The 55,983-nt window shown below is 67.1% G+C and carries 51 protein-coding genes (2 of these 51 cut by a window edge); 21 read left to right on the forward strand and 30 right to left on the reverse strand.

All coding sequences use genetic code 11. The annotated features are described in order from the left end of the window. Window positions 1–793: the final stretch of a replication restart helicase PriA gene (gene priA, locus ACYYG1_RS05390; RefSeq protein ID WP_461209261.1), read on the forward strand. Its footprint begins 1,610 nt before the window's first position; only the last 793 of its 2,403 coding nucleotides appear in the window; its start codon lies off the left edge, out of view; the stop codon is at window positions 791–793. A gap of 530 nt (window positions 794–1,323) precedes the next feature. Here the strand turns inward: priA and ACYYG1_RS05395 are convergent. The 8 genes from ACYYG1_RS05395 to ACYYG1_RS05430 form a co-directional block, all read right to left on the reverse strand. Beyond that, window positions 1,324–3,039 carry a cytochrome b/b6 domain-containing protein gene (locus tag ACYYG1_RS05395; protein WP_461209262.1) on the reverse strand — a complete coding sequence of 572 codons (1,716 nt, stop codon included), beginning with the start codon at window positions 3,037–3,039 and terminating at the stop codon, window positions 1,324–1,326. A gap of 42 nt (window positions 3,040–3,081) precedes the next feature. Beyond that, window positions 3,082–3,576 (reverse strand): cytochrome c3 family protein, encoded by a 495-nt coding sequence (locus ACYYG1_RS05400; RefSeq protein WP_461209263.1) that lies wholly within the window; start codon window positions 3,574–3,576, stop codon window positions 3,082–3,084. A gap of 67 nt (window positions 3,577–3,643) precedes the next feature. Beyond that, window positions 3,644–5,245, reverse strand: coding sequence for a flavocytochrome c (locus ACYYG1_RS05405; protein WP_461209264.1), 1,602 nt, complete (start codon window positions 5,243–5,245; stop codon window positions 3,644–3,646). Between the two features lie 14 nt (window positions 5,246–5,259). After that, window positions 5,260–5,622: a hypothetical protein gene (locus ACYYG1_RS05410; protein ID WP_461209265.1), complete on the reverse strand. Its 363-nt coding sequence runs from the start codon at window positions 5,620–5,622 to the stop codon at window positions 5,260–5,262. A gap of 297 nt (window positions 5,623–5,919) precedes the next feature. Continuing rightward, the gene (locus ACYYG1_RS05415) at window positions 5,920–7,839 is read right to left on the reverse strand and encodes a sigma-54-dependent Fis family transcriptional regulator (RefSeq protein ID WP_461209266.1); all 1,920 of its coding nucleotides are present in this window, start codon (window positions 7,837–7,839) and stop codon (window positions 5,920–5,922) included. 44 nt (window positions 7,840–7,883) lie between these two features. Further along, window positions 7,884–8,351: a ribonuclease HI gene (gene rnhA / locus ACYYG1_RS05420; RefSeq protein ID WP_461209267.1), complete on the reverse strand. Its 468-nt coding sequence runs from the start codon at window positions 8,349–8,351 to the stop codon at window positions 7,884–7,886. Continuing rightward, window positions 8,348–8,860 carry a hypothetical protein gene (locus ACYYG1_RS05425; protein WP_461209268.1) on the reverse strand — a complete coding sequence of 171 codons (513 nt, stop codon included), beginning with the start codon at window positions 8,858–8,860 and terminating at the stop codon, window positions 8,348–8,350. Before ACYYG1_RS05425 ends, rnhA begins: the two co-directional genes overlap by 4 nt. Window positions 8,861–9,086: 226 nt before the next feature. After that, window positions 9,087–10,466 (reverse strand): phosphomannomutase/phosphoglucomutase, encoded by a 1,380-nt coding sequence (locus tag ACYYG1_RS05430; protein WP_461209269.1) that lies wholly within the window; start codon window positions 10,464–10,466, stop codon window positions 9,087–9,089. Window positions 10,467–10,649: 183 nt separating this feature from the next. On the opposite strand from ACYYG1_RS05430, the gene hflK reads away from it, so the two are divergent. From hflK to ACYYG1_RS05480, 10 genes are all read left to right on the forward strand, one after another. Then, the gene (gene hflK / locus ACYYG1_RS05435) at window positions 10,650–11,732 is read left to right on the forward strand and encodes an FtsH protease activity modulator HflK (protein WP_461209270.1); all 1,083 of its coding nucleotides are present in this window, start codon (window positions 10,650–10,652) and stop codon (window positions 11,730–11,732) included. A 5-nt stretch (window positions 11,733–11,737) separates the two neighbouring features. After that, window positions 11,738–12,583 (forward strand): protease modulator HflC, encoded by an 846-nt coding sequence (gene hflC / locus ACYYG1_RS05440; protein WP_461209315.1) that lies wholly within the window; start codon window positions 11,738–11,740, stop codon window positions 12,581–12,583. A 609-nt stretch (window positions 12,584–13,192) separates the two neighbouring features. Further along, entirely contained in the window at window positions 13,193–13,870 is a 678-nt protein-coding gene (locus ACYYG1_RS05445; protein WP_461209271.1) for a LexA family transcriptional regulator, read from the forward strand. A 291-nt stretch (window positions 13,871–14,161) separates the two neighbouring features. Continuing rightward, entirely contained in the window at window positions 14,162–14,770 is a 609-nt protein-coding gene (locus ACYYG1_RS05450; RefSeq protein WP_461209272.1) for a TetR/AcrR family transcriptional regulator, read from the forward strand. Beyond that, the gene (locus ACYYG1_RS05455; RefSeq protein WP_461209273.1) at window positions 14,764–16,890 is read left to right on the forward strand and encodes a SulP family inorganic anion transporter; all 2,127 of its coding nucleotides are present in this window, start codon (window positions 14,764–14,766) and stop codon (window positions 16,888–16,890) included. The genes ACYYG1_RS05450 and ACYYG1_RS05455 overlap by 7 nt, the downstream gene beginning before the upstream one ends. Before the next feature lie 14 nt (window positions 16,891–16,904). After that, the gene (locus tag ACYYG1_RS05460; protein WP_461209274.1) at window positions 16,905–18,125 is read left to right on the forward strand and encodes a response regulator; all 1,221 of its coding nucleotides are present in this window, start codon (window positions 16,905–16,907) and stop codon (window positions 18,123–18,125) included. Window positions 18,126–18,134: 9 nt separating this feature from the next. Continuing rightward, a complete protein-coding gene (locus ACYYG1_RS05465) occupies window positions 18,135–19,883 on the forward strand; it encodes a sensor histidine kinase (RefSeq protein ID WP_461209275.1) in 1,749 nt (582 codons plus the stop codon). Continuing rightward, window positions 19,868–20,248, forward strand: coding sequence for a response regulator (locus tag ACYYG1_RS05470; RefSeq protein WP_461209276.1), 381 nt, complete (start codon window positions 19,868–19,870; stop codon window positions 20,246–20,248). The genes ACYYG1_RS05465 and ACYYG1_RS05470 overlap by 16 nt, the downstream gene beginning before the upstream one ends. Then, entirely contained in the window at window positions 20,245–20,898 is a 654-nt protein-coding gene (locus ACYYG1_RS05475; RefSeq protein ID WP_461209277.1) for a sensor histidine kinase, read from the forward strand. The genes ACYYG1_RS05470 and ACYYG1_RS05475 overlap by 4 nt, the downstream gene beginning before the upstream one ends. 17 nt (window positions 20,899–20,915) lie before the next feature. After that, window positions 20,916–21,344 carry a response regulator gene (locus tag ACYYG1_RS05480; protein WP_461209278.1) on the forward strand — a complete coding sequence of 143 codons (429 nt, stop codon included), beginning with the start codon at window positions 20,916–20,918 and terminating at the stop codon, window positions 21,342–21,344. Window positions 21,345–21,425: 81 nt separating this feature from the next. Here ACYYG1_RS05480 and ACYYG1_RS05485 read toward each other — a convergent pair whose 3' ends face one another. Next, complete coding sequence (locus ACYYG1_RS05485) at window positions 21,426–21,803, reverse strand: RidA family protein (RefSeq protein WP_461209279.1); 378 nt, start codon at window positions 21,801–21,803, stop codon at window positions 21,426–21,428. A gap of 3 nt (window positions 21,804–21,806) precedes the next feature. Continuing rightward, window positions 21,807–22,469: a helix-turn-helix transcriptional regulator gene (locus ACYYG1_RS05490; RefSeq protein WP_461209280.1), complete on the reverse strand. Its 663-nt coding sequence runs from the start codon at window positions 22,467–22,469 to the stop codon at window positions 21,807–21,809. A gap of 218 nt (window positions 22,470–22,687) precedes the next feature. On the opposite strand from ACYYG1_RS05490, the gene ACYYG1_RS05495 reads away from it, so the two are divergent. Then, on the forward strand, window positions 22,688–23,002 hold the full coding sequence (locus ACYYG1_RS05495) for a hypothetical protein (RefSeq protein ID WP_461209281.1): 315 nt from the start codon (window positions 22,688–22,690) through the stop codon (window positions 23,000–23,002). Between the two features lie 111 nt (window positions 23,003–23,113). After that, on the forward strand, window positions 23,114–25,594 hold the full coding sequence (locus ACYYG1_RS05500) for a PAS domain S-box protein (RefSeq protein ID WP_461209282.1): 2,481 nt from the start codon (window positions 23,114–23,116) through the stop codon (window positions 25,592–25,594). Window positions 25,595–25,651: 57 nt separating this feature from the next. Here the strand turns inward: ACYYG1_RS05500 and ACYYG1_RS05505 are convergent, their stop codons facing one another. The 4 genes from ACYYG1_RS05505 to ACYYG1_RS05520 form a co-directional block, all read right to left on the reverse strand. Beyond that, the gene (locus ACYYG1_RS05505; protein ID WP_461209283.1) at window positions 25,652–26,569 is read right to left on the reverse strand and encodes a transporter; all 918 of its coding nucleotides are present in this window, start codon (window positions 26,567–26,569) and stop codon (window positions 25,652–25,654) included. Between the two features lie 92 nt (window positions 26,570–26,661). Next, window positions 26,662–28,344, reverse strand: coding sequence for a cytochrome b/b6 domain-containing protein (locus ACYYG1_RS05510; RefSeq protein WP_461209284.1), 1,683 nt, complete (start codon window positions 28,342–28,344; stop codon window positions 26,662–26,664). Window positions 28,345–28,373: 29 nt separating this feature from the next. After that, on the reverse strand, window positions 28,374–28,832 hold the full coding sequence (locus tag ACYYG1_RS05515) for a cytochrome c3 family protein (protein ID WP_461209285.1): 459 nt from the start codon (window positions 28,830–28,832) through the stop codon (window positions 28,374–28,376). Between the two features lie 57 nt (window positions 28,833–28,889). Beyond that, window positions 28,890–30,446 carry a flavocytochrome c gene (locus tag ACYYG1_RS05520; protein ID WP_461209286.1) on the reverse strand — a complete coding sequence of 519 codons (1,557 nt, stop codon included), beginning with the start codon at window positions 30,444–30,446 and terminating at the stop codon, window positions 28,890–28,892. 207 nt (window positions 30,447–30,653) lie between these two features. Between ACYYG1_RS05520 and ACYYG1_RS05525 the strand changes: the two genes are divergently transcribed. After that, window positions 30,654–32,162 carry a sigma-54 interaction domain-containing protein gene (locus tag ACYYG1_RS05525; protein WP_461209287.1) on the forward strand — a complete coding sequence of 503 codons (1,509 nt, stop codon included), beginning with the start codon at window positions 30,654–30,656 and terminating at the stop codon, window positions 32,160–32,162. 12 nt (window positions 32,163–32,174) lie between these two features. On the opposite strand, the gene ACYYG1_RS05530 is transcribed toward ACYYG1_RS05525, so the two are convergent. Continuing rightward, a complete protein-coding gene (locus tag ACYYG1_RS05530) occupies window positions 32,175–33,605 on the reverse strand; it encodes an aminotransferase-like domain-containing protein (RefSeq protein ID WP_461209288.1) in 1,431 nt (476 codons plus the stop codon). A 121-nt stretch (window positions 33,606–33,726) separates the two neighbouring features. Between ACYYG1_RS05530 and ACYYG1_RS05535 the strand changes: the two genes are divergently transcribed. The 5 genes from ACYYG1_RS05535 (at window position 33,727) to ACYYG1_RS05555 (ending at window position 36,920) form a co-directional block, all read left to right on the forward strand. Further along, a complete protein-coding gene (locus ACYYG1_RS05535; RefSeq protein ID WP_461209289.1) occupies window positions 33,727–34,452 on the forward strand; it encodes an AzlC family ABC transporter permease in 726 nt (241 codons plus the stop codon). After that, complete coding sequence (locus ACYYG1_RS05540; protein ID WP_461209290.1) at window positions 34,428–34,757, forward strand: AzlD domain-containing protein; 330 nt, start codon at window positions 34,428–34,430, stop codon at window positions 34,755–34,757. Before ACYYG1_RS05535 ends, ACYYG1_RS05540 begins: the two co-directional genes overlap by 25 nt. A 159-nt stretch (window positions 34,758–34,916) precedes the next feature. Then, a complete protein-coding gene (locus ACYYG1_RS05545; RefSeq protein WP_461209291.1) occupies window positions 34,917–35,768 on the forward strand; it encodes an MBL fold metallo-hydrolase in 852 nt (283 codons plus the stop codon). 98 nt (window positions 35,769–35,866) lie between these two features. Further along, entirely contained in the window at window positions 35,867–36,172 is a 306-nt protein-coding gene (locus tag ACYYG1_RS05550) for a hypothetical protein (protein ID WP_461209292.1), read from the forward strand. 178 nt (window positions 36,173–36,350) lie between these two features. After that, on the forward strand, window positions 36,351–36,920 hold the full coding sequence (locus ACYYG1_RS05555) for a hypothetical protein (protein WP_461209293.1): 570 nt from the start codon (window positions 36,351–36,353) through the stop codon (window positions 36,918–36,920). Between the two features lie 220 nt (window positions 36,921–37,140). Here the strand turns inward: ACYYG1_RS05555 and mqnE are convergent, their stop codons facing one another. The 4 genes from mqnE to rimO all read right to left on the reverse strand — a co-directional run bounded on the left by mqnE (window position 37,141) and on the right by rimO (window position 42,440). After that, a complete protein-coding gene (gene mqnE / locus ACYYG1_RS05560) occupies window positions 37,141–38,205 on the reverse strand; it encodes an aminofutalosine synthase MqnE (protein WP_461209294.1) in 1,065 nt (354 codons plus the stop codon). 82 nt (window positions 38,206–38,287) lie between these two features. Further along, window positions 38,288–39,232 carry a signal peptide peptidase SppA gene (gene sppA, locus ACYYG1_RS05565; RefSeq protein WP_461209295.1) on the reverse strand — a complete coding sequence of 315 codons (945 nt, stop codon included), beginning with the start codon at window positions 39,230–39,232 and terminating at the stop codon, window positions 38,288–38,290. Then, entirely contained in the window at window positions 39,201–40,940 is a 1,740-nt protein-coding gene (locus tag ACYYG1_RS05570) for a 30S ribosomal protein S1 (RefSeq protein WP_461209296.1), read from the reverse strand. Before ACYYG1_RS05570 ends, sppA begins: the two co-directional genes overlap by 32 nt. Window positions 40,941–41,138: 198 nt before the next feature. Next, entirely contained in the window at window positions 41,139–42,440 is a 1,302-nt protein-coding gene (gene rimO / locus ACYYG1_RS05575; protein ID WP_461209297.1) for a 30S ribosomal protein S12 methylthiotransferase RimO, read from the reverse strand. A 171-nt stretch (window positions 42,441–42,611) separates the two neighbouring features. Between rimO and ACYYG1_RS05580 the strand changes: the two genes are divergently transcribed. Then, on the forward strand, window positions 42,612–43,223 hold the full coding sequence (locus ACYYG1_RS05580; protein WP_461209316.1) for an XTP/dITP diphosphatase: 612 nt from the start codon (window positions 42,612–42,614) through the stop codon (window positions 43,221–43,223). 87 nt (window positions 43,224–43,310) lie between these two features. Continuing rightward, the gene (glmS, locus tag ACYYG1_RS05585) at window positions 43,311–45,137 is read left to right on the forward strand and encodes a glutamine--fructose-6-phosphate transaminase (isomerizing) (RefSeq protein ID WP_461209298.1); all 1,827 of its coding nucleotides are present in this window, start codon (window positions 43,311–43,313) and stop codon (window positions 45,135–45,137) included. Window positions 45,138–45,219: 82 nt separating this feature from the next. On the opposite strand, the gene ACYYG1_RS05590 is transcribed toward glmS, so the two are convergent. From ACYYG1_RS05590 to hmcA, 11 genes are all read right to left on the reverse strand, one after another. Beyond that, complete coding sequence (locus ACYYG1_RS05590) at window positions 45,220–46,101, reverse strand: 1,4-dihydroxy-2-naphthoate polyprenyltransferase (protein ID WP_461209299.1); 882 nt, start codon at window positions 46,099–46,101, stop codon at window positions 45,220–45,222. A gap of 506 nt (window positions 46,102–46,607) precedes the next feature. Further along, the gene (locus ACYYG1_RS05595) at window positions 46,608–48,572 is read right to left on the reverse strand and encodes a response regulator (RefSeq protein ID WP_461209300.1); all 1,965 of its coding nucleotides are present in this window, start codon (window positions 48,570–48,572) and stop codon (window positions 46,608–46,610) included. A 123-nt stretch (window positions 48,573–48,695) separates the two neighbouring features. Next, window positions 48,696–49,052, reverse strand: a complete 357-nt coding sequence (gene divK / locus ACYYG1_RS05600; RefSeq protein ID WP_461209301.1) for a DVU0259 family response regulator domain-containing protein — start codon at window positions 49,050–49,052, stop codon at window positions 48,696–48,698. An 86-nt stretch (window positions 49,053–49,138) separates the two neighbouring features. Then, on the reverse strand, window positions 49,139–49,492 hold the full coding sequence (gene divK / locus ACYYG1_RS05605) for a DVU0259 family response regulator domain-containing protein (RefSeq protein WP_461209302.1): 354 nt from the start codon (window positions 49,490–49,492) through the stop codon (window positions 49,139–49,141). Window positions 49,493–49,554: 62 nt separating this feature from the next. Continuing rightward, window positions 49,555–50,472, reverse strand: coding sequence for a universal stress protein (locus ACYYG1_RS05610; RefSeq protein ID WP_461209303.1), 918 nt, complete (start codon window positions 50,470–50,472; stop codon window positions 49,555–49,557). 68 nt (window positions 50,473–50,540) lie between these two features. Beyond that, window positions 50,541–51,929, reverse strand: coding sequence for a sulfate respiration complex iron-sulfur protein HmcF (gene hmcF / locus ACYYG1_RS05615; RefSeq protein ID WP_461209304.1), 1,389 nt, complete (start codon window positions 51,927–51,929; stop codon window positions 50,541–50,543). 40 nt (window positions 51,930–51,969) lie between these two features. After that, entirely contained in the window at window positions 51,970–52,647 is a 678-nt protein-coding gene (gene hmcE, locus ACYYG1_RS05620; RefSeq protein WP_461209305.1) for a sulfate respiration complex protein HmcE, read from the reverse strand. 34 nt (window positions 52,648–52,681) lie between these two features. After that, entirely contained in the window at window positions 52,682–52,825 is a 144-nt protein-coding gene (gene hmcD, locus ACYYG1_RS05625) for a sulfate respiration complex protein HmcD (RefSeq protein ID WP_461209306.1), read from the reverse strand. A gap of 12 nt (window positions 52,826–52,837) precedes the next feature. Further along, complete coding sequence (hmcC, locus tag ACYYG1_RS05630) at window positions 52,838–54,007, reverse strand: sulfate respiration complex protein HmcC (protein WP_461209307.1); 1,170 nt, start codon at window positions 54,005–54,007, stop codon at window positions 52,838–52,840. Beyond that, complete coding sequence (gene hmcB, locus ACYYG1_RS05635) at window positions 54,007–55,083, reverse strand: sulfate respiration complex iron-sulfur protein HmcB (RefSeq protein ID WP_461209308.1); 1,077 nt, start codon at window positions 55,081–55,083, stop codon at window positions 54,007–54,009. Before hmcB ends, hmcC begins: the two co-directional genes overlap by 1 nt. Window positions 55,084–55,117: 34 nt before the next feature. Next, window positions 55,118–55,983: the 3' portion of a sulfate respiration complex hexadecaheme cytochrome HmcA gene (gene hmcA, locus ACYYG1_RS05640; protein ID WP_461209309.1), read on the reverse strand. 754 nt of this gene lie beyond the right edge of the window; the window shows 866 of its 1,620 coding nt (coding positions 755–1,620); its start codon lies off the right edge, out of view; it ends in the stop codon at window positions 55,118–55,120.

Here is a 55,983-nt window from a genome sequence, read left to right on the forward strand (position 1 = left end):
GGCCTCGGAGCCCTTTCCCCGGATTTGCGAATGCGGGGGCGCGAATTTCCTGCCCATGGGCGAGGGCACGGAGAACGTGGAGGAGACGCTCTCGCGTATCCTGCCCCCCGACGCCGGGGTCCTGCGCCTGGACCGCGACTCCACGCGCCGCGCCGGGCGCATGGACGAGATCCTCGGCGACTTCGCCGCGGGCAAGGCCCAGGTGCTGGTGGGCACGCAGATGCTCTCCAAGGGCCACCACTTCCCGGACGTGACCCTGGCCCTGGTGGTGGACGGGGACCTGGGCCTGAACGTGCCGGACTACCGCGCGGCCGAGCGCATGTTCCAGCTCATGGTCCAGGTCTCGGGCCGCGCCGGGCGCGGGGACAGGCCGGGCCGCGTGCTCATCCAGACCCGCAACCCGGACCACTACTGCTGGCGCTTCGTGCTGGCCGCGGACTACGAGGGCTTCTTCGCCGAGGAGGTGGCCAAGCGCAGGCGCTACTCCTACCCGCCCTTCACGCATCTGGCGCTGTTGCGCCTGAGCTACCCGGCGGAGCGCGAACAGGGCCGCGAGGTCATCATGGGCCTGGCCTCGGTGCTGGCCAAGCTGGGCGCGGAGCAGGGCGTGCGCGTCCTCGGACCGGCCCCCTCGCCCATCGCCCAGATTCGCGGGCGCATGCGTTTTCAGTGTCTGCTCAAGGGCGACGACTGGCTGAAGATTCGCAGCCTGTATGCCGAGGCGCGGCGGCGGTTGCCGGCGAAGCTGGGCATCCGCGTGAGCCTGGATCAGGACCCGGTGAATATGTTGTAGGGGGGGGCGTGCTTTTTGTCGTGGCGCAAACCCCCTTTTCCCTGTCGCGTTCTCGGGCCGGGAGGCTCTTCACTGACGCCCCGGCGCGTGGCGCGGGAGAGCACGTTTGGTTTTGCGCTAAAAAAACTCGGCGTCCGGCCAATCCGATCACCGTGGCGACGCGGAGGCGTATCGTGCAGCCCCGCAGGCACGCTTGGCTTTCATGGGAGGACGAGCCTCGGTGTTCCCATGGCTCTAAGGGAGCGGTATCGCCTTCTCTCCAAAAGGGAGGCAAGGGGGGGCAGAGACGCCTGGTCCCTGCCTCCAACCTCCCTGTTCCCCCACACGCAGGCACAACACACCAAGATACCCCGGCAAAACCAAAGCTGGATATCTCGGCTGGCGCGGGCTCCAGCCTTCGGGATTTTCGGCCGCCGGGCCCGAAAATGCGACGGAGCCCGGCGCTTGGGTGCGCCGGGCTCCGTGTTTGAGGAGGAGCTGAGCTGCGGCGCGGGAAGTGTGCCTTCCCGCGCCGCCCGTTGTTGGGGTTTCTAGTCGTCGCCCTTGGGTTTGCCCGTGAACATGCTCCTGAGCAGGCTCAGGGGGCCGCCCTCGCCCGTGGTGGCCAGGTAGGCGTGCCCGATCAGGAAGACCAGGGTCAGCCAGGCCAGGGACACGTGCAGGGTGACGCATGTCTGCCGCCCTCCGGCCCCGAAGACCTTCTCCGGGAGCGAATCCGGGGCGAACAGGGCCAGGCCCGAGATCAGGAGCAGCGGCAGGGCCACGTACATCAGGGCGAAGTACGTGATCTGCTGCAGGGCGTTCAGCCTGTGGCCGCGGGTGGCGTGTTCGGGATGCTCCCCGCCTCGGAAGATGCCCCAGGCGTAGAACATCGCCTGCGCCGCGGCCCTGTCCGCGAAGCCCTTCTTCAGCGGCCAGTACTGGATCACGTCGCCGGTGGCCAGGGAGCGCAGCAGGAAGCAGATCCACCACGCGGCCAGGGCCACTCCCAGCCCCCGGTGCAGGGCGTCCAGGGCCTGGAGGCCCATTGAGCCGGCTCCGCCGCTGTAGTGCAGGCTGAAGCCCGAGGCCAGCAGGGCCAGGATCAGCAGGGCGTTGATCCAGTGCCAGATGCGCAGGGTCAGGGGATGGACCACGGCGTCTTCGCTGAACGCGACCCCGCCCGGTCCGGCGTGGGCCGCTCTCCGGGAGACCATCCGCAGGCAGGCGTGGGCCGCGAGCAGGGCCAGCACCGCCAGCAGGAGGTTGCCGAAGCTGCCGTCCAGGGCCTTGTCCCGGGTGGCGCCGATGACCAGCATCCCGTCCAGGAACCCGGCGTTCATGAAGCCGTAAGGCGAATCCGGGCGTCCCTCGCGTTCCTTCATCATTTGGCCGTTGGTCTTGACGAGCTCGGCGTCGTCGAACAGGCCCTTGCCCAGCATGGAGAACGCCTTGCGCTCGTCCCGCGAGACGTACAGGGTCGTGTTCAGGGCCGATTTTTCGCTGTGGCACACGTTGCAGTCGCGCAGGGAATCCTTCTTGGGCAGGATTTCGTGCATGCGCGCGCCCTGGCCCGCGCTGTGGCAGTCCACGCAGCGCACGGCCGAGTAGTGCATGTTCTTGTTGAGCATCATGCTGTGGGCCAGGTCCTGGTCCAGCATGCGCTTGCCGGAGAGGCGTTCGAAGCCTTCCTTGTCCGTGTGGCATTTGAGGCACTTGTTGTTGGAGAAGGCGATGTCCGCCTTGATCGCCCGGATGGATTCCTTCTTGGCCGTCATGTGCGGGTCGTGGCAGAAGCTGCAGCGGTATTCCTTGTTCTTCTTCTTCAGCTCCCGGACGTGCACGCTGTTGGCGAACTGGGCTTCGATGTCGCCGAACATCTTGCCGTGGCAGGACAGGCAATCCTTGGCCAGCTTGTCCTTGAAGTTGTGCGGCGCCTGCTCGAAGGCCTTGGCGTCGGCGCCCTCGTGGCAGCTTTGGCAGGACTGCCCGGCGTGCACGGAGCGCGCGTAGAAGTCGCGGGGCACGTGCAGATCAAGAGTCCTGCCGTGCTGGGTCTTCCATTGCAGTTCCTCCTTTCCGTGGCAGGAAAAACACTTTTCGTTGTCCTTGCCGGCCTTGGCGCGTTGTTCCCCGGCGAGTTCGTGCAGGGTCTTCTGCGACGTTCCCCCGGCCGCGCCGTCTTCGGCCAGCGCCGAGCATGTCCACGGCATCATCGTGGCGATGAGCAGCGCTGTGGAGATGATGGATATCAGTGAACGGAACATTCATATTCTCCTCTCATGTGTGTACGCCATGCGCTCCAGCGCTCACGGGACCTTGTATTCGAAGTGGTGGCAGGTCTTGCAGTACAGCTTGGACTGCCCGTGTTCCCGGTGGCACATGTCGCACGGGATGTCCTTTTCCCAATGGGGGGAGTCGTGCGGGTTGATGGTGTGCTCCTTGTCGTCCTTGTGCTTGGTCTCCCAGAGCTTGGCCACGTCCGCGGGCGTGCCGTGGCAGTTGGAGCAGTTCTTGGTGTCCGCCGGGCCCGTGGGTTCCTTGACCCCGTGGCACAGCTCGCAGTTGGCCCCGTTCTGGTGGATTTTCTTGTGGTAGTCCTTGAGGCCCACCCGGCCGTAGATCTTGTCGGAGGCCCAGTAGAGGAGGTTTTCCCTGAGGGAGTTGTCCTTCATGGCCTGCTCGGCCAGGGGCGGTTTGTCCTGGGCGTTGGTCTGGGCCAGCGTCCCGCCCCCCAGGAGCGCGATCAGGCAGATGCACGCCCCGAGCAGAGCGATGATCCGGCGTGTGGATATGTTCTTCATGATGGTTCCTCGTTCGGTGTCGGTTAACTGGGCCGCGGGGCCGGGCCCGCGGCGCGTCCTGGCCGCGTCAGCGGCTGACGGGTTCGTTGCTGGCCGCGTACTTTCCGGCCCTGCGGCCCATGACCAGGGTCTCGGTGACGGCGCAGCTGCCCAGGCGGCTGGCGCCGTGGATGCCGCCCGTCACTTCGCCCGCGGCGAAGAACCCGGCGATGGGCTTGAAGTCCTCGGAGTGCAGGACCTGGGCGGAGGCGTTGATCTGCACGCCGCCCATGCAGTGGTGGACCTTGGGCCAGGCGCGAACCGCGTAGTACGGGGGCTTGTCGATGGGCGTGGCCGTGGCCACGGGCTTGCCGAATTCAGGGTCGGTCTTCTTGGCCACGTAGGAGTTGTAGCTCTCCACCGTGGTCTTCAGGCCCTGGGGCGGGATGCCGTAGTGGGCGGCCAGCTCCTCGATGGTCGGGAAGCTGCGCACCACCTGGTATTTGAGGCACCTGTCCAGGGTCGGGCAAGCCTTGACGCCTTCGCTGTCCGCCAGGACGATGGGGTAGACCGGGGCTCCCTGGGCGTCCACCTTGGTCAGCATGATGTCGGCGCGGGTCTTGCGGTCGGCCAGTTCGTTGACGAAGCGCTTGCCCGTGTTGCCCTCCACCATGATTCCGTAGCGGAAGCCCGACTGGATGTTGAACATGGAGGCCGTGCCGAAGCCCTGCTCGTCGGGGCAGGCCCAGGGGCCGAGCTGGATCCAGGATATCTGCACCGGGATTGCGCCGATGCGGAAGGCCGCGCGCATGGCCTCGGCCGTGGCGCCGGGCTGGTTGGTGCTGTCCACCTTGCCGGCCAGGCGCGGGTCCTGGGCCGCGCGGAAGTTCTCGTCCTGGCTGAAGCCGCCCGTGGCCATGACCACGCCCCGGCGGGCCTTGAACAGCCGCTCCTGGCCGCTGGCCTCGTCCGGGAACCTGTAGTCGTCGCGCACGCGCACGCCGATGACGCGGCCGTCGTCGTCGACCATGAACTCCTCGACCTTGCAGCCCGTGCGCAGGGTCACGCCCTCGGCCCTGGCCGTGTTCACCAGCGGCCGGACGATGCCCGAGCCCGAGGCGTTGTGGGTCAGGTAGGTGCGGGGCACGGAATGGCCGCCCATCCAGGACAGCTTGGGCTTGAACACCGCGCCGCACTGGGTCACGAAGCGGTAGGCGTCGTAGGAGCCCTCGGCCACGATGCGGGTCAGTTCGGTGTGGTTGATGCCGCGCCCGGCCTTGAGCATGTCGGCCATCATCAGGTCGATGCTGTCCTTGACGCCTTCCTTTTTCTGCAGGTCGTTACCGGCCACGGCGAACAGCCCGCCGTTGATGCACGAGTTGCCGCCGAGCACGCGCATCTTCTCCACCACCAGCACCTCCGCGCCCGTCCGCTTGGCCTCGATGGCCGCGGACAGGGCGGCGAAGCCGCTGCCGATGATGATCACGTCGTACTCCATGTCCCACTTGGTGTGGGGCAGGGCATTCCTGCTCACGGGCATGCTTCGCCCCAGGCCGGCGGCCTGGGCCTGCACGCCGCCCAGCACGGCCGCGCCGAGGATGGCCCCGCCGCTGGCGAGCATGGCCCGCCTGCTCAGCGTGGCGCCGCCCTGGGCCGCCTGTTCCTTGGATCGTGTCTTTTTCGAAAGCATGTTCGGCATCCTTGTTAGATTGTTGCGTGGTTGTAGCTGACGTCCACGGCCGGCCCGGCCAGCAGCCCCCTGAGGTCGCCCAGGTCGGCGATGCCCAGGAACCGGCGCTGTTCCAGGCCGGCGAAGAAGAGCAGATAGGCGGGAGCGCCGGGAATCTTCAGCTGGTTGGAGAAGTAGTCCAGGAACTCCGGGTCGAACACTTTGACCTTGAGCTGGTCCTGGCCGTAGGTCTCGGCCACGGTGATCAGGTCCTGGAAGACCCTGTTTGTGAGGTGGATGGGGTGCAGCAGCGCACAGATCACGTTGCCTCTTTCCGAAGCGATGAGCTCGTTGAACCCGGCCGGGGTCAGAAATTCGAGAACCGTAACGTGTTTCATGCCCGAATCCTCGCGAGTTTGAGGACCGGGCTTCAAGAAGGGTGCCAAGCAGATATGTCAGATAACTAGCTTGAATAATTGAATTGACTCATTCAGCTGTACAGGGGGAAGTGTTACTGTGATGGCCGCGCGTTACAGAAAGTGTAACCCTGGGTTACACAATGGCCCCTGCGCGGAGCGCGGCCGGGCGCTGACAGGCCCCGGGCGGGGCGCCGGACGGGAAGAAGAGGAGGGGGGACGGGCGGTTGCCCGGGAAAACTGTAACTCGGGGTTACACTCTCGCGGCGCGCGCGGGGCTCAGACGCCCAGCTCGCGCAGCCAGCGGTACAGGGTCGTGCGGCTGACCCCCAGGGCCCTGGCGGCCCGGGCCTTTTTGCAGCCGGATTTCTCCATGACGCGCAACAGCTCGTCCCGCGAGGGCCTGTCGGGCCCGGCGGGGCGCCGGGCCGCGCCGGCCCCGGCCTCGGCGGACTCGATCATGGATCCGGGCAGGTCCTTGGCGTGGATGATGCGTCCGTCGCACACGGCCATGGCGTGCTCCACGCAGTGCTTGAGCTCCCGCACGTTGCCCGGCCAGGGGTGCTCCATGAGCAGCTTCATGACCTCCGGGGTCACCACCTGCACGCGCTTGTCGAAGGTCTTGTTGAAGAAATCGATGAAATGCTCCACCAGCAGCGGGATGTCCCCGCTGCGCTCGCGCAGGGGCGGGATGTGGATCTTGATCACGTTCAGGCGGTAATAGAGGTCCGCGCGGAAGTCGCCCTGTTGGATCTTGGCGCAGAGGTTGGCGTTGGTGGCGGCGATGATGCGCACGTCGGCCTTGATGGGCCGGGATTCGCCCACCCGTTCGAACTCCTTGGTCTCCAGGAAGCGCAGCAGCTTGAGCTGCACGGCCGGGGAGATGTCCCCGATTTCGTCCAGGAACAGGGTGCCGCCCTCCGCCGTCTGGATGCGGCCCACCCGGTCGTGCAACGCGCCGGTGAAGGCCCCGCGCACATGGCCGAAGAGTTCGCTTTCCAGGAGGTTCTCCGTGAGGGCCGAACAGTTCACGCAGACCATGGGCTTGCTCTTGCGCGGGCTGTTGTAGTGCAGGCTTTCGGCCACCAGCTCCTTGCCCGTGCCGGATTCGCCGGTGACCAGGACCGTGGACATGACTTCCTGCAGGCTTTGGATCAGGGAGAAGACCTTTTGGATCTGGGGGCTGCGGCCGATGATCTTGCCGAAGCCCAGGCGGCGTTTCTGCTCGTGCTCCAGCCAGACCAGGCGGGAGATGTCCTTGATCACCAGCACCGCGCCGCAGAATTCGTGGGAGGCGTTGACCAGGGGCGTGGCGTTGAGCTCCAGGCGCTTGGCCGGAGTTTCGCCCGGGAAGGCGTAGCCGATCTGGAAGTCCTTGACCGAGCGTCCCAGGGACAGGGTCTGCTGCAGGACGTCCACAAAGGGGTTGGGATCCCCGCTGAGGATTTCGGCGATGTGCCTGTCACGGGTCTGGACCGCCACGGTGCCGCTCATCTTCCAGAAGGCCTCGTTGCAGGTCAGGATGCGCATGTCCAGGTCCACGGTGACCATGCCGTCGGGGATGCTGTTGAAGACGGCCTCCAGATGGTTGCGAAGGTTCTCCATCTCGTGATGGGTGCGCCGGTAGTCCGCCCTGGCCTGGCCCATCTCCAGGGCGCGCCGGGCGTCCCGCATGAGGCCCAGGACCGCGAGCGCGTCCTGGGGGAGGTAGTCGGACCGCTTGTTGGCCAGCCCGCAGAACCAGACGGCGTCGCCGCCCTCCAGCACGGGCACGGCCAGGTGCCGCGTCACGAAGGCGTGCCCCAGGATCGCGGTCCCGGCTCCGCCGGGGCCGGAGCAGTCGTTGTGGATCTGCGGCTCCCCGGCCCGCAGGGCCAGGTCCCAGAAGGGGACGTCCGCGCAGGAAAAGCAGCCGGGCCCATTTCCGTCGCCCCAGGTGAGGGCGCCCCGGGGCGCGCTGGCCAGGACCCGCACGCGCCCAGGCCTGTTCCCGGCTTCCCCGAGATAGCCGAACTGGCTGTCCGTGAGCGCCATGGCCTGTTCCAGGGCCAGGCGGGCCAGGTCCTCACCGCTGGGGGGCTCCAGGCGGTATAGGCGCAGCGCGGCCTCCCGGGCCCGCTGCCCGGAGGAGGGCGCTTGTTCGGCGTTCTCGCGGTGGTCGGGGTCGGCGGATGCGGAAGAGTGGTTTTTCTTGCCCATGGCCTTTCTCGTGTGCGCGCAGGAAAGGGGCTGACGGGGTGCGCTTACGCCCCGGGGTCCTTGGGTTGGCCGGGTTTGGCCGCCTGTGTGCGGGCCAACACATCGCAACGCTCGTTCTCCACGTTGCCCGCGTGGCCCTTGACCCACACGTAGTCGATGTCGTGCGCGGCCAGGAGCGGGTCCAGGCGCAGCCAGAGGTCCTGGTTCTTCACGGGTTTCTTGGCCGCGGTCTTCCAGCCGTTGCGCTTCCAGTTCTTGAGCCAGCCCTGGCGGATGGCGTCCAGGAAGTACTTGGAATCCGAGTGCAGGATCACCTTGCGGCCGCCGTTGAGGGCCTCGAGGGCCTCGATGACCGCGGTCAGCTCCATGCGGTTGTTGGTGGTGCCGCTGAATCCGCCGCTGAGCTCCTTGCGCAGCTCGCCGCAGATGAGCACCGCGCCCCAGCCGCCCGGGCCGGGATTGCCCAGGCAGGAGCCGTCGGTGTAGATGGTCACGGTTTTGTCGTCGGTCATTGTCCTTCCTTTGCGGGGGAGAGTCCGGTCATGCGCTCCCAGATGGTCTGCAGGGTGTGCATCAGCCCAGTGGGCCAGGAGTCGGATTCGAAAAAGGGCTGCATTTCATCGTTCAGGGTCTGTTCGAAGTCCGGGCCCAGGGTGTTCTCCACCCAGGGCGGGAACACGGCCACCAGCCGCCGGGACGCGGTGTCCACGCCCAGGTACAGGCTCTTGGCCTTGAGATCAGGAGGCTCGGGCGTGCCCTCGGCCACGCGCAGCACCAGGTCCAGGCCCAGCTCGTCGCGGAACAGCTTGGCCATCTCGCGGAATTGGGCCTTCTGCTCCGTGGACAGGGATCCGGACTTGTCCAGCACGGCCGAGCGGCTCTGGATGTCCTCCAGGGCGTTGTCGAAGTGCAGGGTGTAGAGCCAGCCCACGCCCACAAAGACGCAGACCAGGAGCATCATCCGCAAAAAGCGGGCCCCGCTGGACTCTTCCCTGTTCCTGGGCAGGAGATTGAAACGCATGCTTGGTCCTCGCGTGCTGCGGGCGCACCGTCATGCGCCCGAAATAAGGGGGAAATCTACGTGCCGCCCCTCGGGCCGTCAAGGCGCGGTTCAGACGGCACTTGTCCCGCGGGCCGTTCAAAAACAGTGAGATGCAAGGCGCAAGAACAGTGCAAGCCCGACGCGTATCCCAATACGCGAGGGTTTGCACTGTTCGCAGCAGCGAAGCGACGCCGCAGATCGCTGTTTATGGGCGGCCTGCCGTCATTTCGGTGATCCAGAGGGCCAGCGGCTCCTCGATGACCGCGCGGATCTCCTCCAGGCGCTCGGGGCTCTCGGCCTCGAAGCGCAGCACCAGCACGGGCTGGGTGTTGGAGGCCCGCAGCAAGCCCCAGCCGTCCGGGAACACGATGCGCACGCCGTCCACGTCGATGACGTCGTAGTCCTTTTTGAAGAACTCCTGGGCGCGGCGCACCACGTCGAACTTCACGGCGTCCGGGCAGTCGCGGCGGATTTCCGGGGTGTTGTAGGTGGCCGGCCAGTCCGCGAGCATGCCGGACACGGGCGCGCCCGCGTGGCGGGCCACGATGTCCACCATGCGCAGGGCCGCGTAGTGGGCGTCGTCGAACCCGTAGTAGCGGTCCGCGAAGAACATGTGCCCGCTCATCTCCCCGGCCAAGAGAGCCCCGGTCTCCTGCATGCGGGCCTTGATCAGGGAGTGGCCCGTGGCGTTCATCACGGGCTCGCCGCCGTGGGCCTCGATGTCCTGGTACAGGAGGTGGGTGCACTTGACCTCGCCGATGATGGTGGCCCCGGGGTGGCGGGAGAGGATGTCCCGGGCGTAGATGGCCAGCAACTGGTCCCCGAAGATCATCTGGCCCTTCTCGTCGATGACCCCGATGCGGTCGCCGTCCCCGTCCAGGCCCACGCCCAGCTCCGCGCCCTCGGCGGGCACGCGGCGGATGAGGTCCTGCATGTACTTGGGCACCACCGGGTCGGGGTGGTGGTTGGGGAAGCTGCCGTCGGGCTCGGTGTACTGCTCGATAACCTCGGCCCCGATGCGCCGGAGCAGCTTGGCGCAGACCAGGCCGCCCGCGCCGTTGCCCCCGTCCAGCACCACCTTCACGGGCCGGGGCAGGGTCACCTGCGCGGCCAGGTCGTCCAGGTACGAGGGTTCGATGTCGTGGTGCGAGGCCGTGCCGCCGCCCGTGGCGAATTTCCCGGAGTCCATGATGCGCCAGACTTCCTGGATCTGTTCGGAGTGGATGGTGGTCTCCCCGGCCCAGACCTTGAAGCCGTTGAACTCCGGCGGGTTGTGGCTGGCCGTGATCATGACCCCGGCCTTCTTGCCCAGCTTCTTGACCGCGAAATAGAACAGCGGGGTGGCCACCATGCCCAGGTAGATGACGTCCACGCCCGTGGAGGTCAGCCCCTGGATCATGCGTTCCTGGTACTCGGGCGACGAATGGCGGCAGTCGTGGCCCACCATGGCCTGGTTGTGGCCCTTGGACAGGAAATACGTGCCACAGGCCCGGCCCAGCTCCTCCACCCACTCGGGGTCGAAGTCCTTGTCCACCACGCCGCGAATGTCATAAGCCCTGAATATTTCCTTGTTAACGGGTTTCATCCGTCCTCCAGTATGGTATTCATGATTTGCGGACGGCGCGTTTTGCACCGTCTCCGGCGCGGGCGCGCCCGTCCAGGATCATCTGTACCACAGGACCACGGCGGAAAAAAGACGCAAGGTTTCCGGGAGCGGCGGGCGGTTGCGCCTTGACCGCGCCAGGCCTGGGCCTTACATGGAGTCATTATGAATTGGGATTGGGACAAACTACAGCAAAGACGGCAGAGACCATCCGGAGGCGGGCCCAGCGGCCCGAACCTGGGCGACCTGAATGTCAATTTCGAGAAATTCCGCAATGTGGGCTTCCCGGCCTGGAGGCTGGTGCTGCTCATCATCGTGCTGCTCTGGCTCGGTTCGGGCATCTACATCGTGGGCCCGGACGAGGTGGGCGTGGTGCGGCGCTTCGGGGCCTTCCAGGCCCAGACCGGGCCCGGGCCGCACTATCACTGGCCCATGCCCCTGGAGACCGTGGTCAAGCCCAAGGTGACCAAGGTCCACCGCGTGGAAGTGGGCTTCAAGAGCGTGGGGCGTGCGGAGTTCTCCCAGCAGGCCCGGCTCGTGCCCCAGGAATCCCTGATGCTCACCGGGGACGAGAACATCGTGGATGTGCAGTTCATCGTCCAGTACAAGATCAAGGACCCGGTGCTCTTCCTCTTCAACCTGAAGGAGCAGCACTCCACCGTGAAGAGCGTGGCCGAGGCGGCCATGCGCGAGGTGGTGGGCTACAACATGATCGACTCCGTGCTGACCACGGGCAAGCTGACCATCCAAAACGAGTGCCGCCACCAGATGCAGGACATCCTGGACAAGTACGGGTCGGGCATCGACATCCTGGCCGTGCAGCTCCAGGATGTGCACCCGCCCAAGGAAGTGGTGGACGCCTTCAAGGACGTGGCCAGCGCCCGCGAGGACCGCAGCCGGTTCATCAACGAGGCCGACGCCTTCCGCAACGACCTGATGCCCAAGGCGCGCGGCGAGGCCGCGGTGAAGATCAACCAAGCCGAGGCCTACAAGGAAAGCAAGATCCGCCTGGCCAAGGGTGAGGCCGCGCGCTTCCTCTCGGTGCTCACCGAGTACAACAAGGCCAAGGACGTGACGCGCAAGCGCATGTACCTGGACACCATGGAGAAGATCCTGTCCAACCCCGATCTGGAGAAGATCATCATCAGCGGCAAGGCCCTGAATTCCGCCGTGCCGTACCTGCCTCTGGACCGGGCGGCCAAGGGGCTCCGCCAGCAGGGCGCCCAGCCCAAGGGAGGGCAGAACTGATGGCCATGAAAAAGACCGGAACCCTGCTTATCATCCTGTTCGCGCTCCTGGTGCTGGGCTTCCAGAGCATGTACACCGTGGACCAGACCGAGAAGGCCATCGTGCTGCAGTTGGGCAAGCCCACGGGCGGCATCATCGGCCCGGGCCTGCACTTCAAGAAACCCTTCATCCAGAACGTGTTGTTCTTCGACTCCCGGGTGCTGGAGCATGACGCCCAGCCCGAGGAGATCCTGACCAAGGACAAGAAGAACATGATCGTTGACAACTTCACCAAGTACCGCATCGTGGATCCGCTGCAGTATTACCGCACGGTGCGCGACGAGCGCGGCGCCCTGGCCCGGCTGGACGACATCGTCTACGCCCAGCTGCGCGTGGCGTTGGGCCGCTATACCCTGGCCGAGATCGTGGCCCAGAAGCGCGGCCAGATCATGGCCGAGGTCTCGGCCAAGTCCTCGGTGCTGATCAAGGACTATGGCATCGAGATGGTGGACGTGCGCATCAAGCGCACGGACCTGCCTTCGGAGAACGAGCGGGCCATCTTCGGCCGCATGCGGGCCGAGCGCGAGCGCCAGGCCAAGCAGTACCGTTCCGAGGGCCGCGAGGAGGCCGCCAAGATCAAGTCCACGGCCGAAAAGGAAAAGACCCTCATCCTGGCCGATGCGGACCGCACGTCGGCGGTGCTGCACGGCCAGGGCGACGCCGAGGCCACGCGCATCTTCGCCGAGGCCCTCAAGCAGTCGCCGGACTTCTATTCCTTCCAGCGCAGCCTGGAGGCCTACGAGAAGAGCTTCAAGGACAACACCCGGGTCATCCTGACCCCGGACAGCGAGTTCTTCCGCTATCTGCGCTGAGGCCCGGTTTCCCAATCATGTCCAGGGCCCGTCCCCCCGCCGGGGGGCGGGCCCTTTTTCTCGGCCCGGGGCGGGCGCATCGGGGCACTCTATGCGAACGCAATTGTTTTGCTATGGGAATATTTGTTGACATACAAACCTGCTTGAATAAAATATTCAGTGTCCACTTTGTCGCGCTGAGGAAAAAGGTCCTGATGAACCGCAGGGGATGGCGGTTTCCATCGGGGAGCCCTTCCGGGGCCCTTTTTCCCGCAGTGCGTTTTTTTATGGTGGACGTCCGCAATGGGCGCGGCCAGCGGGTTTCGGACCCGGATGGCCCTCTCGGCGGACGGTTTTTTGGCAGCGTGTCCGGTATGGAAGACGCGCCTGGCGGGAGCGATAGGTTTCCTCCCTGTCCGGCGCAGAATCCCGGGGCGGGTGCGCAAGGAAGAGCCTCCCGGCGAACAATGTCGCCGGCGGGGTGGGACCAGTTAAGTCTCTTACTGTTTACGTGCCCTGGCGGGCCATGCGGCTGCCTTTGACGAGGACACAGCGCCGCCAGGGGGAAGGAACAAAGGTGTGAACATGGGCAAGTCTGGCAAGACATACGGAGAAGGCTTCAGCTCTGTCGTGGACCGCATCAAAGAAGCAACCAGCACTCGCACCCAGGTCGAACTAGCTGCCGTCCTCGGCATCAGGCAGTCGAGCATCTCCGATGCCAAGCGCAGGGATTCCGTCCCGGCGGACTGGTACCTGACGCTGTTTCGTGAGTACGGGCTGAACCCCGACTGGTTGGCTTTCGGCCGGGGACCCCGCTACATCAAGACCAAGGAGGGCTATCAGCCTTTCGACCAGCCCGCGCTTTCGGAGATCGTGCGCGAAGAGGCATCCCCTTATGGCGATCCCATGGCTTCGGCCACCGTGGTGACCTACTACGCCATGGCCAGCGGCGCGGACGAGTCCGGGCAGTGGAAGCCCGTGAGCGCTGGCAAGCTGTCCGTCCCCAAGGCCTACGACCGCAAGTCCCTCCTGGTGGTCAAGATGGACGGCTCGGGAATGGAGCCGCTGATCCGGCGCGGGGCCTTCGTGGGCCTGGACCGCGACCAGGCCACGGTGCTTTCCGGCGAGGTCTACGGCGTGCTGGTGCCCTTCGAGGGCCTGGTGGTGCGCCGCGTGTTCCTGGAGGCGGACAAGACCCGTTTCGTCCTCAGGGCCGAGAACCAGGACCACGCGGATCAGTATTTCACCTTCGAGGAATACAAGGACCGCGTCATCGGACGCGTCGTCTGGATGATGCAGGACCTTTAGACGGGCTCCGCCTGCGGCGGAATCCGTTTCAAGATAGTCTCTGTCGGCCAGGGGCCGCATCCCGTTTTCGGGGCGCGGCCCCTGCCTTTTTCGACCTCTCCCCCTGGCGCTTCCAAAAACTGAGTGGATGGTCAGTTTTTGCGCCCCCGCTTTGTGACATTTTTCCCAGAACGAGTCTAACCATCTGATTTACTTTGCTATGATTTTCAGGAAGGGGCCTTGACAGGAACTTTTTATAGAGCTACTTTTCAGAAAACTGAGTAATCACTCAGTTCCAAGGAGAAAGGGTTGATGAAGCGCAAGGACAAGATCCTGTTCGCCGCCACCCGGATGTTCGCCCACAAGGGCTTCACCGACACCTCGACCCACGAGCTGGCCGAGGTGACCGGGGTGGCGGAGAGCACCATCTTCTACCACTTCCGCACCAAGGAGGAACTGTTCCTCGCGGTGCTCCGCTCCGTGCGCAGGGAGATCCTCAAGCACTTCGAGACGTTCGAAGCCGAGCAGGAATTCTCCGACGGCATGAAGCGCGTGGAGGGGGTCCTGGGGTACTACCTGTACCTCGCGGGCACCCTGGAGGACGCCTTTCTTCTGCTGCACCGCCACTATCCTTATATGCTGGCCCTGGAGAACGACGTCTGCCGGGAGCACCTTGAGGCCATCTACAACTGCCTCGTGGATGTGTTCGAGCGGGCCGTGGCCCAGGGGCGGGCCGACGGCAGCATCGGCCCGGTGCATGAGCGCAAGGTGGCCATGGTCCTGTTCACCATGGTGGACGGCCTGGTGCGGTTCAAGAACTACCGCCTGTACGACGCGGGCGCCCTGTTTAACGAAATGCTCGTTTCCGCCAGGAAGATCCTGGCCAACGGACAACCGCAAGGGGTGAACAACGGATGTTGACGAAGATTCTGCCCTTCCTGGGTTGGTTCAAAGGCTACGGCGCGGCCAAGTTCAAGCTCGACGCCGTGGCCGGCATCACGGTGGCCCTGGTTCTCATTCCGCAGAGCATGGCCTACGCACAGCTGGCCGGCCTGCCCGCCTACTACGGCCTGTATGCCTCGTTCCTGCCGCCGATGATCGCGGCCCTGTTCGGTTCCAGCCGCCAATTGGCCACGGGCCCGGTGGCCGTGGTCTCGCTGATGACCGCCGCCAGCCTGGAACCCCTGGCCGCCGCGGGCAGCGAGGGCTACATCGCCTACGCCATCCTCCTGGCCATCCTGGTGGGCCTGTTCCAGCTTTCCCTGGGCATCCTGCGCCTGGGCCTGGTGGTGAACTTCCTGTCCCACCCGGTGGTCAACGGCTTCACCAACGCGGCGGCCCTGATCATCGCCTCCAGCCAGCTTTCCAAGATGTTCGGCGTGTACGTGGACAAGGCCGAGCACCACTACGAGACCATCATCCGCGTGGTGGAGTCGGCCGCGCAGTACACCCATTGGCCCACCCTGGGCATGGGCGTCCTGGCCTTCCTGATCATGTGGGGCTTAAAGCGCATTTCGCCCAAGCTGCCCGCAGTGCTGGTGGCCGTGGTGGTGACCACGGCCATGTCCTGGGGCCTCAATTTCCAGCACGACGCCAAGGTGGAGATCGCTGCCATCCATTCCGAGGCCGCGCACAGGGCCGTGACCGACTTCAACTCCGCGACCCTGGGCCTGGAGGAACTGGCCGGGCAGCGCACCTCCATCAACGCCTCCCTGGCCCAGGCCCAGATGCTGGGCGACTTCGACAAGGCCAACGACGCGGAACACGACCTGATGAGCGTGAACCACCAGATCGCCGCCCTCAAAGAGGCCGCCCACGAGAGCCGCACCAAGCTGCGGGCCATGCTCTTCACGGGCCTGGAAACCGGCGGCCGGGGCCTGGAGCTCGTGGAGCGCGATTCCCTGCCCGCGGGCACGGAGACCGACGGCCGCACCTGGCGCATCAAGGTCGGCAACAAGCCCCTGGATGCCTCGTCCCTGACCGTCATGGGCGGCGGGGCCGTGGTGGGCAGCATCCCCAAGGGCCTGCCCGCCTTCACGGTGCCGTCCTTCGACATGGGCATCATCATGCATCTCTTGTCCTACGCGGCCATCATCTCGCTGCTGGGCTTCATGGAGGCCATCTCCATCGCCAAGGCCATGGCCGCCAAGACCGGGCAGCGCCTGGACCCCAACCAGGAGCTCATCGGCCAGGGCCTGGCCAACATCCTGGGCGCGCTGACCCGCAGCTATCCGTCCTCGGGCTCCTTCTCGCGCTCGGCCGTGAACCTGCAGGCCGGGGCCGTCACGGGCCTGTCCAGCGTGTTCACCAGCGTGATGGTGGTCATCGTGCTGTTGTTCTTCACCCCGCTCTTGTACCATCTGCCCCAGTCCGTGCTGGCCGCGGTGATCATGATGGCCGTCATCGGCCTGCTCAACGTCTCGGGTTTCGTGCACGCCTGGAAGGCCCAGTGGTACGACGGGGCCATTTCGGTGCTGTCCTTCGTGGCCACCCTGGCGTTCGCCCCGCACCTGGACAAGGGCATCATGATCGGCGTGGTCCTGTCCCTGGGCGTGTTCCTGTACAAGAGCATGCGCCCGAGGGTGCGTTCCCTGTCCCTGGCCGAGGACGAGGCCCTGCGCTGCGCGGAGGAGTACTGCCTCATGGAGTGCGAGTACGTGGACGTGATCCGTTTCGACGGGCCGCTGTTCTTCGCCAACGCCAGCTTCCTCGAGGACAAGATCACCGAGCGCATGCGCATGAAGGAAAAGCTCAGGCACATCGTGCTCGTGGCCAGCGGCGTCAACGACATGGACGCCTCGGGCGAGGAGACGCTGTCCCTGGTCATCGACCGCTGCCGCCAGGCCGGGGTGGACATCTCCCTGTCCGGTGCCAACGAGTCGGTGATGCAGGTGCTTCGGCGCACCCACCTTCTGGAGAAGATCGGCGAGGACCATGTCCATGCCAGCACGGAACGGGCCCTCAAGGCCGTGCACCACGCGGCGCACCAGGCCGGCGACGAGGCCAACTGCCCCCTGACCTCCGTGTGCTACAACGTCTAAAAAGTGGAGGACCCATGTCCGTCATCAGCGTTTTCAGCGGCATATTCTGCGGCAAGGAAGGGGTGGTGGAAGAGGTGCTCTCCACCACGGGGTACCGGCGCCTGGGCGACGGCGACCTGGTCGCCGCGGCCGCCCGCCTGTCCGGCCTGGCCGAGGACAAGGTGGCCCGGGCCCTGACTTCCAAGACGTCCGTCTTCAACAAGTTCAACAGGGAGCGGGAGCGCGCCGTGGCCTGGCTGAAGCTGGCCGTGGCCGAGGCCCTGGCCGGGGACGGCCTGGTCTTCGACGGGTTCACCGGCCTGCTGGTGCCGCCCTCCGTGACCCACGCCCTGAGGGTCTGCCTCATCGCCGACGTGCGCCATCGCCTGGACCTGGCCTCGGCCTCGGGAGTCTCGGAAAAGGAGGCCATGAAGCGCATCCGGACCCGGGACGAGGACTGCGCGGCCTGGACCGACACGGTCTACAGCATGAAGGACCCCTGGAGCGCGGGCCTGTACGACATCCTGATTCCCATGAGCGGCAAGACGGACCACGAGGCCGCCCGGCTGATCCTGGAGAACCTGGCCAAGGACCCCCTGCGCGTGAGCGAGGCGTCCGCCAGGGCCGTGCAGGATTTCCTCCTGGCCGCCAAGGTCGAGGTGCACCTTGTGGGCGAGGGCCACGACGTGGCCGTGGCCGCCTCGGACGGCCGCGTGGAGCTGACCATCCACAAGAACGTGATGCTGCTCTCGCGCCTGGAGGAGGAACTGCGGACCTCGGCCCAGGCCGTGGACGGGGTGCGCGAGGTGGAGGTCAAGGTGGGCAGCGGCTTCTACCAGTCGGACATCTACCGCCGCGTGGACTTCGAGATGCCCTCCAAGGTGCTCCTGGTGGACGACGAGCGCGAGTTCGTGCAGACCCTGTCCGAGCGCCTGGAGATGCGCGACGTGGGCTCCCACGTGGTCTACGACGGCAAGAGCGCCCTGGACATGATGGGCGAGGACGAGCCCGAGGTCATGATCCTGGACCTGAAGATGCCCGGCATCGACGGCATCGAGGTGCTCCGCCGCGTGAAGCGGGAGAACCCCGACGTGGAGGTCATCATCCTCACGGGCCACGGGTCCGACGAGGACCGCAAGGTCTGCATGGAGCTGGGGGCCTTCGCCTACCTGCACAAGCCCGTGGACATCGAGGTGCTCTCGCGCACCCTGCGCGAGGCCAACCAACTGGTCCGTTCCAGGAAGAACGGCAAGTAGGGAGGCGGCATGGCGCTCAAGGACTTCATCTTCCCGCGTTTCTGGGCCCACCACCCCGACGCGGAAGAACCCTCCAGGAGCCTGTTCAACTACAGGCGCGCCTGGATGTGGGCCATCCTGCTCACGGCCCTGTCCTCCGTGGTGCCGCTCATCACCCTCACGGTCATCGACTACCAGGTGGCCCGCCGGGCCGTGGAGAGCGAGGTGCGGCTGCGCACCTCGCGCATCGTGTCCAACGCCCGGCGCTCCGTGTCCTTCTACCTGGAGGAGCGCATCAACGCCCTCAGGTTCATCCAGCGCCAGCGCACCTACGACAACCTGCGCTCCCCCGAGGTCCTGGAGCACCTGCTCACGGACCTGCAGAACAGCCTCGGCGGCGTGGCCGACCTGGGCATCATCGACCGGGACGGCACGCAGGTGGCCTACGCCGGGCCCTTTTCCCTGCAGGGCAAGCACTACGCCGACCAGCCCTGGTTCGTGCAGTCCGTGAACGAGGGCCGCTACATCAGCAACGTGTTCCTGGGATACCGCAACCTGCCGCATCTGGTCATCGCCGTGCGCCACGACCTGCCCGGGGGCGGATTCTACCTCTTGCGCGCCACCCTGGACACCGGGCGCTTCAACAGCCTGGCGGACCTGGACCTGCTGTCCGGAGGCGACTCCTTCATCATCAACCGCCAGGGGGTGCTGCAGACGCCCTCCAAGCACCGGGGCGACGTGCTCTCGGACGTGGCCCTGCCCGTGCCGCCGTACGCCGAGCACACCGACGTGTTCGAGGCCCCGGACCTGGAGGACGGGCTGATCATCGGCTACGCCTACATCGCGGACTCGCCCTTCATCCTCATGGTGGTCAAGTCGCGCGACGAGCTGCTCTCCCCGTGGTACGAGACCCGGCGCGAGCACTTCGGCCTGTTCATCGCCAGCCTCGTGATCATCATGCTGGTGGTGAGCATGGTCTCCACGGCCCTGGTGAACATGGTCTACATCGCGGACCAGAACCGGGCCGCGGCCCTGCACCATATGGAGCACTCCAACAAGATGGCCTCTATCGGCCGTCTGGCCGCCGGGGTGGCCCACGAGGTCAACAACCCCCTGGCCGTCATCGGCGAGAAGGCCGGGCTGATGAAGGACCTCATCACCTACGGCGGGGCGGACCTGGACGTCTCCCGCCTGGCGCCCCTGGCCGACGGCATCCTGTCCTCGGTGGAGCGCTGCGGCAACATCACCAAGCACCTCTTGGGCTTCGCCCGGCATATCAATGTCAGCGTGGAGCGCATCAACGTGCGCGAGGTTGTGGAGGAGGTCCTCAGCTTCCTGCACAAGGAGGCCGGGTACCGGGGCATCGAGATCGTCGTGAACGTGGCCGAGGACCTGCCGGAGTTCGTCTGCGACCGGGGCAAGCTGCAGCAGATTCTGCTCAACCTGGTGAACAACGCCTTCCAGGCCGTGCCCGACGGCCAGGGCAGGGTGGAGATCACCGCCAGCGCCCCGGAGGACGGGCAGGGCATCCGCATGCTCGTGCGCGACAACGGCTGCGGCATCGCCGAGGCGGACCGCAAGAGAATTTTCGAGCCCTTCTTCAGCACCAAGCGCGACTCAGGGGGCACGGGGCTCGGCCTGTCCATAACCTACGGCCTGGTGCGCAAGCTCGAAGGCGAGATCAGGGTCGAGAGCGCCGAGGGCGGGGGAACGGTGTTCACCATCGACCTGCCCCTGACCTGCGCGGACAAGGAAGAGGACTCATGCGAATATTATTAGTGGACGACGAACGGGAGCTGGTGGCCGCCCTGGCCGAACGGCTCGGCCTGCGGGGCTACGAGACGGATTTCGCCGTGAGCGGCGAACAGGCTCTGGCCCTGGTGGCGGAGCGCGGCTACGACGTGGCCGTGCTGGACGTGAAGATGCCGGGCATGGGCGGCATCGACCTCTACGCCAGGATCAGGGAGATCAGCCCGGGCACCCGGGGCGTGTTCCTCACGGGCCACGGCTCGGCCAACGATTTCAAGGCCGGGGCCGGATGCGGCGAGGCCTATCTCATCAAGCCCGTGCCCATCGAGGTGTTGGAGGAGACCTTTCGGCGCATCGCCCGTGGCGCAGACGGCAGCGGGAAGGAGGGAAAATGAGCGGGAACTGGGACGTACTGGGACCCGAGGGGCTGGCCTTTTTCGGCGCCATCTGCGCCTCCGTCTCCCATGAATTGAAGAATTCCCTGGCCATGATCAACGAGAACGCCGGGCTGATGCAGGACCTGCTGGCCATGGCCGAGCGGGGCAGGCCCCTGGACTCGGCCATGCTGGCCATCGCCTCGGAGCGCATCGCGCGCCACGTGGCCAAGGCCAACCAGGTCATCGGCAACCTGAACCGCTTCGCCCATCTCGCGGACCATCCGGTGCTGGCCGTGGACCTGGCCGAGGACGCGGCCTTGGCCGTGGCCCTGCACGGGCGCCTGGCGGCCCAGCGCGAGGTGGAGCTGACCCTGGCCCCGGCGGCCGGGGAGGTCCCCCTGCGCACCAGGCCCTTCCTCTTGGCCGACATCCTGCACCGTTGCCTGGTCCTGGCCCTGGACAACGCCGCGTCCGGTTCCGTGTCCGTGGAGGTGGCCGCCGCGACTGGAGGGGCCGAGGTGCGCCTGACGGGCCTGGCCGACAATGTTTCGTTTCCGGAAGACGCCGCTTCGGAGCTGCTGCGGGCGCTGGGCGCCCGCGTGACCTGCGACGGCACGACGCTGACCCTGGTCCTGGGGGATCTGGGCGGCCATGACGACGCACAATAACGACTAGGAGGAGCGCCATGAGCAACAAGGTGCTGCTGGTTGACGACGAGAAGGATTTTTTGGACACCATGACCGAGCGGCTTGAGGCCCGGGGGTTGAAGGTCTCGGCCAGCGCGGATCCCTCCGAGGCCCTGGCCGTGGCCAAGGCCCGCGCCGTGGACGTGGTCGTCCTGGACCTCAAGATGCCCGGCATGGACGGCCTGGAGTTCCTCAAGGATCTCAAGGAGGCCCGCCCGGAGCTGCAGGTCATCCTGCTCACGGGCCACGCCACCGTGGAGAAGGGCATCGAGGCCATGAAGCTGGGCGCCCTGGACGTGCTGGAAAAGCCCGCGCACATCGACGAGCTCATGGAGCGCATCGAACGGGCCAGCGCCAAGAAGCTGGTGCTCCTGGAAAAGAAGGACCAGGACGCCATCCACGACATTCTCACGGAGCGCGGCTGGTAGCCCGGCCATCCTCGATTGAACGTGAAAAAGCCCGGGCCGCAAGGCTCGGGCTTTTCATTTCGCGGCCGGGGCCGTGCGGCCTTAGGCCAGAGCCACCAGCTCGATCTCGATGGGCGCGCCCAGGGGCAGGGCGGCCACCTGGAAAGCGGCGCGCGCCGGAGCCTCGGAGGTGAAGTACCCGGCGTAAATCTCGTTCATGGGCGCGAAGTCGGCCAGGTCGCGCATGAGCACCGTGACCTTGACCACCTTGTCCATGGAGGAACCGGCGGCGGCCAGCACGGCCTTGCAGTTGTCCAGGGCCTGGGCGGTGGCGGCCTGGATGTCGCCGTCCACCATCTGTTTGGTGGCGGGGTTCACGGGCAGCTGCCCGGACACGTACACGAATCCTCCGGCCTTCACAGCCTGGGAATAGGGGCCCACTGCGGCCGGAGCGGCGTCGGTGGAGACAATTTCCTTCATTTTCTACTCCTTGTGCCCGGGCTGAACCCGGGGTTGTTTTCTGACGATTTTCAAATAGTTGTAGATCGTGTAGCGGGTCACGCCCAGGCACGCCGACACGGCCTTCACGGACCCGCGCATGCCGAAGACCCCGCGTTCGTCCAGTTCCCGGGTCAGGGCCAGGCGTTCGTCCCGGGCCAGGGCCGAGGGATGCTTGCCCCTGCGGGCGGCGCAGGACAGGACCAGGGATTGCACGGTCTCGTCCAGGGCCAGGGCGAAGGTCTCGTTCCTGGTCTCCTGGAATCCACGGCCCATGCTGAATTCGTGCAGCGCCGCGCGGGCGTACAAAAACGCGGTCATGTCGCGGGTGATGCACCAGCAGGCCGCGACTTCGCCCGCGTTGTCGCGGACCAGGAGGGCCGTGCAGGATATCCTGCGTCCGTCCTCCAGGGTCGCGGCGAAGGCCAGCCTGTCCGGGATGTCGCGGCCGTGCTCGGCCAGGGCCTGGAGCACCTGGCGCGGCGCTGGCGCGCCCTTGCCCAGGCCGTTGACGTTTCCGGCCGCATGCACCAAGCCGCCGCCCGGCGCGCCGAGGTCGTACACGGCCGCTTCGCATGTGCGGCCGTAAACGGAAACCGTCGCGTCCGCCAGCAGCGAAAGCAGCTCCAGGATGCGTTTCGTGTTCATGGCGTTTCCCGAGCGGTCCGAGACGCGCAAGGCGGCAGGGACCTGCGACTGAGTTACGTGCAGCGTATATAAGCCCCGGCGGCCTGGGAAGTCAACTTTTAGGGTAAGAGTTCAACAATATGTTGTCTTTTCCCGCCATGACCAGCGCCGGTAAATCTGCTAGGGTTCCGGGATCGGGACCATCGCGGATGGAGGGACTCATGAGACGTGCGATGTGGATGGCGATTCTGGCTGTGGCGGCGTCGTGCCTGGGCGCGCAGGGAGCCGCACGGGCTGAGCAGGCCACGTGCAAGGACGTGTACCAGATTTACCAGACCTGCTACGACGGGGGCAGGCAGGTGGGGCCGGAGGGCTGCGGCTATCTCATCGAGGCCCTGGGGCCGCGCCTGCTGGGCGAGGACGGGCTGTCGGGATTTTCCGCGGCCCTGACCGTGGGCATCTGCAAGCAGGCCTGCTCGGACGGGGCCGGGGGCAAGTCCGCCATGTCCATGAGTTCGTTCCGCAGGGAATTCTGCGGCTCGGGCCTGAAATAGCCGCGTCCGGGGCCGCGTTTCCCGGGGGGGGGCGCCGCGCCTTGACCGGGCTCGGGGTTTGGGTAAAGTCACGAGGCTTTGGGCGTTGTCTTCTAACCCGGGGCCTACCCCATGTTCAGGTGGTTCAACTCACGGATCAGCAAGCGGTTCCTGGTCGTCGTGCTGGTGTCCCTGCTGTTCACGGCTCTCGTCATGTCCGTGGTCTCCATCACCAGCGTCAGACGCCTGGGTGAGTTGTCCGCGCGCACCAACGCCGACAGCATCGAGACCCACGTGCGGTCCTCCATGCTGGCCCTGGTCATCGAGCGCGCGGCCACGTGCGACGCCGAATTCCGCGCGGCCATGGCCTCGGCGGGCACGGTGGCCGCGCAGGCCGTGCAGTGCCTGGGCAACCTGGACATCTACGGCCGCAGCGCGGCCCACGGCAAGGAGAGGCTCGTCCTGGACAAGGACAAGGGCATCTTCTCCAACGGCCCGGACGCGCTGGTATCCTCGGTCTACTGGGCCGAGGACCGGCTGGACGCCAAGACCCGCGCGCGCCTGAACGCCATCTCCCACGTGGACACCCTGCTGGTCCAGGCCAAGGAGAATTCCCCCGGGGCCAGGGCCGCCTGGATGATCCTCGCGGACACCCTCACGCGCTACTACCCCAACACGCACATCGTGGACCTGATGCCGCCCAAGTGGGAGTTCGACTTCCGCGACGACCGCTGCTTCACCATGGGCGCCCCGCGCAAGAACCCCGACGGCCGCATGGTCTGGAGCGAGGTCTACCAGGACACCGTGGGCCAGGGGCTGGTGACCACCCTGGTCCAGCCCGTGTACTCCGAGAACAAGGAGTTCCTGGGCGTGATGGGCATCGATTTTTCCATGGACGCCGTGGTCCGCGACGTGTTTGGCGTGGACAAGAGCGCCCCGAGCCCCGAAGGACCCGGCTACGCCCTGGGTACGGGCGGGTTCAGCGTCCTGGTGGACAGGGATTCGCGGGTCATCGCCCTGCCCGGCGGCAAGACGGGCCTCATGGGCCTGCACAGGACAGGGGAGGGCGCCCTCAAGCCCGGCGAGATGCTGGGGCTGAGCCTGGCCAACTCCGCCAACCCCTCCGTGCGCGCCCTGGCCAGGGCCATGGCCAGGGGCGGCCGCGGGGACATGCTCATGGACCTGAACGGGGCCAAGTATCTGGCCGTGTACAACGTGATCCGCTCCACGGGCTGGCGGTTGTGCATGCTGATGCCCATGAGCTCCCTGCTGGTCACGGCCGAGGGTGCCGGCGACACGGTCCAGGCCTCGGTGCGGAGCGTGATCCTGAGCTATCCCCTCATCGCCATGGTGGCCACCCTGGTCTCCATGATCCTGGTTCTGGTGTTCATCATCCGCAGGCTGTTCAGCCCCATGCGCAGCCTGCTGCACACGGTGGAGGCCGTGGCCCAGGGCCAGCTGGACCACCGGGTGGACATCCCCGAGGGCGACGAGTTCGGCGAGCTGGCGCGGGCTTTCAACCACATGATCGACCAGCTGGTGAAGGGCCGCAACCAGTTGCGCGAGGCCGAGGAGCGCTACCGCAGCATCTTCGAGAACGCGGTGGAAGGGGTCTTCCGCAGCACGCCCGACGGCCGGTTCCTGTCCGTGAACCCGTCCATGGCCGAGATCCTGGGCTACGACAGCCCGGAGCAGATCATGGAGGAGGTGGACGACATCGGGGCCGCGCTGTACGTGCTGCCCGCGCACAGGGCCCAGTACCTGGACCTGCTCAGGCGCGACGGGACGGTGCGGCATTTCGAGACGCTGTTGCGCAAGCGCGACGGCACCGAGATGTGGGGCATGTTCTCGGCCAAGGCCGCCCTGGGCCGCAACGGCAAGGTCCTTTATGTGGACGGCCTCCTGGAGGACATCACCGAGGACCGCCGGGCCAAGGACGAGGTGCTCCGCCTGTCCCGCGAGCTGATGCAGGCCCAGGAGAGCGAACGCCGCCGCATCGCCCGCGACCTGCACGACAACGTGGCCCAGACCCTGTCGTCCCTGCGCATCGGCTGCGGCGTGCTCTTCGACGGCCACGAGGACGCCTCCGAGGACCTCAAGCGCCGGGTGGAGGACTTCTCGCGCATGCTCCAGGAGTGCATCGCGGCCATCCGGGGCATGGCCTACGAGCTGCGGCCCTCGGCCCTGGACGAGCTGGGCCTGGTGCGCACCCTGCGCCAGTATTGCCGCGAATACGCCGAGCGCACGGGCACGGAGACCGAGTTCGTGGCCCCGGGCATGGACGGGGTGGAGCTGTCCCCGGACATGGAGATCAACCTCTACCGCATCATCCAGGAAGCCCTACACAACGCGGAGAAGCACGCCGGGGCCGATCGCATCAGCGTGAGCCTGGTGGCCTCGTATCCCAGCGTGATCCTGCTCATCACGGACAACGGCAAGGGCTTCGACCCGGACAAGCCCCTGACGGGCGGCGGCCCGGGCTCGGGCATGGGCCTGTCCAGCATGCGCGAACGCGCGCGCCTCCTGGGCGGGGACCTGGAGGTCAAGACCCGCCCGGGCGTGGGCGTGCGCCTGCGCGTGGAGGTGCCGGTCAACGGCAACTTCGGATTCTAGGAGAGGGGGGCTCCGGAGCGGCGGGCGCCGCTCCGGAGGGCTTGAGGAGGCAGGGGGCTAGTCCAACAGTGCCCCGAGTCGGAACGTCTTGGTTATCTTGCATTCCACGCGATAGTCGTCGCTGCCGGCCTTGGTGTTTTCGTACCAGCGGTATACCGGGCTCATGAAGGCCAGGCCCGTGGTCAGGCCCCAGGGCTTGTACTTGAAGTTGACCTTGGGCCCGAGGTAGATCTCCAGGCTGGAGTCGTCGCTGTTTTCCCCGTGGAGCTGGCTGGACCCGGTCCATTCCAGGTTGGATTCCACGCCCAGGTCGAAATAGTCGTTCAGGGCGTAGATGTACTGGCTGTTCCAGCGGAAGCGGTCCCCGTGGGTGTAGTCGTGCGCGCCTTCGAAGAAGGTGGCGTAGTTCAGTTCCGCGTCGAAGCGCGAGGGCCCGAAATTCTTGGACAGGCCGATGCCGCCCATCAGGCCCCAGGCGCCGTTGCCCACGGAGTCCACGCTGTGCTGGTCCACCGTGGCCGTGGGCAGGATCAGGCCGTAGTCCAGGGCGAAGCCCGCGAACGCGCCCTCGCTCTCGCGGGTGAGCACCTGGTGCAGCAGCACCGTGGTGTCGCCGATGCCGCGCCGCCAGGTGTCGTCGTTGCCGGTTCGCTCGATGTCGATGTCGTAGATGGCCGTGGCCGTGCGGATGTCGATGTCGTCGGTGATGCCGTAGCGGGTCTTGCCCACCAGCACGAACTTGTCGAACTTCATGGCGTCGTTCTGTTCGTCGGACCATTTGCGCACGTGGTCGCTCTCCATGTAGCGCAGGTTGGCCACGACGGCGAACAGGCCCTTGGGAAAGCCCATGCCCGCCGGCCCGAAGGTGGCGGTGGTGGCGCTGCCGGGCTTGGGTGTGGCCGCATCCTGGGCCGAGGCGCAGAGCGGGACGGCGAGAAGCGCCAGGATGGCGAGAATGGTGACCAATCGTTTCATTGCGTTCTCTCCCTTTGCGTTGTGATGGCTGTTGCAGTGTTCGGTGGCGTCCTCGCGCCCCGGCCGCGCGCGGCCGGGGCGCGAGGCGGTTTCTAGCGTTTTTCGTCCGGGCCGGAGTCGCGGCCCTTGAGCATGGCCTTGAACAGGCTGAGCGGCGTGCGTCCGGTGGTGCCGAGGTACACGTGCCCCACCAGGAAGACCCCGAAGCCCAGGGCCAGGATGGCGTGCAGGGACGCCACCGTGAGTCTGAGCGGCTCTCCGCCGGACGAGGCCGCGGGCACCAGATCCGGGAAGAACATCAGCGCTCCGGTGGCGATCTGCAGGGGCAGGGCCACGCACAGGGCCACGAGGTAGGCGGCCTGCTGCAGGGGGTTGAGCCGCTGCCCGGGGGCCGCGGAGGGATGGCGGTCGCTGCGGAAGATGCCCCACAGGTAGTACGCGGCCTGGGCGGCCATGCGGCCTCCCGCGTTGCCGCCCCGGGGCAGGTAGTCCCTGATTCCGCCGCCGGCGATCTTGGCCAGCAGCAGCGCGCAGAGCAGGATCCCGGCGACCTTGTGCGCCGTGTGGCTCCAGGCGAAGGGCAAGGCCCAGGCGGCCTGGCCGAAGCGCAGGCTGAAGCCCGTGGCCAGCAGCACGACCACGGCCAGGGCCATGCTCCAGTGCATGAGGCGTGCGCCCCGGCCATACTCCGGAGCGGGTTCGCCGCCGAGGGTGATGCGCCGTCCGCTCATGGCCAGGCGCAGGGCCCCGTGCAGCAGCACGGCCAGGATCGTCGCCAGGAACAGGCCGCCGATCCAGGAGTCCAGGGCCAGGCTGCGCGAGGCGCCCACGAAGAAGCTGTCCGTGAACAGCCCGCCGTTGGCGTAGCGGGGATCCCGGGCAGCGACCGCGCGCACGGGCGGCGTCTCGGGTTTTTTGGCCTGGCCGAGCGCCTTGACCAGATCCGCGTCGTCGAACAGGCCCTTGCCCAGGAAGCTCCCGGCCAGGGAGGCCTGGTTCAGGGGCGTGTGCAGCCGCGCCACAACCAGGGAGTCCTCGCCGTGACAGGAGGCGCAGTCCTTGCGGGCCTTGTCCTTGGACAGCAGGACGTGCATCTCGCGCCCCTGGCCGCTGGTGTGGCATTCCACGCAGCGCACGGCCTGGAAGTGGCGCTCCTTTTCCGGCAGGAAGGCGTGGGAGATGTCCTGCTCCCAGACCTCGCGCTTGGCCAGTTCCTTGAAGCGCGTCAGGCTGGTGTGACAGTCCATGCAGAGCTTGTTGCCCGCCGCGACGTCCCGGGGCGCCGGCATGGTCACGTCCGTCCTGCGCATGGCGTGGGGGTCGTGGCAGTCGGCGCAGGACAGCGCGTCCTTGAGTTTCTCGTAATGGTAGCTGGCCTTGTAGGCCCGTTCCTGCTCCTGGAAGAACTTTCCGTGGCAGGACAGGCAGTCGGGCTGCTCCTGGGCCAGGGTGTGCGGGACCTTGTCGAAGTCCGCCGCGTCCGCGCGGGGCTTGTGGCAGTCCACGCAGGCCAGGCCCGCGTGCACGCTGCGCGAATAGGCGTGCCCGTCCTTGTGCAGGGCCAGGCCCGCGCCCTTGGGCGTGCGCGGGGTGATCTCCGCGTCACCGTGGCAGGACGCGCAGCGCGTGTTCTCCAGCCCCGGCCGGGCCAGGGGGACGCCGTGCGCCGCTGCCGCCTGTTCCGCGCCGGACCCGGCGATGCCGAAGGCCAGTGAGGGCACAAGGAGCAGCGCCACCAGAGCCGAGGTCAGAACCCTCGTGATTGTGTGCTTCATGGTTCTCATCCTTTGCTGGTTTGGCGCGCCTACTCCTTGAAGTTCTTGAACTTGAAGGGGTGGCAGCTGGTGCACAGGGGTTCGGATTTGTCATGCTCCTTGTGGCATCCCGTGCAGGATCCACGCAGTCGGTAGTGCGGGGAGTCGTGGGGGTTGGGATCGTCCTTGCCGATCTTCTTGGCGCTGATCTCCGCCAGCTGTTCGGGCGTGCCGTGGCAGCGGATGCAGGCCGTGTCCGAAGGCGGCTCGCTCGGTGTCTGCGCGCCGTGGCACAGGGTGCAGTCCGTGCCGCCCTGGTGCACCTTGAGGTGGTAGGGCTTGACCGTCTTGCGCCCCGTGCGGGTGTCTATCCAATAGGTGACCTTGTCCGAGAGCGAGGGCTCGTAGGGCTTGGCCGGCGCGTCGCCCTGCGCCCCGCAGGTCACTGCGGCCAGAATCAGGGCGGCGCACAGGCCGCCGGGGATCCCGAGCTTCAAGAGTCGTTTCATTCTCTGCTCCTGCTGAAGAGTCCCGCCGTGCGGGACCGGATTCATGCCGCGCCGGGCCTAGGCCCCGGTTTCCTTGGCGGCGTTGCGGCCCGCGATGCGGCCCATGACCAGGGTCTCGGCGATGGCGCAGCTGCCCAGGCGCGAGGCGCCGTGGGGGCCGCCCGTGCTCTCTCCTGCCGCGTACAGTCCGGGGATGGGGTTCCTGGTCTTCATCTCCAGGACCTGCGCCCTGGTGTTGATGGTCACGCCGCCCTGGCAGAAGTGCACCTTGGGCCAATTGCGGATGGCGAAGAACGGCGGTTTCTCCAGGTAGACCTTGTCGAAGATGGGCTTGTTGAACTGGGTGTCCTTTCCCTTGCGCACCATATCGTTGTAGAGGTCCACCTGCTCTTTGAGGGGCTCGTAGGGGATCCCGTAGTGCGCGGCCAGTTCCTTGATGGACTGGAACTCCTTGATCAGGCCGCTTTTCAGGCCGTTGCGGAACGAGGGGGATTTCTTGGTGCCCTCCAGGACCGTGAAGGACACGGGATACACGGGGTTGTTGTTCTCGTCGCGCAGCTTGAAGATGGCGTCGGCCCTGGTCTTGCGGTCGGCCAGTTCGTTCACGAAGCGCTTGCCCGTGCGGATGTCCACGAGGACGCCGTAGGGGAAGGTGCCCTGCTGCGAGAACTGCGGGGACATGCCGAAGCCGTTCTCGTCGGGCGAGGCCCAGGGCCCGAGCTGGAAGATGTCCAGGTGCAGGGGGGTGGCCCCGATCTCGAGCATGGCCCGCAGGGCCTCGGAGGTGGCGCCCTTCTGGTTGGTGGTCTGGACCTCGGAGGTCAGGCGGCGGTCCTGGAGGCTGCGGAACCAGAGGTCCGCGGAGTAGCCCCCCGTGGTCATGATCACCCCGCGCCTGGCGCGGTAGTAGCGCAGGCTGCCGGACTTCTCGTCCGGGAAGCGGAAGCCCTCGCGCACCAGGACGCCCGTGACGCGTCCGTCCTCCCCGCGCAGGATCTGCTCCAGCCTGCAGCGGTTGCGGTAGGTCACGCCCTCGCGGATGCCGCCGTCGATGAGCTTGGTGACGATGTCGCCGCCCGAGGCGTGGATGGTCTGGAAGGTCCGGGGTACGGAATGCCCGCCGAACTGCAGCAGGATGTCCTTGTACTGCACCCCGTAGCGCTTGGTGAACTCGAAGGTCTCGCTGGTGCCCTGGGCGATGACGTGCAGAAGGTCCACGTGGTTCAGGCCCCGGCCCGCCTTGAGCATGTCCTGGACCATGAGCTCCACGGAGTCCTTGATGCCCTTTTGGGCCTGCATGGGCGAGTTGGCCACGGCGAAGGCCCCGCCGTTGATGGCCGAGTTGCCGCCGTAAAAAGGCATTTTATCGATGACCAGGGTCCGGGCTCCGGCCTTGTTGGCCTCGATGGCCGCCGAGGACCCGGCGAACCCGCTGCCCACCACGATGACGTCGTATTCCCTGTCCCAGGGGATGTCCGTGGCCTGCGCGGCCCCGGTGGGTCCCGCCAGGGCTCCGGCCGCGACGCCGCCCACGGCGGCGGCCGCGACCTTGAGCGCCTTGCGCCGCCCTGCGTCGCAGTGCGGCTGCCGGTCTTGCTGATGTTTGTGCTTCATTCTGCTCCTCTCATGTTGTGGGTTCACGGCATCTGCCGCGAACTCCTTGAGCAGGAAGCGTTCCAGTATGTAAAATGTGTTAATTCAGTGTATTGAGTTGCGTTCGTGTGCCGGATTGCGAGATCTCGCAATTGCGTCACGAAAGGATTGCGAATAATGAAAAACAAACAGCCCGCGGAAGGGGCGCCGCGGGTACGGGAGGAGGCCATGCACAACGAGGACAAGCTGTTCAAGCAGGTGACCAAGGAATTGTGCGGAACGTTCGACCTGACCAGGGGCCTGGCCCAGGCGTACCGGGTGCTCGGCGAGAACATCCCCTCGGAGGGGATATTCATCGGAAAGCACATACCCGAGCGCAAGAGCGTGCACTATCTGGCCCGCGCCGTGGCCTCGGGGGGCAGCAGCCTGTCCGTGGAGCTGCCCATCGACGACGCCCTCCACGACTACCTGCTTTCCCCCATGCGGCCCGTGGTGGCCATGTTCCGGCCCGCCAGCGATTTCACCTCCCTGGAGCGGGCCTGCGAGCCCATCTCCGGGCCCGGGCGTCAGCTGATGATGCTGCGCATGCGCATGGACGAGACCGCCCTGGGCGTGGCCGTGCTCTTCGCCAACAGCAGCCGCGGATTCAGCGTGGACCAGGCCGCCCTCATGGGCCAGCTGCACGAGCCCTTCGCCATGGCCTCGGCCCTGGCCCTGCAGAAGCGCTCAATGCTCTCCGGGGACTGGGGTTCGGGCGACGACCTCGCGACCGTGCGGGAGGCCGGGATCGTGGGCTGCGACAAGGGGTTGCGCAGGGTCATGGAACAAGTGCACCGCGTGGCCGCCCACGAGACCACCGTGCTGCTCCTGGGAGAGACCGGGGTGGGCAAGGAACTGGTGGCCCGGGCCATCCACGAGATGTCCGGGCGGCGCGGGCCGTTTCTGGCCGTGAACTGCGGGGCGTTTTCCGAGTCCCTCATGGAGAGCGAGCTCTTCGGGCACGAGAAGGGCGCTTTCACCGGCGCGACCTCGGCCCGGGAGGGCTGTTTCGAGGCCGCCGAGGGCGGCACCCTGTTCCTGGACGAGGTGGGGGAGCTGTCCGCCGGGGCCCAGATACGCCTGCTGCGCGTGCTGCAGGAGCGCACTGTCACGCGGGTGGGGGGCTACAAGGTCAGGAAGGTGGACGCGCGGGTGGTGGCGGCCACCAACCGCGACCTGCCCCGGGCCGTGGCCGAGGGCACGTTCCGAGAGGACCTCTGGTACAGGCTGAGCTCGTTCCCCATCGCCATCCCGCCCCTGCGCGAACGGCGCGAGGACATCCCCGACCTGGTGCGGCGGCGCATCGCCGAGACATCCATGGGCCTGGGCATCGGCGTTCCTCCGGCCGTGTCCGGCGCGGACATGGCCCGGCTCATGGCCCATGCCTGGCGGGGCAACGTGCGCGAACTCTGGAACTGCGTGGAGCGGGCCATGATCGCCTGGGACGGGGGGGAGCTGCGCTTCTTCCTGGAGGAGCCCGCGTGGCGCATGGAGCACTGTATGTACGCCCAGGACGAGGATTCGTCCGAGGTCCTGGAGGACGCCGTGCGGTCCTGCATCATTCGGGCCCTGGCCGAGTCCCAGGGCAAGATCCACGGCCCGGGCGGCGCGGCCGAGCGCCTGGGCGTCAACCCCAGCACACTGCGCAGCAGGCTGAAGAAGCTGGGCATCCCCTTCGGCCGCGCGGCGCGGGGCTGATCCGGTCCCGCCCTAGCGGGCCATGTCCGAGGCCAGGGCGCCCAGGGTGCGCACGGCCCGCTCCATGGTCTGGTCCCAGACGCCGCCAAGGGACAGGCGCACGAAGCCAGCGAACCTGTCGCGGGTGGTGAAGATGCTGCCCGGGGCCACGCCGATGCCGCGCTCCCGGGCCTGGTAGAAGAATTCCACCCCGTCCACCCCGCCGGACAGCTCCAGCCAGAGCACGGCCCCGCCCTCGGGATGCGTGGCCCGCGTGCCCTCGGGAAAGTGCAGGCCCACGTGGTGCAGCATCACGTCGCGCTGGGCGCGCACGGCCCGGCGCAGCTTCTTCAGATGCTTGTCGTACAATCCCCGGCGCAGGTATTCGGCCACGGCCATCTGGGTCGGGCTGGCCGTGCAGACATTGGTGGTGGCCTTGATCTCCAGGGCCTTGTCGCGGAACGCCCCCGGCACCATCCAGCCCACGCGGTAGCCCGGGGCGATGGTCTTGGAGAAGGACGAGCAGAGGATCACCCCGCCCGTGCGGTCGTGGGCCTTGAAGGTCCCGGGCCGCTTCTCGCCGAAGTGCAGGTCCCCGTAGACGTCGTCCTCCACCAGGGGCACGCCCGCCGCCGCCAGGAGCCCCGCGATCTCGGCCTTGGCCGGGTCCGGGGTCAGGCTGCCGTCGGGGTTGTTGAAGTTGGGCGAGAAGATGGAGGCCCGGATGTCGAACTTGTGCAGGGCGTCGGCCACGTCGGCGGGGTCGATGCCGCGCCCCGGGTGCGAGGGGATCTCGATGGCCCGCAGGCCCAGGGTCTCCATGAGCTGCAGGAAGCAGTAGTAGGTGGGCGACTGGATGAGCACCGCGTCCCCGGGCCTGGTGGTGGCGCGCAGGGCGATGTATAAGGCTTCCAGGGCCCCGGAGGTGACGACGACCTCCGAGGGGCCGAATTCCGCGCCGTGGTCCAGGGCGCGCAGGGCTATCTGCCTGCGCAGCTCCGGGCTGCCGGGGATGGACTCGTATTCCAGGCCCCGGGCCGGGGCCTCGCGCAGCACCGAGGCCATGATCCGGGCCAGGGCCTTGCCGGGCAAGAGGTCCCGGGTGGGGCAGATCACGCCCAGGGGCACCAGGTCCGGGTTGCCCACGGACTCCAGCACCGTGCCGATGAGCCCGCCCCGGCTCACGGCGCGCGGCGGATGGGCCCGGCCCGCGTCCACGGTGGGCGCGGCCAGCCTGCGCGGCTCGCGCACGTAGAACCCGGAGCGCTGGCGCGAGCGGATCAGGCCCGAGCGCTCCAGCTCCACGTAAGCCTGGCTCACCGTGGAGATGCTCACGGACAGCCGCGCGGCCAGGGCGCGCAGGGACGGCAGCCTGTCCCCGGGCATCAGCCCGCCGCTCTCCACGAGCCCCCGGATGTGCTCTTCCACGGCCTGGTAGCGGAACCGTCCCGACAAGCGCTGCATGGCGGATTCTCCAAGCTGTTATGATCGTTTTTTCCAAAAACTGTGACTGTACTGGTAGCAGATTATGTGGTCCAAGCAAAGGCACGACGACACGGCCCCGGCGGGGCCTTTGGGAGGAACCATGAACACCCTTGCGGCGAGCGCCAGCGGCGCCAGAAGAGCCGGCGTCCTGGCCTCGGCCCTGCGCCAGACCCTGCCCATCATCCTGGGCTACCTGCCCGTGGGCTTCGCCTACGGCGTGCTGGCCATGAAGAACGGATTCTCGCCGGTCACGGCGGTGCTGATGTCCGTGCTCGTGTTCGCGGGCTCGGCCCAGCTCATCGCAGTGGGCCTGGTGGGCGCCGGGGCCCCGCCCCTGTCCGTGGTGGCCACCACCTTCGTGGTCAACCTGCGCCACCTGCTCATGGCCGCGGCCTTGGCCCCGCACCTGCGCACCTGGGGCAAGGGCGCGCTGTCCTGGTTCGGGTTCCAGCTCACGGACGAGACCTTCGCCGTGCATAGCGTGCGGTTTTCCCGGGGCGACACGGACCGGGCCGAGGGCCTTTGCATCAACGCCCTGGCGCAGTTCTCCTGGGTGGCGGGCTCCTGGCTGGGCGTGGTGGCGGGCGGCGCGGTGCATGACGTGCGGCCCTGGGGCCTGGACTACGCCCTGCCCGCCATGTTCGTGGCCCTGGTGGTGGCCCAGGTGAAGAACGGGCTGCACGTGCTGGTGGGGCTTGTGGCCGCGGGCCTGTCCCTGGCGCTCTTCGCCGCCGGCGTGGAGCAGTGGAACGTGATTCTGGCCACCCTGGGCGCGGCCGCCCTGGGTACGGGGATAGTGACATGGACCAACAGACGATCTTCCTGACCATCCTGGGCATGGCCCTGGTGACCTATGTGCCGCGCGCCCTGCCCCTGGTGGCCCTGGCCTCGCGCAGCCTGCCCGACGTGGTGGCGCGGTTCCTGGGCTTCGTGCCCACGGCGGTCCTGGCCGCGCTCCTGGCCCCCTGCGTGCTGGTGCGCGACGGGGCCCTGGACGCGTCCCTGTCCAACGTCTTCCTGCTGGCCGCCGTGCCCACCTTCGCCGTGGCCATCGCCGCGCGCAGCTTTTTCGGCGCCGTGGCCGTGGGCATGGCTTCGGTGGCCGCCGGGCGCTGGTTCCTGGGCCTGTAGATATTTCCAGCCCGCGCCGCGCGCGCCGTTCCGGCCATGGGGCCGGGGCGGCGCGTGCTTGCTATCCGGGCCGGGAGGGGACGGGCAATCCCCAGCGCGGCGCAAGGGTTCTGGACATCGGGCCCGGGCGCGTCCATGGTGGGGGCAAGGAGGATTTCCATGAAGGCTACCGTACTCGTTGACAATACTCCCTCGGCCGACGGCCTGCTCGGGGCCGAGCCCGGGCTGTCCATACTCGTGGAGCACGGGGGCGCGCGCGTGCTCCTGGACTGCGGCTACACCGATCTGTTCCTGAAGAACGCCGGGCGACTGGGGCTGGAACTGCTCGATCTCGACTGGGTGGTCCTGTCCCACGGCCACTGGGACCACACCTGGGGCCTGATGGACCTGGCGCGCCTGTATTTCCAGGCCCAGTTGGACGAACGGCCCGTCAAGCGGCCCATGCTTCTCGCGCATCCGGGGGCCTTCGTCTCCCGCCACCGCGACGGCCTGCCCGAGATAGGCTCTCTGCTGACCAGGGACAAGATCACGCGCCATTTCCCGGTGCGCGAACAGGCCGGGCCCCTGGAGATAGCCCCGGGCCTGTTCTGGCTGGGGGAGATTCCCCGGCGTTTCGATTTCGAGGGCCACTGGCCCGGGAGCCGGATGATGCTCGACGAGCATGGCCGGGAGGCGGAGGACACCCTGCCCGACGACAGCGCCCTGGCCTGCGTGGTGCAGGGCGGGCTGGTCATCGTCGCGGGCTGTTCCCATTCCGGGGTCTGCAACATCGTGGAATACGCCAGGGAGGTCACGGGCGTTCAGCGCGTGCTGGACGTCCTGGGCGGCCTGCACCTGGCCTGGTCCGACGACGCCTGCGTGGACGCCACGGCCGCGCAGCTCGCCACGTACGACCTCGCGGCGCTGCACGCCTGCCATTGCACGGGTCCGGCCGCGTGCGCGCGCTTGGCGCGGGCCTGCCCGCAGCGGGGCACCGGGGCGGGCACGGTCATAGAGTACGTCGATGCCTAGCCCGGCTCATGGACAATGACATACGAGTGGTTATGGTGTAGTCGGTAGGCATCAAGCAGAACCCGACACCGGCGTCCCTGGGGCGCAAGGAGTTCATCATGTGCAAGAATTGCGGCTGCGGCCCCAAGAAGCCCAGCAAGTACCAGCAGTTCATCATGGACCATGAGCACAGCCATGAGCATGGGCACGACCACGACCATGAGCATGCCCACGTGCATACGCACAGCCACGAGCATTCCCACGGCGGCGAGGTGCACGCCCACGCCCACGACCACGAGCACACCCACGACCATCATCACGGGCACTCCCACGAGTCCCACGCGCATCACAGCCACGACCATTCCCACGACCAGGATCCCGGCCACGCCCACGAGGGCGGCGATTCCCACGATCATACGCACTAGCTTTCGATTTCGCGGGTGCCGCCGTCAGGCGGCCCCCCGCTGTTTTCGCCAGCCTCGCCCCCGGTCCTGCGGGGGCGTTTCTTCCGCTTAATGAATGGTTTTTGCATGCATTCCGGGCGTGGGAAATAACTGCCCGGAGGTTCGCATGCGATTGGATGGGTTGTCTTCGCAGGATGTCATGCAGTCGTTCAGCCCGGCGCGCGTGCCGCGCGGCGCCGCCCCGCAGGCCGCGGACGAGGACCGCGAGGCCGAGTTGCCGGTCCTGGACGCCGATCTGCGCGCCGCCCAGGAGGCTTTGGCCAAGGAGGATGCCCAGGCCGACGAGGCCGAGCTGGAAAGGCAGGCGCGGCTGCAGGTGGTGCGCGACTACATCGAGACCTGCGGCGCGCCCGAGGAAAAGGACCAGACCTGGGTGGTCGAGACGTTCTGGAAGCGGCTGCAGGAACAGGAGGACGACACGCGCGGCCAGGGCCTGCCGGGCAACGCGCTGAACACCTGGGCCGACGTGATCCAGGACCCCGAGGACCAGGGCGAGGTGCACGTCTACACCGTGAAGACCGACGCCGAGGGCAAGGGCAGGATCACGCGCCACGTGAAGTTCGACTCCGGGGACGGCGAGGACCGCTCCCAGCTCACCCCCGAGCGGGCCAAAGCGGCCAAGGCCTATGCCCGGCAGAGCGCAAGCGCTGAGACCGGCCAGGAAAAGCCCGCCCACAAAAAGGACGGCCGCCACGACGACGAGGCCTAGCCGGAGACCTTCGTCAGCACCAAAATTATCAACGCCCCCCGGCTAACCGGGGGGCGTTTTTTTTTGGGAAAGAGTCGGGCGGCTGTCCTCCAGGGGAGGGCAGTGCCGCAGCCCGTTCAAAAAGCGTGAGATGCGAGGCGCAAGAAAAAGACAAGACCGACGCGTATCCCAATACGCGAGGTTTTGTCTTTTTCGCAGCAACGAAGCAGATTGCGGTTTTTCAACGGGCTGCGATTTCGTTGAAGAAGGTGTCCCGCTCGATGGGGGTGAACCCCGCCTGCTCGATGGTCTCGCGCAGCCGGGCCACGGTCATGCCCTTGGGGCTGGACGCGCCGGCGGCGTGGCCCACCTTTTCCTCCACCAGGGTGCCGTCGAAATCGTCGGCCCCGGCGGACAGGGCCAGCTGGGCGGGCTTGACGCCCGAGAACGCCCAATAGGCCTTCAAATGGTCCACGTTGTCCATGAACAGGCGCGACAGGGCGATCATGCGCAGGTAGTCCGCACCGTCCGTGCCCTCGGCCTCCAGGGGGTTGTTGCCCGGCTGGTATTGCAGGGGGATGAAGACCAGGAAGCCGCCGGTCCTGTCCTGGAGGTCCCTGAGGGCGGCCATGTGCTCCAGGCGCTGGCGCCAGTTCTCGATGTGCCCGAAGAGCAGGGTGCAGTTGGTGCGGATGCCCAGGGAATGGGCCAGCTCGTGGATGGCCAGCCAGCGCTCGCCCGAGAGCTTCTCGGGGCAGAGGCGCTTGCGCAGCTCGGGATCGAAGACCTCGGCCCCGCCGCCGGGCATGGCGTTAAGCCCGGCCTCGCGCATGTCCGTGAGCACCTGTTCGAGGCTCCTGCCGTAGGCCCTGGAGAGGTGGTCCACCTCCACGGCGGTGAAGGCCTTGATCACGGCGTCGGGCCGCTCGGCGCGCACGCCCTCCAACAGCTCCAGGTAGTACTCGTAGGGCAGGTTCGGGTTCAGGCCGCCCACGATGTGGATTTCGCGGATGGGCTCGTGGGCGCGTTCGCGCACCATGGCCCGGGCCTGTTCCGGGCTGTGGACGTAGCCGGTGGGATCGTCCAGGCGCTTGGAAAAGGCGCAGAAACGGCAGGCGTTGGCGCAGAGGTTGGTGAAATTCAGGTGCTGGTTGTAGACGTAGAAGGCCTTGCGCCCGAAGCGGGCCTCGCGCGCGGCCAGGGCCAGTTCGCCCAGGGTGTGCAGGTCCGCGTTCTCGGCCAGGTCCAGGGCCTGGTCCACGTCGATGCGCCCGCCGTGGCGCAGGATGTCGATGGTCTCGTTCATGGGGGCTCCGTGCGGTTGTTCGCAGGCACGATACGGCCCCGCCGCGCGGGAGTAAAGCCTCAAGGCGGGGGCGGGAGGGGAGCTAGCGGATCACGGCCCCGGCGCCGGACAGGTCCGCCCCGGGAAGGTCCGCCCCGGGAAGGTCTGTGTGGATGTTCAGTTGCAGTTCGCCCAGGATTTCGCGCAGCCAGGGCTTCTTTTCCGCTGGCCCGGACACGGCCGGGATCTTGGCCTTGGGGTCCAGCTTGCAGAGCTTCTTGAGCTCGGCCACGGCCAGGTCCATGCCGCCCAGCTCGTCCACCAGCCCGGCCTTGAGCGCCTGATTGCCCGTGAGCGCCCGGCCATCGGCGATGGGCCTGAGGGCCTCCACGTCCATTTCCCGGGCAACGGCCACGTCGGCCAGGAACTGCTCGTGGATGTCCTTGATGAGCCCCATGAGATAGGCGCGGTCCTCGGCGGTCATGGCCCTGAAGGGCGAGCCGGCGTCCTTCAGCTTGCCGCTGGTCAGGGTCAGGCGCTGGATGCCCAGCTTTTCCAGGAGCCCCTCCACGTTGGCGGACTGCATGATCACGCCGATGGAGCCGGTGAGCGTCGAGGGGTTGGCCACGATGAGGTCCGCCGGGCAACTGACGTAATAGCCGCCGGAGGCGGCCACGCTGCCCATGGAGACCACCACGGGCTTCACGGCCTGCAGGCCCAGGACCGCGTTGTAGATCTCCTGGGACGGGGCCACGGCGCCGCCCGGGCAGTTGACGCGCAACAGCACGCCCTTCACGGACGCGTCGTCGCGCAGCTTGGCGATCCAGGAGGTGATCTTCTCGGAGCCCGAGATCACGCCCTCGATGCGCACGATGCCCAGCTTGTCCTTGCCCATGGCCAGGCCGTCGGACCCGCCCAGCCAAACACGAACGGCGGCCACGGTCCCCCCGAGGAGGACCATGGCCGCCAGAATGAGCATAAAGCCGAACAGGAACGGATGGTTCCTGCTGAAGCTTTTATTCTTCGTCTTCGGACTGCTGCTGGGCATCGAGATTCGCCCTGAGCAGGTCGCCCAGGTTGGTGCTCGCGCCTTCGCTGGAAGCGCCGCGGAACTCCTTGGGAGCCCTGCGATCCTCTTCCACCTTCAGCTGCTTGATGGACAGGCCGAGCCGGCGCTCGTCCGCGCTGACGTGGATGACCTTGGCCTGGATTTCCACGCCTTCCTTGTACAGCTCGGAGGGGGTCTTGATCTTCTTGCGGGAGATCTCGGACACGTGGACCAGACCCTCGATGCCTTCCTCCACCTCGACGAACAGGCCGAAGTCGGTGATGTTGGTCACCAGACCGTTGACCAGGGTGCCGACGGGGTAGCGGGACGGGACCTGGAGCCAGGGGTCCTCGTTGAGCTGCTTGATGCCCAGCGTGAACTTCTCGGCTTCCTTGTCCACGGTGAGGACCTTGGCCTGGACGGTGTCGCCCTGGTTGTAGACCTCGTTGGGATGGCGGATCTTCTTGGTCCAGGAGATGTCGGAGACGTGGATCAGGCCGTCGATGCCGTCCTCGATGCCGATGAACATGCCGAACTCGGTGATGTTCTTGATGGTGCCCTCGAGGATGGTGCCCTCGGGGTACTTCTCGGCCACGAGATCCCACGGGTTGGGGCTGACCTGCTTCATGCCCAGGGAGATGCGCTTCTTGTCGGGGTCGACGCCGAGGATGACCACCTCGACCTCGTCGCCCGCGTGCACCATCTGGGAGGGGTGGCGCAGCTTGCGGGTCCAGGACATCTCGGAGATGTGCACCAAGCCCTCGACGCCTTCCTCAAGCTCCACGAACGCGCCGTAGTCCACCAGGTTGGTGATCTTGCCGGTGTAGCGGGCGCCTTCGGGGTATTTCTGCTCGATCTCTTCCCAGGGGTCGGACTTGAGCTGCTTGAGGCCCAGGGAGACCTTCTGGTTGTCCTTGTCGAAGTTCAGGACCTTGAGCTCCAGCTCGTCGCCCAGCTGCACCATTTCCTTGGGATGCTTGATGCGCTTCCAGGACATGTCGGTGATGTGCAGCAGGCCGTCCAGGCCGCCGAGGTCCACGAACACGCCGTACTCGGTGATGTTCTTGGCCTTGCCGGTGATGACCTGGCCCTCTTCGAGGGTGGAGAGCAGCTCGTCGCGCTTCTCGGCGCGCTCTTCCTCGAGAAGCACGCGGCGGGAGACGATGACGTTGGAGCGACGGCGGTTGATCTTCAGGACCCGGAACTCGAACTCCTGGTCGACCAGCGCGTCCATATCGGGAACGGGCCGCAGGTCCACGTGGGAGCCGGGCAGGAAGGCTTCGACCCCGCCCAGGTCCACGGTGTAGCCGCCCTTGATGCGGCGGATGATGCGGCCCTTGGTGACGGCGTTTTCTTCCTGGATGGATTCGATCTCGTCGAAGAGCTTCATCCGCTTGGCGCGTTCGCGCGAAAGGATGATGGTGCCCTCGGACTCGTTCTTGCGGACGACGTAGACGTCGACCTTGTCGCCTTCCTTGACGTCCAGCCCGCCCTCGGGGGTGCGGAATTCACCCACGGGAATCTGGCCTTCGGACTTGAAGTTGACGTCCACGAGGACATGGTCCTCGCCGATTCGAACGACTTCGCCTTCGACGATGCTGCCCTCGCCCAGGTCGCCGCAATCGGCGATGGGCAGGTACTGCTCAAGAGCATCCTCGAAGTTCATGCCGTCCATCATGAAATTTTCCTGTTCCATAGTTTCTACCATTGATTAACCTCCAACAACGATAATCCGGGCTCTCTACCAAACCCGGCCCCGCCTTGCAAGCCTTAAAAATAGGCTCAGTGCGCGCATTGCGAGGGCTTTGCGCCGTCCCGGGACGGGCCGCGGCGCGCGGGCCCTCGCCGCCTGGGGCGGAAGCCGGGGAATGCTTATGGATTTTTGCCTTGCGCGGCGCGGCGCGCGTCAGGCCAGGGCCACGAGGTCGTAGGTCTGGGCCTCGTGGATTGTTGCCGTGACCAGGGCCCCGGGCTCGACCCCCGGGCCGGACACGTAGGTCAGGCCGTCGGCCTCCGGGGCCTGGAACCAGGTGCGGCCCACGTGCAGGCCCGGCCACTCGTCGTGGGGCGCGTCCACCAGCACCTCCATGTCCCGGCCCTCGAAATCCGCCAGGAGCGAGGCGCTGATGTCCGCCTGGATGGCCATGAGCTCCTGGCGGCGGTCTTCGATGACATGGGCGGGCACCTTGCCGGGCAGGGTGTGGGAGCGGGTGCCTTCCTCGTCGCAGTAGCCGAAGACCCCCAGGTGCATGAAGCGCGTCCGGCGCACGAAGTCCGTGAGCATCCGGAAGTGCTCGTCGGTCTCCCCGGGATAGCCCACGATGATGCTGGTGCGCAGGGCCGCCTCGGGGAAGCGCTCGCGGATGCGGTCCACCACGCGGCGCGGGTCGCGGGCGAAGGGGCGGCCCATGCTGGAGAGGATGTCCGGGTGCGCGTGCTGCACGGGCACGTCGAAATAGGGCAGAAGGGGCCGCCCGGCCGCGCGCATCCAGTCCAGCAGCTTAGGCGTCAGCCCGGCGGGGTAGAGATACATGGGCCTGAGCCAGGCCAGGCCGGGCAGGGGCAGGAGCCTGTCCAGGAGCCGGGGCAGGGCCTCGGCGTCCCCCAGGTCGTTGCCGTAGGACGTGAGGTCCTGGGCCACCAGCACCAGCTCGCGCACGCCCTGGTCCAGCAGCAGCCCGGCCTCCTCCACGATGAGGTCCGCCGGGCGGCTTTTGAGCGGCCCGCGCAGGGAGGGGATGACGCAGAAGGAGCAGGCGTGGTCGCAGCCCTCGGCCAGCTTGAGATAGGCGTAGGACGGCCCCGTGGACAGGGCGCGCAGGGCCGGGGCCGGACGCGCGGGCTCGCGGCCCAGGGCGCGGGCGGCCAGCTCGCCGAAGCGCCCGCTCTCCAGGGCCGGGAGCCAGATGTCCACCTCCGGGATTTCCGCTTTCAGCTCCTCGGCGTGGCGGCTGACCAGGCAGCCCGTCACGGCCACCACGGGCCGGGGCTCCACGTCCTCCACGGCCTGGACCACGTCCATGATGGCGGACACGGATTCCTCCACGGCCGGGGCGATGAACCCGCAGGTGTTCACCAGCACCAGGTCGGCCTCCTCGGGCGCGTCGCAGGGCTCCATGTCCGGCCCCAGGCAGGCCAGCATGCGTTCGGTGTCCACCCGGTTCTTGGGGCAGCCCAGGCTGATGGTGTGTACGCGCAGCGGGTTCATGGTCGGTCCTCCAGGCGGCCGGAACTACGTCAGTCCCCCGGCCTTGGCAAGGGATATCCTGTCCGGCCCCCGGCGTCGAGGGCCGCGCGGGCTGGACGCGGCGGCCGGGGCCGGGTAAGACTTGCCCGGTCCCGGGAGGGGCCTGGATACGACGAACCACACGGAGGAATGATGGGCGCGGTTGTGCTGGCCACGAGGAACAAGGGCAAGATCGCGGAGCTTTCCGCCCTGCTCGAAGGGCGGGGCCTGGAGGTCCGGGGCCTGGACGATTTCCCGCAGATCGGGGAGATCGAGGAGACGGGCGAGACCTTCGAGGAGAACGCGCTGCTCAAGGCCCGGGCCGTGATGGAGGCCACGGGGCTCGTCGCCGTGGCCGACGATTCCGGCCTGGAGGTGGACGCCCTGGGCGGCGCGCCCGGGGTCTATTCCGCCCGCTACGGCGGCCCGGACCACGACGACGCCAAGAACAACGCCAAGCTGCTCGACGCGCTCAGGGACGTCCCCGATGCGCAGCGCACGGCGCGGTTCCGCTGCGTGATGGCGGCCCTGGCCCCGGGCGGCGAGACCCTTTCGGCCTCGGGGGCCTGGGAGGGGAGCATCGCCCGCGCGCCCAAGGGCGACAACGGCTTCGGCTACGATCCCCTGTTCGTCGATTCCCTGTCGGGCCGCCGTTCCGCCGAGCTCACGCGCGAGGAAAAGAACGCCCGCAGCCACCGGGGCAAGGCCCTGCGCGTCCTGCTGGAGGGCTTCCCCGGGTTCCTGGCCCGGGCCGGCCTTGAGTAGGCGCGGGGTTCTGGAGTATCCTCGGGCCTTCGCGCGGCGGGCGACCGCCCCGCAAGCACAACACCTAGCCATTTCGAGGTCTTTTCTATGTGCGGCATCATCGGCTACGCCGGGCACCGGCCCGCGGTGCCCCTCCTCATGGAGGGGCTGAAGCGTCTTGAATACCGGGGCTACGATTCCTCGGGCGTGGCCTTCATACAGGGCAGGGAGCTGGAGCTCCTGCGCGCCGAGGGCAAGCTCAGCGAGCTGGAGGCCAAGATCAACGGCCGCGACGTGCTCATGGCCACCAGCGGCATCGGCCACACCCGCTGGGCCACCCACGGGGTGCCCGTGGAGCGCAACGCCCACCCCCACAAGGACAACGCGGGCCGCCTGGCCATGATCCACAACGGGATCATCGAGAACTTCCAGGAGCAGAAGGACTGGCTCAGCGCCAAGGGCTACACCTTCGCCTCGGAGACGGACACCGAGGTCCTGGTGAACCTCATCTCCGAGGGCATGAAGGAGAAGGACGGCGTGGTCCTGGAGGCCCTGGCCTGGGCCCTGGCCCGCGTGGAAGGGGCCTACGCCCTGGCCCTGATCTGCCTGGACGAGCCCGGCGTGGTCTACGCGGCGCGCCAGTCCAGCCCCCTGGTGTTCGGCGCGGGCGTGGGCGAGAACTTCGTGGCCTCGGACATCCCGGCCTTCTTGAACTACACCCGCGACGTGGTCTTCCTGGACGACGGCGAACTGGTGCGCATGGATGCGGGCTCCTGGCAGGTCTTTGATGCCGCCACCCTGGCGCCCCTGGAAAAGGCCGTGCAGCACATCGAATGGGACGTGCAATCTGCCCAGAAGGGCGGGCACAAGCATTTCATGATCAAGGAGATTTTCGAGCAGCCCAAGGTGGTGGCCGACTGCCTGGCCGGCCGCCTGGACGCGGCCAAGGGCGTCATCCGCCTGCCCGAGCTGGAGGGCCTGGCCGCGCCCAAGCGCCTGCACATCGTGGCCTGCGGCACCTCCTTCCACGCCGGGCTGTGGGGCATGAACCTCATCGAGTCCTGGGCGCGCATCCCCGTGCGCGTGGAGATCGCCTCGGAGTTCCGCTACCGCGACCTGATCCTGGATCAGGACGACGTGGTCCTGGCCATCAGCCAGTCCGGCGAGACCGCCGACACCCTGGCGGGCATCCGCCGGGCCAAGGAATTGGGGGCCCAGGTCATCGGCCTGTGCAACGTGGTGGGCTCGTCCGTGGCCCGGGAGTCGGACCACGTGATCTACACCCAGGCCGGGCCGGAGATCAGCGTGGCCTCCACCAAGGCCATGTGCAGCCAGCTCACGGCCCTGTATCTGCTGGCCTTCCACTGGGGCGCGGCCAAGGGCGCCCTGCCCGCCGAGGTGGCCCAGCGCGGGGTCCAGGCCATGCACGGCCTGCCCGTGCTCCTGGAGGCCGAGCTGCCCGGCATGCGCGACCGGGCCCAGGCCCTGGCCCGCAAGTACGCGGGGGTCAAAAGCTTCATGTACCTCGGCCGGGGCCTGCAATTCCCCCTGGCCCTGGAGGGCGCGCTGAAGCTCAAGGAGATCAGCTACATCCACGCCGAGGGCTACGCCTCGGGCGAGATGAAGCACGGGCCCATAGCCCTCATCGAGCCGGATTTCCCGACCTTCGCTCTGGCCCTGCACGACGGCCTGCTGCCCAAGGTCAAGTCCAACCTGGAGGAGGTCCAGGCGCGCGACGGCCGGATCATCGCCCTGACCAACCCGGGCCTGGACCTGGGCGTGGACGACGCCTGGGAGATCCCCGCGTCCTGGGGCCCGTTGTCCGCCTTCCTGGCGCTCCCTTGCCTGCAGCTCTTCGCCTACGAGGTGGCCGACTACCTGGGCAAGGACGTGGACCAGCCCCGCAACCTGGCCAAGAGCGTCACAGTGGAGTAGGGTGCCTAGAAACCACCCCGCTGAAGGCGGCGAGCGTCAGGTGCACTTATAGGCGGGGCCGTCTTGCGCTGGATGATGCTGGTCAGCCGAGCAGCAGCCCGGCGCTCATGAGCAGGCAGTACAGGGTCAGGACGATGGACGTCTTGCCCAGCATGCGGATGTAGGTCGGCCCGTCTTGTAGTTTGCCCATCATGACGCAGAGCCTGAGGCCCAGGGGCAGGACGGCCAGGGGCAGCAGCAGCCAGGCCGAGCCCAGGAGCAGGGCCATGGCCAGGGCGCAGCCCAGGGCCAGGGCGAACCAGGCCCGGTATTCGAAGCAGGAAAAGCCCCGCCCGAAGCGCACGGCCAGGGTGCGCTTGTCGGCCTTGACGTCCGTCTCCACATCGCGGTGGTTGTTCACCACCAGCAGGTTCGTGTTCAGCGCCCCCACCGCCGTGCCCGCCAAGAGCGCCAGGGTGCTGACCTCCCCCGCCTGCACGAAATACGTGCAGCCCACGGCTATCCAGCCGAAAAAGATCATCACGAATATCTCGCCCAGCCCCAGGTAGGCCAGGGGAAAGGGGCCCGCGGTGTAGCCGTAGCCCAAGAGGATGGACAGCACGCCGATGATGAGCAGCCACCAGCCGCCGTAGGGAATCAGCCCCAGCCCCACGGCAAAGGCCAGGGCGAAGACCCCGGCGGTTATGATCTTCATCCGCTTGAGGGGAATCAGGCCCGAGGCGGTCATGCGCTTGGGGCCCTGGCGTTCCTCGGTGTCCGCGCCCTTTATGAAGTCGTAGTAGTCGTTGGCGAAGTTGGTGCCGATCTGGATCAGCAGGGCGAAGGCCAGGCAGAGGGACGCGGGGATCCACTGGAAGCGCTGGGCCTGGAAGGCCAGCGCGCTGCCCACCAGCACCGGGCCCAGGGCTGCCGGAAGCGTTTTGGGGCGGCTGGCCAGTATCCATAATTTTACGTTGCTGTTCATGGTTTGGCAGAGAGAAGATTTTGGAGTCCGGGGCGAAATGCGTTTGTCCGTGTGTTGTCATCTGCGCCCCAATGGCTGATTGCCGATACTTCGTGCTCCTTGTGACTCGTTTCTCGGGTGCAGTTGTCGTGAATAAACGTTTTCGCGTCAATGAAAACATCCGTGCTCGGATTCAGCATGTGCTGGGCCGGGAGATGGAGAAATTGTGCATTGTGATGGTTGGGGCCGCGTGCCGGGCGAGGTTCGTCGCCCGCTGATCCCCGCCGGGCGGCTGGCCGCGAGCGAGGGGTTCGGGCGCATGCTTTTGGTGGGCCTTGGCCTGGGCCATCTGGGGATTTTTACGGCGGAGTGGGGCGAACGCGGTGACGGGTGGGGGACATTGCCCGCAACGTCGTCCCCCCATGGCGTGGGGACTTGGGTTCCTGCGCCCGGCTCGCGGGCCACGCCGAAGTCGTCGCCGATGTCGCCCCACGGCGGCGGCGCTGGCGCAGGAAGCGTCCTCTTGCCTACGGCGCCTCGGAGGGGCGGACGTCCTCCAGGCGGGTCTTGGCGGATTCGGGCAGCGTCCGGGGCAGGCGGATGGTGAAGGCCGAGCCCTGGCCGGGCTCGGAGCGCACCTCGATGTCCCCGCCGTGGCGGCGGATGGTCTTTTCGGACACGAACAGGCCGAGGCCCGTGCCCTTGCGGCCCTTGGAGGAGAAGAACAGGGTGAACATGCGTTCGCGGGTTTCGCGGTCCATGCCGACGCCGTCGTCCTCCACGCGGAAGGTCAGGTGCGTGGCGTCGCCGGACAGGCCGAAGGTCACGGTGTGCCCGATCTTCTCCGGGTCGCTCCCGCAGGCGTCCACGGCGTTTTCCAGGAAGTTGACCAGGGCCGCGGACAGGGCCTGGGGATCGGCCTCGAAGGTGCCGAGGTCCTGCCCGGGCTCGCGCACGAAGGCCACGCCCGCGCGCGAGGCCTTGGGCTCCACCAGGGCGGCCACGTCGGCGAAGAACCCCCCGGCGTCCACGTCGCACCAGTCCAGGTCGCGGTTCTTGGCGTAGTGCAGCATCTCCAGGACCATGGCCCGGATGCGGCCCACCAGGTCCTTGACCGTCTCCCAGCCCGTCTCCACGCGCTCGGGGTCCTGCTTCCTGAATCCCGAGTCCACGCGGTAGATGCCGCCGTCCAGGGCCGTGAGCATTCCCTTGATGCCGTGGGACATGGACCCGATCATCAGCCCCAGGGAGGCCAAGTGGTCCTGGAGCTGGCGCAGCTGGGTGATGTCCGCGGACATCTCCATGACCTCCGAGACCCGGCCCGAGGCGTCGCGGATGGCCGCCGTGGAGACCAGCACGTTGAACTGCTCCCCGCTTTTGGCCGTGACCACGGTCTCCTTCTGGTGCGAGAGGCCGTCGGCGAAGGACGCGCTCACCGGGCAGCCGTCGCAGGGCTCCCCGCGATGGGTGTAGACTTGGTGGCACAGGGCCCCGTCCGTGTCCGCGCCGAACTGTTCCTTGAAGCGGCGGTTGGCCGCGGTGATGCGGTAGTCCCGGTCCTGCACGGAGATGAAGCAGGGGGCCTCGTCGAAAAGCATCTGGTATTTGGCCCGGGTGGCGCGCAGCTCCTCCTGGAGCCGCTGCACCTCGGTGACGTCCACGCTGATCTCCAGCACCAGGTCCACGTCCCCGTCGTGGTCCAGGATGGGGGCCGTGTGCACCAGCACTGGGATGCGCGCCCCGTCCGGCGCCTTCAGGGTGCGGCGCACGCGCTGGCCCTTGCCCGTGGCGAAGGTCCGGCCCACCGGGCAGCCCGCGTCCTGGTCCGAGGGGTCGGTGTAGGGCTCCCAGCTGTTCTTGCCCACCATGTCGCCCAGGCGGTCGCGGTGCAGCTGGTTGGCGGCCACGATCTCCAGGTAGGCGTTGTGCACGGACACGAAGCAGGGCAGCATGTTGAAGGCCCCGGCCCCGTCCTCCACGTCCGAGGCCAGGCCCCTGAGGGCCCCGGCGAAGCAGTCCACCACCTGGTTCACGGCGGTGCGCCGCTCCAGCTCCACGATGCGGGCGCTCTTCTCGTCCACCAGGTGTTCCAGGTTCTCGGTGTAGCGCCGCAGCTCCTCGCGCATGGCGATCTTGTCGCGCACGCGCACCAGGGCCATCTCCAGGACCTGGTCGTTGATGGGCTTGGTCACGAAATCAGCCGCCTCGGCCTTGAGGCTTTCGATGGCCAGGTCCAGGTCGCCGTGGCCCGAAATCATCACCACCTCGGTGTCCGGGCTGGCGGTCTTGACGCGCTTGAGGAGTTCGATGCCGTTCATCACGGGCATCTTGATGTCCGTGAGCACGATGGAGGGGGCGTGTTCGGCGAAGACTTCCAGGGCCTGGGCCCCGTTTTCCGCGGTCAGGACCTCGTAGCCCAGGTCGGCCAGGGAAAGGCCCAGGAAGGTGCGGATTCCCTCTTCGTCGTCCACCAGGAGAATCTTGTTGTTCATGCCTGCCCCGTGCTGGGTTGGCGTGCAGGAGTGCGGTTCGCGGGGCGTGCGCGAGGGCCCGCGGCTGCGCGCGGTGTGGCGGAAGGGCCGCGCGGCCGGGGAGCCCCGGCCGCGCGCAACAGGTTATTCTCCCAAGGCGTCCCGGACTATGCCCAGGACCTCGTCGGGGTTGAACGGCTTGTTGATGGTGGCCACGGCCTTCTTGATGGCCAGGTGGATGCCGGACAGCCCGCTGATGACCACCACCGGGGTGTCGCTGAACCTCGGCAGCTTGCTCATCCTGCGGTAGAACCTGGGGCCCCATTCCTTGGGCATTTCCAGGTCCAGGGTCACGAGGTCGGGCTCCTCGCGCTGCAGCACCTCCAGGGCGCTGTCGCCGTCGGAGGCCTGACAGGTTTCGTAGCCGTTGTCGGTGAAAATGGTGACCAGGTACTCGACGATGTCCCTGTCGTCATCGACGACCATAATCTTCTTGGACATGGGTCATTCTCCTCCCGGTACGGTTGCCTGGCGGCGGTGGGCGCGGGGTCGCGCCTCCATTCGCCAGAAGGCGTGTATGGGAACCGCTACGCGCCCAGCACGTCCCTCACGATGCCCACGAGCTCGTCGGGGTCGAAGGGCTTGGTCAGGCTGGCCACGGCCTTGGGCACGGCGTACTTGTTGCCCGCCAGCCCGCTGATGACGATGACGGGAATGTGCTTGTACTCCGTGCTCTTGGACAGCTTGCGGTAGAATTTCGGCCCCCACTCGTCGGGCATCTCGATGTCCAGGGTGATGAGGTCCGGGGCCTCGGACTGCACGACGTCCATGGCCTGGGAGCCGTCGGCGGCCGAGCAGGTCTGGTAGCCGTTGTCCGTGAAGATGTCGGTCAGATACGTCACGATATCGGGGTCGTCGTCTATGATCATGATCTTGGGCATGGAAGCCTCTCCTTGGTCCGGCGCGATTATCCCGGGCGCGCCGGTTCCGGTTGCTGTTGCGCTCAGATTTTGTCCGATCGGCTGACGCTGACCACGGGGCAGGTGGCGCGCAGGATGACCTGCTCCATGGTGCTGCCCATGCGCGCGGCCTCGATGTCCGGGTCCGCGGCGTGGTGCGCCAGCACGATGAGGTCCGCCTGCCTGTCGCGGGCGAATTTCACGATTTCCACGTAGGGAGTGCCTTCCCAGACGTCGATGTCCCAGTTCTTGAAGTCCCCGGGGATGGCCGAGCCGTACACGGCGTGCATGCGCTTGCGGGACTCGATGATGCGGTCCTCGATCTCGTCCTGGTCCATCTCCCGGCCCTGGGCCAGGGCGGAGATGTCCACGCAGTGGAAGAGATGCAGCTCGCAGTCCAGGTCGCGGGCGGTCTTCAGGGCGAAGGAGAAGGCGCTGTCCGCGGGCTTGGAGAAGTCCGCCGCGAAGACCACGTTGCTGAACCCGCCCCAGTAGGAGGCGCTGGGCCGGTGCACCGAGAGCACGGGGCAGCGGGCGGCCTTGGCCACGCGCTGCAGGGTGCTGCCGGCGATGCCCCGGCGGTAGAACTTGCCTTCCTCGCCCCGGGTGCTGGCGCCCATGACCACCAGGTCCGCCCCCATGGAGCGCGCCTGGCGCAGGATCTCGCGGTGCGGGTAGCCCGTGACGATCTCGATACGGCAGGCCCTGGCGCAGGCGGCCAGCTGCTTCTCATAGTAGCTGGTGATCTCCTCGCGGATCAGGTCCAGGTAGTTCTCGTCGACGTCCACCTCGTCGCCGGTGCGCACGTCCTTGACCACCTGGCTGTAGGCGCGAGTGGGCACGCCCGTGACGTGCAGGACCACGAGTTCCGCGTCGTAGCGCCCGGCCAGGTCGAAGGCCACCCGGGCCGCGTCGTCGCAGGCCGGGGAGGCGGATGTGGCGAACAGGATCTTCGTAAACATGTCTCACCTCACGCTTGGAGCTCTGAGCGCGCCGCGCACGCGGCGCGCCCCGTTCGTTGCCTGGCCGGTCATTCCTGGGGCTTGAGGTGCTCGGGCACCTCGACCATCTTGATCAGCAGGGGCTTGAGGAAGGTCCAGCGGATGCCGATCTCGTATTCTTCCTCCAGGTCGCGGATGGCGTCCCAGCAGTTGTGGCAGGGCGCGATGACCAGCTTGGCCCCCGTGGCCAGGATCTGGTCGCGCTTGGTGCGCAGGGCCACGTTGCGCTGGGCGCGGTACTTGCCGATGCCGTTGAACCCGCCGCCGCCGCCGCAGCAGTAGTTGTATTCCTTGTTGTTGGGCATCTCCACGAAGTACCCGGGCTCCACGATGTGGCTGATGATCTCGCGGGTGGCCATGACCAGGCCGTTGTTGCGCACGTAGTTGCAGGAGTCCTGGACGGTCACGAGCTCCTTGATGCGCTTGGCCGGGTCGATCTTCAGTTTGCCCTCGCGCAGGGCCTCGGCCACCCATTCCACGTAGTGGATGTACGGGGCCGGGGGCGCGCCGTCCTCGCGGCCGCACCAGTAGGGGCCCTCCACCACAGTGGCGCGGTGGGCGTGGCCGCATTCCGTGCCGATGACCCGCTTGGGCTTCAGGCGCTCGATGGCGTCGTACACGGTCTGCACCTGCATCTTGCAGGCTTCCCAGTCCCCGGCGAACATGGCCAGGGAGGTCTGCTCCCAGCCCTCGCTGGGCACGGTCCAGTTCTCGCCCGCCAGGTGGAAGAGGATGGCGGCCTCGGCCACGTCCTCGGGGTAGTGCTTGGGCTCGCGGGCGTTGCAGGTGTAGAGGATATCCGCACCTTGTTTGTCCACGGGGATCTCCAGGCCGGGGTAGTCTTCCTCGTTCTCCTCGGCCATCCACTCGCAGGTCTCCACCCAGTCCTCGGAGGTCACGTCCATCTGGGCCCGGTACACGCGGTGCATGCCCGCGCCGATCTTCATCTCCCAGGGCACGAACCCCTGGGAATAGAGCAGGCCGCGGGTGTAGGAGATCATCTGGCCCACGTCGATGCCGTGGGGGCAGTACTGGGCGCAGCGCGAGCAGCAGGTGCACTGGGACCAGCAGACGTCCATGGCGTGGCGCATGAACTCGTTGTCCACCTTGCCGTTCTTGCGCAGCATCTCGCCCAGGGTCGTCTGGATCTTGTAGGACGGCACCTGCTTGGGGTCGCGGTCGTTGCAGCGGTAGATGAAGCAGCTGTCCGCGCACAGGCCGCAGCGGGCGCAGATGTCCAGCCAGGTGCGGTTGCGGGACTTGCACGTGGCCTTGAGGCGCTGGGCCAGCGCCTCGCTGTCCACGTCCAGGGACTTCATCTCTTCGTAGTATTGCGTCCCCCGGGTGTCGGAGAGGAGCTCCAGGAGCGCCTCCTCGGTCTGGATGGGGGTCTTGTTGCAGTATTTCCCTTCGGGCATGGGATTCTCCTTACCTTGCCGGCGATGTGCGTTTTATGTCCTACCAGACGATGCCGCGGCCGTGCTGTCCGCCGCGCTTGATGCCGAAGTCCATGCCCAGCTGCGCGCGGGAGCAGAAGAACAGCACCACGTGCGAGAGCTTGGTGAAGGGAATGGCCAGGAGCATCGCGTGTCCGGAGATGATGTGCGCCAGAAGCCAGGTCTCGTAGCCGGGCAGGTGCAGCCTGCAGGCCAGGCCCGTGATGAAGGGCGCCATGGTCAGGGCCAGGATCAGGTAGTCCTGGGCCGTGGTGATGATGCGCACTTCGGGCAGCACGATGCGCCGCAGGATGAGCAGGATGCCCGCCACGAGCATGGCGATGCTCAGCCCGTCGGCCAGGGTGGCGGGCATGGCGGGCCAGGCGATGCCCAGGCGCTCGCGCACCACCACGGCGTGGGCCTCCAGGAACAGGGGCACGAACACGATGCCGATGTGGAAGGCGAAGAACAGGATGGTCATGCCCGGCTTCTCGCGCCAGCTGCGGCTGCCGAAGGGCAGCAGCCACCAGCCGATGGACTTCAGCGCCCATTTCAGGCCGCGCCCCATGTGGGGCTTGTAGGCCACCCTGTCGAGCCGCCAGTCGAGGCCCTTGAAGTACGCGGCCACCCGGGCGGCGCAGCCGATGACGAGCACGCTGAAGGTCACCCAGAGCATGGGACCGGTCAGGAAGTTGTACATACGTCTCTCCTCGTATCCTTTGCCGGTTGTCCGGCTAGTACTTGCGCTGCTTTCTGTCCCGTCCGGTGAGGAAGAGCCAGAAGCCGAGCATCCCGACGAGACCGAGCCCCATGAGGGTGTAGGTCCAGCCCTTGGAATAGATCATGAAGTCGACCAGGGTATGGAACGTGTGGTCCATGGCGCACCTCGCTTAGTGTTCGCCCTTGTAATCGGGATGTTCGTAGAAGACGGGCATGTGGGTCACGATGAAGCGGTAGGCCAGGAGCCCCACGGTGACCACGAACACGGACACGCCGATTTCGCCCAGGCTGGGGAAATAGCGGTCGGCCGAGGGCAGCTGCCAGTTGAAGGCCACCAGGGAGACGTTGAAGCGGTTGAGCACGATGCCCAGCACCGTCCACATGGCCGTGACCTTGATGAGCCCGACGTTCCGCTCGCGATAGCCCACGGCGTAGGAGATGGCGGGCATGAGCACGAAGCCCATCAGCTCCACCAGGAACCAGAGGCCCCAGCCCGTGCCCAACAGCGCCCACTTGTTCTCCAGGGCCAGGCCCAGGAGCTTGACCACGATGTAGCCCATCATGATCCAGGAGCAGGCCTTGGCGAAGCCCAGGGCCACGCCCTCGGTCTCCATCCTGTGGGCCTCGTCCATCAGGTGGTGGAACTTCCTGTGGGCCAGGGCGGACTCGAAGAGCACCATGGACATGCCCGCGAACATCGAGCTGACGAAGAAGAACAGGGGCAGGTACGTGGAGTACCACAACGGGTGCAGCTTGTTGGGCGCGATGAGGTACAGGGCGCCCAGGGAGCTCTGGTGCATGGTGGACAGGACCACGCCCATGATGGTCAGGGGGATGGTCCAGGCGTGCACGATGTTGCGCAGCTTCTTCATGCCCAGCCACTCGAAGGCGATGGGCGTGAACTCGATGAACAGCACCGAGAGGTAGATGAACACGCACAGGCCCACCTCGAAGAGCAGGGAGCTGGTGCCCTGGGACCAGAACACCGGGTAGACCAGGCGCCAGGGGCGGCCCACGTCGTAGTGCAGGGCGAAGACCACCAGGGCGTAGCCCAGAAACGCGGTGATCAGCGCGGGCCTGGCGGCGGAGCGGAAGCGCTTGATGCCGAACAGGTAGCAGGCGGCCGTGGTGGTGTAGCCACCGGCGGCCAGGGCCACGCCGCAGAGCAGGTCGAAGCCGATCCAGATGCCCCAGGGGTTGTTGTTGTCCAGGTTGGTGACCGCGCCGAGCCCGCCGTAGAAGCGCATGCCCGTGAGGATCACGCCGATGATGCAGATGATTCCGGCGACCATCAGGAACGGCGTCAGAGCCGAGGCGCCGGGGTTCTTTTCAGCGGGCATCAGGATTCCTCCTCGGGCTGCTGCTGTTCGTCGTCCTCACCGTCCTTGGCCGTGAGGGCTTCCTCCACGGCCTTCTTGACCTCCACCTCGATCCTGCGCTTGTTGGCCACCTCGGCCTTCTCCAGCTCGCTGGAGAGCTTGGCCTCGGCCTCGTCGGCGGCCCTGCTCAGGGCGGCGGCCACGGCGTCCTTGCGGGCCTTGTTCTCCAGGCCTTCGCGGGTCTTGTGGATGGAGTAGAGCCCGGCCAGGAGCACGGGCCAGAGGCCCGTGACCACGGGCACGGCGGCCAGGGCCCCGGAGGTCAGCTCGGGGGCGCTGGTCACGCCCAGGTCCTCGGGCAGGCCCAGGTCGGAGAAGGGCGCGCCGGAGATGTACAGCCAGTTGGTGCCGCCCATCTCGGTCTCGCCGTAGATGTGGTCCAGATAGCGGTCCGGGTGGGCCTCGATGCGGCGGCGGGCGTACTTGATGAGCTCGTCGCGGGCGCCGAACCGCAGCGCGCCCTTGGGGCAGGCCTCCACGCAGCCGGGGAGCTTGCCCTCCAGGATGCGGGGGTGGCACATGGTGCACTTGAGCACGCGCGGGGTCAGGGGCTGGTCGTATTCGTAGGCCGGGACGGACCAGGGGCAGGCGATCATACAGTAGCGGCAGCCCACGCAGAGGCTGGCGTCGTAGACCACGGCCCCCTCGGGGGTCTTCTTGAAGGCCTTGACGAAGCAGGCCGAGGCGCAGGCCGGCTCCTGGCAGTGGTTGCACTGCATCTTGCGGAACAGCGGGTGCCCGGGGTTTGCCTTGTTCTCGTAGCGGTTGACCACGGTGTAGGCCTTTTCCGTGGTGCGGCGCTTGGCGTCCAGCACGGTCAGGTCGTCAAAGGGCTTTTCCGGGGCGGGCAGCTGGTTGACCGTGTTGCAGGCCTCTTCGCATTTGCGGCAGCCGATGCACTCGGTGGCGTCGAAGAGCACCGCCTTGGCCCCGGGGTATCCGGTAAAGTGATGGTTCCCCGCTGCCCGGGCCTTGGCGCCCGTGGCGGCCACCGCCGCCGTGGCCCCCACCAGGCCGAGGAACGTTCTGCGTTTCATGGACATGTCGATATCCCTCTCGATCTGGAGTTCCCTACTTCTTGCGTTCCTTGTGGCAGTCGGCGCAGGCCGTGGCCGCGGGCTTTTCCAGGCCCATGGCCGTGTGGCAGCCGATGCACTGCTGGTGATAGGCGGCCTTCAGCCCGGGGCGGTCGCCCGCTGCTGCGTCCCGGGTCCTGCCGTGGCAGCTGGCGCAGCGCGGCGGGGTGGCCGAGGCCGGGCTGTTGTGGTGGCAGCCCTGGCAGAAGGTGGCCTTGGAGGTGTGGAAGGCTGAGGCCAGCTTGCTGGTCTTCACCTTGGCGTACATGGACTCGACGATCTTCCTGTGCGGGAACTCGGCGGGCTCGTAGCGGTCCGCCAGGTCGGCGATGGCGACCTTCTCGGGGATTTCGTCCAGGGCGGGCAGGCCCGGGGCGGCCTTCTCCGCCTGGAGCATGGCCGCGGCCATTGCGCTCTTGTCGTCCTTGCTCATGGTCTTGAGCATGGTGGTGTCCACGGGCGTCCCGCCGTCGGTGTGGCACACGGCGCAGGATTCCTTGGCCTCGGGGGCCTTGGGCATCTGCGTATGGCAGCCCGCGCAGTCCTTGGCCGCGGTGCGCCGGGCGTGGCAGCCCACGCAGCTCTGCGGCGCGTCCGGGGCGTGCATGGCCTGCTCCAGGGTCACGAAGCCGCCCTTTTCCGCACCGTCCTGGGTGTGGCATTCCTGGGCGCAGGACTTCATGGCCTTGTGGTGGCAGTCGCTGCAGTTCTCCACGGCCTGTTCGTGCAGCTTGTGGTCGAAGGCCACGGGCCGCATCATGGCCTTGGATTCGCGGTCCAGGGCCTTGGCGTCGGCCACGGCCAGGAACGCGGCGTCGGGCTGGCCCCTCTTGAGGCGGGGCACGTCCTTGACGACTTCGA

This window comes from Desulfocurvus sp. DL1XJH-121 (genome assembly GCF_054819825.1).

Bases quoted from the DNA above. Each gene is read 5' to 3' on its own strand.
- ACYYG1_RS05505 (WP_461209283.1), bottom strand. From the start codon at position 26,569: ATGAAACGATTGGTCACCATTCTCGCCATCCTGGCGCTTCTCGCCGTC.
- hmcE (WP_461209305.1), bottom strand. From the start codon at position 52,647: ATGTACAACTTCCTGACCGGTCCCATGCTCTGGGTGACCTTCAGCGTG.
- glmS (WP_461209298.1), top strand. From the start codon at position 43,311: ATGTGCGGCATCATCGGCTACGCCGGGCACCGGCCCGCGGTGCCCCTC.
- ACYYG1_RS05465 (WP_461209275.1), top strand. From the start codon at position 18,135: ATGGCGCTCAAGGACTTCATCTTCCCGCGTTTCTGGGCCCACCACCCC.
- ACYYG1_RS05495 (WP_461209281.1), top strand. From the start codon at position 22,688: ATGGCGATTCTGGCTGTGGCGGCGTCGTGCCTGGGCGCGCAGGGAGCC.
- sppA (WP_461209295.1), bottom strand. From the start codon at position 39,232: ATGCCCAGCAGCAGTCCGAAGACGAAGAATAAAAGCTTCAGCAGGAAC.
- ACYYG1_RS05415 (WP_461209266.1), bottom strand. From the start codon at position 7,839: ATGGGCAAGAAAAACCACTCTTCCGCATCCGCCGACCCCGACCACCGC.
- ACYYG1_RS05425 (WP_461209268.1), bottom strand. From the start codon at position 8,860: ATGCGTTTCAATCTCCTGCCCAGGAACAGGGAAGAGTCCAGCGGGGCC.
- ACYYG1_RS05535 (WP_461209289.1), top strand. From the start codon at position 33,727: ATGAACACCCTTGCGGCGAGCGCCAGCGGCGCCAGAAGAGCCGGCGTC.
- ACYYG1_RS05590 (WP_461209299.1), bottom strand. From the start codon at position 46,101: ATGAACAGCAACGTAAAATTATGGATACTGGCCAGCCGCCCCAAAACG.
- ACYYG1_RS05525 (WP_461209287.1), top strand. From the start codon at position 30,654: ATGCACAACGAGGACAAGCTGTTCAAGCAGGTGACCAAGGAATTGTGC.
- ACYYG1_RS05545 (WP_461209291.1), top strand. From the start codon at position 34,917: ATGAAGGCTACCGTACTCGTTGACAATACTCCCTCGGCCGACGGCCTG.
- rimO (WP_461209297.1), bottom strand. From the start codon at position 42,440: ATGAACCCGCTGCGCGTACACACCATCAGCCTGGGCTGCCCCAAGAAC.
- ACYYG1_RS05550 (WP_461209292.1), top strand. From the start codon at position 35,867: ATGTGCAAGAATTGCGGCTGCGGCCCCAAGAAGCCCAGCAAGTACCAG.
- divK (WP_461209301.1), bottom strand. From the start codon at position 49,052: ATGTCCAAGAAGATTATGGTCGTCGATGACGACAGGGACATCGTCGAG.
- ACYYG1_RS05475 (WP_461209277.1), top strand. From the start codon at position 20,245: ATGAGCGGGAACTGGGACGTACTGGGACCCGAGGGGCTGGCCTTTTTC.
- ACYYG1_RS05450 (WP_461209272.1), top strand. From the start codon at position 14,162: ATGAAGCGCAAGGACAAGATCCTGTTCGCCGCCACCCGGATGTTCGCC.
- ACYYG1_RS05595 (WP_461209300.1), bottom strand. From the start codon at position 48,572: ATGAACAACAAGATTCTCCTGGTGGACGACGAAGAGGGAATCCGCACC.
- ACYYG1_RS05410 (WP_461209265.1), bottom strand. From the start codon at position 5,622: ATGAAACACGTTACGGTTCTCGAATTTCTGACCCCGGCCGGGTTCAAC.
- hmcC (WP_461209307.1), bottom strand. From the start codon at position 54,007: ATGCCCGCTGAAAAGAACCCCGGCGCCTCGGCTCTGACGCCGTTCCTG.
- ACYYG1_RS05610 (WP_461209303.1), bottom strand. From the start codon at position 50,472: ATGTTTACGAAGATCCTGTTCGCCACATCCGCCTCCCCGGCCTGCGAC.
- hmcD (WP_461209306.1), bottom strand. From the start codon at position 52,825: ATGGACCACACGTTCCATACCCTGGTCGACTTCATGATCTATTCCAAG.
- ACYYG1_RS05470 (WP_461209276.1), top strand. From the start codon at position 19,868: ATGCGAATATTATTAGTGGACGACGAACGGGAGCTGGTGGCCGCCCTG.
- ACYYG1_RS05460 (WP_461209274.1), top strand. From the start codon at position 16,905: ATGTCCGTCATCAGCGTTTTCAGCGGCATATTCTGCGGCAAGGAAGGG.
- ACYYG1_RS05405 (WP_461209264.1), bottom strand. From the start codon at position 5,245: ATGCTTTCGAAAAAGACACGATCCAAGGAACAGGCGGCCCAGGGCGGC.
- ACYYG1_RS05400 (WP_461209263.1), bottom strand. From the start codon at position 3,576: ATGAAGAACATATCCACACGCCGGATCATCGCTCTGCTCGGGGCGTGC.
- ACYYG1_RS05570 (WP_461209296.1), bottom strand. From the start codon at position 40,940: ATGGTAGAAACTATGGAACAGGAAAATTTCATGATGGACGGCATGAAC.
- ACYYG1_RS05555 (WP_461209293.1), top strand. From the start codon at position 36,351: ATGCAGTCGTTCAGCCCGGCGCGCGTGCCGCGCGGCGCCGCCCCGCAG.
- rnhA (WP_461209267.1), bottom strand. From the start codon at position 8,351: ATGACCGACGACAAAACCGTGACCATCTACACCGACGGCTCCTGCCTG.
- ACYYG1_RS05530 (WP_461209288.1), bottom strand. From the start codon at position 33,605: ATGCAGCGCTTGTCGGGACGGTTCCGCTACCAGGCCGTGGAAGAGCAC.
- ACYYG1_RS05485 (WP_461209279.1), bottom strand. From the start codon at position 21,803: ATGAAGGAAATTGTCTCCACCGACGCCGCTCCGGCCGCAGTGGGCCCC.
- ACYYG1_RS05480 (WP_461209278.1), top strand. From the start codon at position 20,916: ATGAGCAACAAGGTGCTGCTGGTTGACGACGAGAAGGATTTTTTGGAC.
- hflC (WP_461209315.1), top strand. From the start codon at position 11,738: ATGAAAAAGACCGGAACCCTGCTTATCATCCTGTTCGCGCTCCTGGTG.
- ACYYG1_RS05580 (WP_461209316.1), top strand. From the start codon at position 42,612: ATGGGCGCGGTTGTGCTGGCCACGAGGAACAAGGGCAAGATCGCGGAG.
- hflK (WP_461209270.1), top strand. From the start codon at position 10,650: ATGAATTGGGATTGGGACAAACTACAGCAAAGACGGCAGAGACCATCC.
- ACYYG1_RS05455 (WP_461209273.1), top strand. From the start codon at position 14,764: ATGTTGACGAAGATTCTGCCCTTCCTGGGTTGGTTCAAAGGCTACGGC.
- ACYYG1_RS05490 (WP_461209280.1), bottom strand. From the start codon at position 22,469: ATGAACACGAAACGCATCCTGGAGCTGCTTTCGCTGCTGGCGGACGCG.
- ACYYG1_RS05540 (WP_461209290.1), top strand. From the start codon at position 34,428: ATGGACCAACAGACGATCTTCCTGACCATCCTGGGCATGGCCCTGGTG.
- ACYYG1_RS05395 (WP_461209262.1), bottom strand. From the start codon at position 3,039: ATGTTCCGTTCACTGATATCCATCATCTCCACAGCGCTGCTCATCGCC.
- ACYYG1_RS05500 (WP_461209282.1), top strand. From the start codon at position 23,114: ATGTTCAGGTGGTTCAACTCACGGATCAGCAAGCGGTTCCTGGTCGTC.
- mqnE (WP_461209294.1), bottom strand. From the start codon at position 38,205: ATGAACGAGACCATCGACATCCTGCGCCACGGCGGGCGCATCGACGTG.
- hmcB (WP_461209308.1), bottom strand. From the start codon at position 55,083: ATGAAACGCAGAACGTTCCTCGGCCTGGTGGGGGCCACGGCGGCGGTG.
- ACYYG1_RS05515 (WP_461209285.1), bottom strand. From the start codon at position 28,832: ATGAAACGACTCTTGAAGCTCGGGATCCCCGGCGGCCTGTGCGCCGCC.
- ACYYG1_RS05520 (WP_461209286.1), bottom strand. From the start codon at position 30,446: ATGAAGCACAAACATCAGCAAGACCGGCAGCCGCACTGCGACGCAGGG.
- divK (WP_461209302.1), bottom strand. From the start codon at position 49,492: ATGCCCAAGATCATGATCATAGACGACGACCCCGATATCGTGACGTAT.
- ACYYG1_RS05510 (WP_461209284.1), bottom strand. From the start codon at position 28,344: ATGAAGCACACAATCACGAGGGTTCTGACCTCGGCTCTGGTGGCGCTG.
- ACYYG1_RS05430 (WP_461209269.1), bottom strand. From the start codon at position 10,466: ATGAAACCCGTTAACAAGGAAATATTCAGGGCTTATGACATTCGCGGC.
- hmcF (WP_461209304.1), bottom strand. From the start codon at position 51,929: ATGCCCGAAGGGAAATACTGCAACAAGACCCCCATCCAGACCGAGGAG.